The organism is Agrobacterium sp. ICMP 6402, assembly GCF_009498615.1.
Classification (GTDB): domain Bacteria; phylum Pseudomonadota; class Alphaproteobacteria; order Rhizobiales; family Rhizobiaceae; genus Agrobacterium; species Agrobacterium burrii.
In genome coordinates this window covers 57,672-115,110 of sequence record NZ_QSNV01000008.1, presented here as the reverse complement: position 1 = coordinate 115,110, position 57,439 = coordinate 57,672, and the positions used below count along the sequence as shown (strand labels likewise).

At 59.2% G+C, this 57,439-nt stretch carries 49 protein-coding genes (2 of these 49 only partly in view); 15 read left to right on the top strand and 34 right to left on the bottom strand.

Annotation, left to right across the window (positions count from 1 at the left end):
- A protein-coding gene (locus tag DXT96_RS19680; protein WP_149901014.1) for an ABC transporter substrate-binding protein crosses the window boundary here: on the bottom strand, window positions 1-1,183 show its 5' portion. It extends 383 nt beyond the left edge of the window; the window shows 1,183 of its 1,566 coding nt (coding positions 1-1,183); it begins with the start codon at window positions 1,181-1,183; its stop codon lies off the left edge, out of view.
- A gap of 159 nt (window positions 1,184-1,342) precedes the next feature.
- On the opposite strand from DXT96_RS19680, the gene DXT96_RS19675 reads away from it, so the two are divergent.
- A complete protein-coding gene (locus DXT96_RS19675) occupies window positions 1,343-2,881 on the top strand; it encodes an amidohydrolase family protein (RefSeq protein WP_153516081.1) in 1,539 nt (512 codons plus the stop codon).
- A gap of 171 nt (window positions 2,882-3,052) precedes the next feature.
- On the opposite strand, the gene DXT96_RS19670 is transcribed toward DXT96_RS19675, so the two are convergent.
- The 7 genes from DXT96_RS19670 to DXT96_RS19640 all read right to left on the bottom strand — a co-directional run bounded on the left by DXT96_RS19670 (window position 3,053) and on the right by DXT96_RS19640 (window position 10,892).
- On the bottom strand, window positions 3,053-4,132 hold the full coding sequence (locus DXT96_RS19670; protein WP_153516080.1) for a porin: 1,080 nt from the start codon (window positions 4,130-4,132) through the stop codon (window positions 3,053-3,055).
- Between the two features lie 449 nt (window positions 4,133-4,581).
- Entirely contained in the window at window positions 4,582-6,756 is a 2,175-nt protein-coding gene (locus DXT96_RS19665) for a bifunctional diguanylate cyclase/phosphodiesterase (RefSeq protein ID WP_153516079.1), read from the bottom strand.
- A 232-nt stretch (window positions 6,757-6,988) separates the two neighbouring features.
- Window positions 6,989-7,924: a 2-hydroxyacid dehydrogenase gene (locus DXT96_RS19660; RefSeq protein WP_153516078.1), complete on the bottom strand. Its 936-nt coding sequence runs from the start codon at window positions 7,922-7,924 to the stop codon at window positions 6,989-6,991.
- Between the two features lie 23 nt (window positions 7,925-7,947).
- A complete protein-coding gene (locus DXT96_RS19655) occupies window positions 7,948-8,679 on the bottom strand; it encodes an amino acid ABC transporter ATP-binding protein (RefSeq protein WP_153516077.1) in 732 nt (243 codons plus the stop codon).
- Complete coding sequence (locus tag DXT96_RS19650) at window positions 8,660-9,319, bottom strand: amino acid ABC transporter permease (RefSeq protein WP_153516076.1); 660 nt, start codon at window positions 9,317-9,319, stop codon at window positions 8,660-8,662. Before DXT96_RS19650 ends, DXT96_RS19655 begins: the two co-directional genes overlap by 20 nt.
- Window positions 9,316-10,020, bottom strand: coding sequence for an amino acid ABC transporter permease (locus tag DXT96_RS19645; protein WP_149901007.1), 705 nt, complete (start codon window positions 10,018-10,020; stop codon window positions 9,316-9,318). The genes DXT96_RS19650 and DXT96_RS19645 overlap by 4 nt, the downstream gene beginning before the upstream one ends.
- Before the next feature lie 68 nt (window positions 10,021-10,088).
- Window positions 10,089-10,892, bottom strand: a complete 804-nt coding sequence (locus tag DXT96_RS19640) for a transporter substrate-binding domain-containing protein (protein ID WP_149901006.1) — start codon at window positions 10,890-10,892, stop codon at window positions 10,089-10,091.
- 296 nt (window positions 10,893-11,188) lie between these two features.
- Between DXT96_RS19640 and DXT96_RS19635 the strand changes: the two genes are divergently transcribed.
- On the top strand, window positions 11,189-11,509 hold the full coding sequence (locus DXT96_RS19635) for a hypothetical protein (protein WP_046801224.1): 321 nt from the start codon (window positions 11,189-11,191) through the stop codon (window positions 11,507-11,509).
- Window positions 11,510-11,666: 157 nt separating this feature from the next.
- Window positions 11,667-12,689, top strand: a complete 1,023-nt coding sequence (locus tag DXT96_RS19630; RefSeq protein WP_153516075.1) for a LacI family DNA-binding transcriptional regulator — start codon at window positions 11,667-11,669, stop codon at window positions 12,687-12,689.
- A gap of 220 nt (window positions 12,690-12,909) precedes the next feature.
- Here the strand turns inward: DXT96_RS19630 and DXT96_RS19625 are convergent, their stop codons facing one another.
- The 7 genes from DXT96_RS19625 to DXT96_RS19595 all read right to left on the bottom strand — a co-directional run bounded on the left by DXT96_RS19625 (window position 12,910) and on the right by DXT96_RS19595 (window position 19,938).
- Window positions 12,910-13,938 (bottom strand): proline racemase family protein, encoded by a 1,029-nt coding sequence (locus tag DXT96_RS19625; protein ID WP_153516074.1) that lies wholly within the window; start codon window positions 13,936-13,938, stop codon window positions 12,910-12,912.
- A gap of 10 nt (window positions 13,939-13,948) precedes the next feature.
- Window positions 13,949-15,658, bottom strand: coding sequence for an aconitase X (locus tag DXT96_RS19620; protein ID WP_153516073.1), 1,710 nt, complete (start codon window positions 15,656-15,658; stop codon window positions 13,949-13,951).
- Between the two features lie 113 nt (window positions 15,659-15,771).
- Window positions 15,772-17,013 (bottom strand): FAD-binding oxidoreductase, encoded by a 1,242-nt coding sequence (locus DXT96_RS19615; protein WP_153516072.1) that lies wholly within the window; start codon window positions 17,011-17,013, stop codon window positions 15,772-15,774.
- Complete coding sequence (locus DXT96_RS19610; RefSeq protein WP_149901001.1) at window positions 17,013-17,735, bottom strand: amino acid ABC transporter ATP-binding protein; 723 nt, start codon at window positions 17,733-17,735, stop codon at window positions 17,013-17,015. Before DXT96_RS19610 ends, DXT96_RS19615 begins: the two co-directional genes overlap by 1 nt.
- Window positions 17,728-18,381 carry an amino acid ABC transporter permease gene (locus DXT96_RS19605; RefSeq protein WP_149901000.1) on the bottom strand — a complete coding sequence of 218 codons (654 nt, stop codon included), beginning with the start codon at window positions 18,379-18,381 and terminating at the stop codon, window positions 17,728-17,730. Before DXT96_RS19605 ends, DXT96_RS19610 begins: the two co-directional genes overlap by 8 nt.
- A 12-nt stretch (window positions 18,382-18,393) precedes the next feature.
- Entirely contained in the window at window positions 18,394-19,059 is a 666-nt protein-coding gene (locus DXT96_RS19600) for an amino acid ABC transporter permease (protein WP_153516071.1), read from the bottom strand.
- Between the two features lie 72 nt (window positions 19,060-19,131).
- The gene (locus DXT96_RS19595) at window positions 19,132-19,938 is read right to left on the bottom strand and encodes a transporter substrate-binding domain-containing protein (RefSeq protein WP_149900998.1); all 807 of its coding nucleotides are present in this window, start codon (window positions 19,936-19,938) and stop codon (window positions 19,132-19,134) included.
- Between the two features lie 378 nt (window positions 19,939-20,316).
- Here DXT96_RS19595 and DXT96_RS19590 point away from each other — a divergent pair, with 378 nt between their 5' ends.
- On the top strand, window positions 20,317-21,354 hold the full coding sequence (locus DXT96_RS19590) for an Ldh family oxidoreductase (protein ID WP_153516070.1): 1,038 nt from the start codon (window positions 20,317-20,319) through the stop codon (window positions 21,352-21,354).
- A gap of 67 nt (window positions 21,355-21,421) precedes the next feature.
- Here DXT96_RS19590 and DXT96_RS19585 read toward each other — a convergent pair whose 3' ends face one another.
- From DXT96_RS19585 to ftsZ, 3 genes are all read right to left on the bottom strand, one after another.
- A complete protein-coding gene (locus DXT96_RS19585; RefSeq protein ID WP_149900996.1) occupies window positions 21,422-22,387 on the bottom strand; it encodes a dihydrodipicolinate synthase family protein in 966 nt (321 codons plus the stop codon).
- Between the two features lie 109 nt (window positions 22,388-22,496).
- Window positions 22,497-23,195, bottom strand: coding sequence for a GntR family transcriptional regulator (locus tag DXT96_RS19580; protein WP_080843068.1), 699 nt, complete (start codon window positions 23,193-23,195; stop codon window positions 22,497-22,499).
- A 389-nt stretch (window positions 23,196-23,584) separates the two neighbouring features.
- The gene (ftsZ, locus tag DXT96_RS19575; RefSeq protein WP_149900995.1) at window positions 23,585-24,547 is read right to left on the bottom strand and encodes a cell division protein FtsZ; all 963 of its coding nucleotides are present in this window, start codon (window positions 24,545-24,547) and stop codon (window positions 23,585-23,587) included.
- Window positions 24,548-24,922: 375 nt separating this feature from the next.
- Here ftsZ and DXT96_RS19570 point away from each other — a divergent pair, with 375 nt between their 5' ends.
- Together DXT96_RS19570 and DXT96_RS19565 are read left to right on the top strand one after the other, a co-directional pair.
- Window positions 24,923-25,366, top strand: a complete 444-nt coding sequence (locus DXT96_RS19570) for a response regulator (RefSeq protein WP_149900994.1) — start codon at window positions 24,923-24,925, stop codon at window positions 25,364-25,366.
- 251 nt (window positions 25,367-25,617) lie between these two features.
- Entirely contained in the window at window positions 25,618-25,764 is a 147-nt protein-coding gene (locus tag DXT96_RS19565; protein WP_153516069.1) for a hypothetical protein, read from the top strand.
- Window positions 25,765-25,830: 66 nt separating this feature from the next.
- On the opposite strand, the gene DXT96_RS19560 is transcribed toward DXT96_RS19565, so the two are convergent.
- The 11 genes from DXT96_RS19560 to DXT96_RS19510 form a co-directional block, all read right to left on the bottom strand.
- Window positions 25,831-25,977 carry a DUF1127 domain-containing protein gene (locus DXT96_RS19560; protein ID WP_080843067.1) on the bottom strand — a complete coding sequence of 49 codons (147 nt, stop codon included), beginning with the start codon at window positions 25,975-25,977 and terminating at the stop codon, window positions 25,831-25,833.
- A 219-nt stretch (window positions 25,978-26,196) separates the two neighbouring features.
- Window positions 26,197-26,799 carry a hypothetical protein gene (locus tag DXT96_RS19555; protein WP_194287684.1) on the bottom strand — a complete coding sequence of 201 codons (603 nt, stop codon included), beginning with the start codon at window positions 26,797-26,799 and terminating at the stop codon, window positions 26,197-26,199.
- A gap of 137 nt (window positions 26,800-26,936) precedes the next feature.
- Window positions 26,937-28,055, bottom strand: coding sequence for an ABC transporter permease (locus DXT96_RS19550; protein WP_153516068.1), 1,119 nt, complete (start codon window positions 28,053-28,055; stop codon window positions 26,937-26,939).
- On the bottom strand, window positions 28,052-30,820 hold the full coding sequence (gene rbbA / locus DXT96_RS19545) for a ribosome-associated ATPase/putative transporter RbbA (RefSeq protein ID WP_153516067.1): 2,769 nt from the start codon (window positions 30,818-30,820) through the stop codon (window positions 28,052-28,054). Before rbbA ends, DXT96_RS19550 begins: the two co-directional genes overlap by 4 nt.
- Before the next feature lie 11 nt (window positions 30,821-30,831).
- Complete coding sequence (locus DXT96_RS19540) at window positions 30,832-31,896, bottom strand: HlyD family secretion protein (protein ID WP_153516066.1); 1,065 nt, start codon at window positions 31,894-31,896, stop codon at window positions 30,832-30,834.
- Window positions 31,897-32,147: 251 nt separating this feature from the next.
- Window positions 32,148-33,521, bottom strand: coding sequence for an alpha-glucosidase/alpha-galactosidase (locus DXT96_RS19535; protein ID WP_153516065.1), 1,374 nt, complete (start codon window positions 33,519-33,521; stop codon window positions 32,148-32,150).
- A 22-nt stretch (window positions 33,522-33,543) separates the two neighbouring features.
- Entirely contained in the window at window positions 33,544-35,211 is a 1,668-nt protein-coding gene (locus DXT96_RS19530; protein ID WP_153516064.1) for an ABC transporter ATP-binding protein, read from the bottom strand.
- Window positions 35,212-35,223: 12 nt separating this feature from the next.
- Window positions 35,224-36,360 (bottom strand): ABC transporter permease, encoded by a 1,137-nt coding sequence (locus DXT96_RS19525; protein ID WP_153516063.1) that lies wholly within the window; start codon window positions 36,358-36,360, stop codon window positions 35,224-35,226.
- A 1-nt stretch (window position 36,361) separates the two neighbouring features.
- On the bottom strand, window positions 36,362-37,369 hold the full coding sequence (locus tag DXT96_RS19520) for an ABC transporter permease (RefSeq protein ID WP_153516062.1): 1,008 nt from the start codon (window positions 37,367-37,369) through the stop codon (window positions 36,362-36,364).
- A gap of 105 nt (window positions 37,370-37,474) precedes the next feature.
- Window positions 37,475-39,562, bottom strand: a complete 2,088-nt coding sequence (locus DXT96_RS19515) for an ABC transporter substrate-binding protein (RefSeq protein ID WP_153516061.1) — start codon at window positions 39,560-39,562, stop codon at window positions 37,475-37,477.
- Window positions 39,563-39,666: 104 nt separating this feature from the next.
- Window positions 39,667-41,133 carry an alpha-glucosidase/alpha-galactosidase gene (locus DXT96_RS19510; RefSeq protein ID WP_153516060.1) on the bottom strand — a complete coding sequence of 489 codons (1,467 nt, stop codon included), beginning with the start codon at window positions 41,131-41,133 and terminating at the stop codon, window positions 39,667-39,669.
- 197 nt (window positions 41,134-41,330) lie between these two features.
- Here DXT96_RS19510 and DXT96_RS19505 point away from each other — a divergent pair, with 197 nt between their 5' ends.
- Window positions 41,331-42,224 (top strand): AraC family transcriptional regulator, encoded by an 894-nt coding sequence (locus DXT96_RS19505; RefSeq protein WP_153516059.1) that lies wholly within the window; start codon window positions 41,331-41,333, stop codon window positions 42,222-42,224.
- A gap of 73 nt (window positions 42,225-42,297) precedes the next feature.
- Window positions 42,298-42,765, top strand: a complete 468-nt coding sequence (locus tag DXT96_RS19500; RefSeq protein WP_174375049.1) for a hypothetical protein — start codon at window positions 42,298-42,300, stop codon at window positions 42,763-42,765.
- Window positions 42,766-42,776: 11 nt separating this feature from the next.
- Here the strand turns inward: DXT96_RS19500 and DXT96_RS19495 are convergent, their stop codons facing one another.
- From DXT96_RS19495 to DXT96_RS19485, 3 genes are read right to left on the bottom strand one after another with little or no spacing between them, the layout of a single operon-like run.
- Window positions 42,777-43,688, bottom strand: coding sequence for a DMT family transporter (locus DXT96_RS19495; protein ID WP_174375048.1), 912 nt, complete (start codon window positions 43,686-43,688; stop codon window positions 42,777-42,779).
- A complete protein-coding gene (locus tag DXT96_RS19490; protein ID WP_153516058.1) occupies window positions 43,685-46,087 on the bottom strand; it encodes a PIG-L family deacetylase in 2,403 nt (800 codons plus the stop codon). Before DXT96_RS19490 ends, DXT96_RS19495 begins: the two co-directional genes overlap by 4 nt.
- Window positions 46,088-46,106: 19 nt before the next feature.
- Window positions 46,107-47,333 carry an ROK family transcriptional regulator gene (locus DXT96_RS19485; RefSeq protein ID WP_153516057.1) on the bottom strand — a complete coding sequence of 409 codons (1,227 nt, stop codon included), beginning with the start codon at window positions 47,331-47,333 and terminating at the stop codon, window positions 46,107-46,109.
- Window positions 47,334-47,581: 248 nt separating this feature from the next.
- Between DXT96_RS19485 and DXT96_RS19480 the strand changes: the two genes are divergently transcribed.
- The 6 genes from DXT96_RS19480 to DXT96_RS19455 are packed head-to-tail and all read left to right on the top strand — an operon-like array spanning window position 47,582 to window position 54,094.
- Window positions 47,582-48,847: an extracellular solute-binding protein gene (locus tag DXT96_RS19480; protein WP_149900979.1), complete on the top strand. Its 1,266-nt coding sequence runs from the start codon at window positions 47,582-47,584 to the stop codon at window positions 48,845-48,847.
- Window positions 48,848-48,864: 17 nt separating this feature from the next.
- Complete coding sequence (locus tag DXT96_RS19475; protein WP_153516056.1) at window positions 48,865-49,806, top strand: carbohydrate ABC transporter permease; 942 nt, start codon at window positions 48,865-48,867, stop codon at window positions 49,804-49,806.
- Window positions 49,803-50,645 (top strand): carbohydrate ABC transporter permease, encoded by an 843-nt coding sequence (locus tag DXT96_RS19470; protein ID WP_149900977.1) that lies wholly within the window; start codon window positions 49,803-49,805, stop codon window positions 50,643-50,645. Before DXT96_RS19475 ends, DXT96_RS19470 begins: the two co-directional genes overlap by 4 nt.
- 4 nt (window positions 50,646-50,649) lie before the next feature.
- Window positions 50,650-52,164, top strand: a complete 1,515-nt coding sequence (gene argH / locus DXT96_RS19465) for an argininosuccinate lyase (RefSeq protein WP_153516055.1) — start codon at window positions 50,650-50,652, stop codon at window positions 52,162-52,164.
- The gene (locus DXT96_RS19460) at window positions 52,164-53,204 is read left to right on the top strand and encodes an ABC transporter ATP-binding protein (RefSeq protein WP_153516054.1); all 1,041 of its coding nucleotides are present in this window, start codon (window positions 52,164-52,166) and stop codon (window positions 53,202-53,204) included. The genes argH and DXT96_RS19460 overlap by 1 nt, the downstream gene beginning before the upstream one ends.
- Window positions 53,201-54,094, top strand: coding sequence for a carbohydrate kinase family protein (locus DXT96_RS19455; RefSeq protein ID WP_153516053.1), 894 nt, complete (start codon window positions 53,201-53,203; stop codon window positions 54,092-54,094). Before DXT96_RS19460 ends, DXT96_RS19455 begins: the two co-directional genes overlap by 4 nt.
- 15 nt (window positions 54,095-54,109) lie before the next feature.
- On the opposite strand, the gene betC is transcribed toward DXT96_RS19455, so the two are convergent.
- Together betC and choX are read right to left on the bottom strand one after the other, a co-directional pair.
- A complete protein-coding gene (gene betC / locus DXT96_RS19450) occupies window positions 54,110-55,624 on the bottom strand; it encodes a choline-sulfatase (RefSeq protein ID WP_153516052.1) in 1,515 nt (504 codons plus the stop codon).
- A 14-nt stretch (window positions 55,625-55,638) separates the two neighbouring features.
- Window positions 55,639-56,592, bottom strand: coding sequence for a choline ABC transporter substrate-binding protein (choX, locus tag DXT96_RS19445; protein ID WP_149900972.1), 954 nt, complete (start codon window positions 56,590-56,592; stop codon window positions 55,639-55,641).
- A 94-nt stretch (window positions 56,593-56,686) separates the two neighbouring features.
- Between choX and DXT96_RS19440 the strand changes: the two genes are divergently transcribed.
- Window positions 56,687-57,439: the 5' portion of a LysR family transcriptional regulator gene (locus DXT96_RS19440; protein ID WP_149900971.1), read on the top strand. Its footprint extends 138 nt past the window's final position; the window shows 753 of its 891 coding nt (coding positions 1-753); the start codon lies at window positions 56,687-56,689; its stop codon lies off the right edge, out of view.

Sequence of the window (57,439 nt, the reverse complement as noted above, 5' to 3'; positions counted from 1 at the left end):
CGATGTCAATCGTCGGCTGGAAACCGCCGCGCTTCAGCATGTTGGCAACGCCGGAGCAGATATCTTCCTCATTGATGCTTTCATCATTCATGCAGGTATAGGTGAAAGCGAGGTTCTTCATGCCCGCATCGGCAAGCAGCTTCTGCGCTTTTGCCGGATCGGCAGGTTCATAGGTATCGAGTGACTTGGCATAACCGGCGATTTCAGGCGCGATGAGCGAACCGGAAGGCCTTGCAAGGCCACGCATGACCTTCTTGTTGATGAGATCGCGATCAAGCGACGCCTCGAATGCCTGACGCACGCGCAGGTCATTAAACGGGTTGGGCTTACCGTCTTCCAGCTTTTCGCGACGATTGAAACCGATGAACAGCGTGCGCAGTTCGGTGCGCTTCTTCACCGTGATGTTGGCCGAGGTTTCAAGCCGCGGCAGATCCTGGATCGGTGCGGAATCGATCAGGTCTATCTCGCCAGAAAGCAACGCTGCAACCCGTGTGGCGGCAGAGGCGATCGGGACGAATTCGATACGGTCAAGATTGTGCTTTTTCTGGTCCCACCAGCCGTCATTGGCGACGAGAACCGTCTTGCTATCGGGCACACGGCTTTCGAGCTTGAACGGCCCGGTGCCATTGGTGTGCATCGTCGTATAACCGTCGACCTTGGAGGCGAAATCGGTCGGCTTCTCGCTATTGTTATCTTTCAACCACTTGGCGTTGAAAATGAAGATATTGGTGATGTCGTTCAGGAAAAGCGAGGTCGGCGCGCTGACGTCGAGATCGACAGTGTAATCATCGACCTTCTTGACCCCGGCAAAGACCGGAATATTGCCGCGCAATGGCGAGGTGGCATCTGAAGCGCGCGTGAAGGAAGCGACCACATCATCAGCGGTGAAATCCGAGCCGTCATGGAACTTCACACCCTTGCGCAGGGTAAAGCGCCAGGTCTTTCCATCAACGAGTTTCCACTCCGTCGCCAGCGCCGGTTCGATCTTGAAGTCCGGCCCGTAACGGACAAGCCCTTCATAGATGTGATTGAGGAAAGCAAGGTTGGAGGTGGAAGGCACCGAATACGGATCGAGCGAATAAAGGTCGGCGCGGCTACCCCAGCGAAGGGTCTCTGCGCTTGCGGGAGCGGCAATGGCGGCGGCGGCCATGGCGGCCAGGACAAAACTTCTAATTCGGGACATTTGATCCCCCCTTTTTATAGGTCGTTGGAAAGCCGGCAGGCGGCTGAGCAAGCGGAGTATTGTTTTGCCCGGCCTTATTGTCAATAATATTGTTGACAATTATCGTATTCAAAATTGTGAATTTCTGGATACCGACTACAAACATATGGGAGAAGGCAAATGGGAAGTTATCTGCTGCTGCACGGCACGATCGTCACCGTGGATCGCGAAAGACGGATTATCGAGGATGGCGGCCTTGCCATTCAGGATGATCGTATCGTTGATATCGGCACGGCCGGGGAGCTTGCGTCACGTCACCCCGACAAGCAGATCATTGACTGCCGGGGCAAACTCATCATTCCCGGCCTGATCGATGCGCATGGCCATGCCGGGCATGCGCTGATCCGCAGCATTGCCGCCGATACCAATGCCATGTGGATGAAGGTCGTGACGCCGACCTACTATCACTACGTTACCCGCGACTACTGGTACGCCGACGGTCTGGTCTCCGGCATTGAGCGGTTACGCGCCGGCGTGACGACCGGTGCCAGCATCATCACCTCGATGCCGCGCGCCGACGACCCCGTCTTCGCCATCAACCACGCCCGCGCCTATGAGGAGATCGGCCTTCGCGAAATCATCTGTGTCGGCCCGTCCGGCCTGCCATGGCCGCACCCCGTTACCCGATGGGAGAGCGGTTCGCCGGAGCGCCGCCATATCAGCTTCGAAGAGATGATCGAAGGCAGCGAGGCAACCATCGAGGCCCTGAACGGCAGGGCGGATGGCCGCATCAGCGTGTTCCTCACACCTTTCACCATCGTTCCATCAGTTGAGCCCTCCAATGCCTCGACGCCCGATCAGGCGGTGAAACTGACGGAAAATGACCGGATGCAAGCGCGGCGGATCCGTGAAACGGCACGAAAGACCGGCGTCAGGCTGCATTCGGACGCTTTTGCCGGACAGATCCGCATGGCGTTTCAGGACAAGGAAAATGCGCTGCTTGGCCCTGATATCCATCTCCAGCATTGCTGGGGCATCTCGCATGACGAGATCGACATTCTGGCCGAAACCGGAACTCGCGTTACCCACGCCCCGCCCGGCCGGGCAACGCCAATCATGGAAATGATGTCGAAAGGCATTCGTGTTGCCATCACCACCGACGGCGCGGCCCCCAGCCGCCATTTCGACATGTTGCAGACGGCGCGTCTGGCGCAATTCACCCAGCATCTGCTGCACAACCATGATCGTTACCTGCTTCCGCCCGGCAAGATATTCGAAATGATCACCATCGACGCCGCCCATGCCATCGGCATGGAGGACGAGATCGGTTCGCTGGAAATCGGCAAAAAGGCCGACGTCGTCATCATCGACATGCGCAAACCGCATCTGATGCCGATGTGGATGCCGGTGCATCGGCTCGTGCACCAGGTGCTGGGCAGCGATGTCGATACTGTTTTCGTCGATGGCAGGATGTTGATGGAAAACGGCCGGGTTCTGACAACCGATGTTGATGCGGCCCTTAACTTCGGCCAGGAAGAAGCGCTGGCCCTCGCCGCCCGCGCCGGTCTCGAAGCGCATATGCACGACCCGGGCTGGGGCCGCCTGTTGCGGACCTTCGACGAACCCGTCCACCCTCCCCGGCCACCGGAGCCGGCGGCCCATGGGCAACAGGGCGGTACTGACCAGGAAGATGGTAATGGGCCGGCATCCTTCCGATAGCGGAAGTGAAATTGCCGGAGACCTTTTACAGAAACAAAAACTCCCCGGCCTGGAGGGGTCCGGGGAGCAAACCTGACGTCATGTCAGGAACTTTGACTGGAGCTAGTGACTCACCCGCTCGGAAACGGGGTGGATCTGAGTTGTCTAACCCGGTTTAGGCTTTTTTGGTTATTAGAACGCGCGCTGCAGGCGAACGAAACCAGTCCAGCGGTCACCACCACCGTTTACGCCCTTAGTGCCGTCCACGTCCTGATAGGTAACCGAAGCGAGCGTGGAGAAGCCGGGAGCGATCTTGTAGCCAGCAGCTACGCCGGCGCGCCATGCGTCACGGTTGCCAACGAAGTCGTTGTTAGCACCGATATCGATCGTACCGAAGTACTGGAAGCCGGGGGTGATGGTCAGCTTGTCAGTTGCCTTGATGGCGTATTCAGCAGCAACCGTCCACTCGGACTCTTCGTAGTAGTAGTTTGCGCCAGAAGCCCAGGCACCGGAGATGCCGAGCGTGCCCGGACCGATGTCAGCCGTGACGATTGCACGAATGGCGCCGTTTTCCTGGTTCGTGTCGTAACCGCCGAGCAGGTTAGCCTTAACGCCGCCGAACTTGGCGCCGATGATGGCGCTGATACCGACATCGTTCGTCCCGGATTTGTTAATGCCGGTTTTGAACGAGCCGCCCTTCGTAACGCCGAGTTCGGAATCGCCCTTACGCGAGCCTTCCAGCTCTTCGACAGCAGCGCCAACATAGAAGGAACCGGCATCGTAGGTGTAACGGATGGCGTTCAGACGGGTACGGTTGGAGCTGAGCTGGTCATACTCGCCGGAGAGACCGTCATCCCACCAGTTGTAGTAGTAGCCGACCTTCAGGCCGCTGAGTTCGATGAAAGCCTGGTCAAGGATAACGGCCTTGTCGGTGTCGTTGTCGGCCTGGCCACGGAAGCCGAAGTAGCCACGCAGAGCGCCGAGCTCGGTGTCAGAGCGGGTGTCAACGTTGAACTGGGCGCGCGTGAACGAATCCCAGTCAGACGTGCCGGACTGGTTACGACCGAAGTCGGTCTGGAAACGAATGTAACCGTCGAACTTCAGGCAGGTTTCGGTGCCGGGGATGTAGAAGAAGCCGGTGCCGAAAGCGTCGCAAACGCGAACGTATTCCATGGCTTCCGGCTCAGCAGCGACGATAGCGTCAGCGGCCTGTGCGCCAGATACTGCTGCGAGAGCTGCAGCGGAGCCGATAAGAAGGCTCTTGATGTTCATTTGTAATCTCCAGTCAAAAATTTTTCAACGAATGCGCAAAACTGTGGGCTGGTCTTTCCCTGCCGCCCGCTTCTCTGCGCTGATTCAGAAAATGACAGAAAGTACGGCAGACTCGCAATTCAAATCGGCATATTGCAAATACAATAAAAGTACACAAACGTATTAAGTAGTAAAATTACAACAAATCAATAGTTTAAAATATAATAATTTCATTTTTTATTTTCAAATAATAGAATTTATTACTTAATATAAATAGCCGATTATAATAATTTTATTTATTATAATAAATAAATCTATGTTGGCGCGAAGGGACAGTTACCCGGCATCCTGACCCGGAACAATCACATAGACGTTTGAGGTTGTTGTAATAAAAGGCGCAGGCATCCGGCCGGAACAGTTCCGGCGACAGCTCAGATCAGGCCCGTCAAAACAGGGCCACCAAGTGGGGTTTATTGCAGATTGCCGGCGGGGCCTGTCGGGAATGTCGTCATCTTCGCCAGCATGTCTTCAATCGCATTCGCCTGCACCGGGCGGCTGAAATAATAACCCTGCCCGTAGGGACAGCCGGCGGCGCGCAGAAACGCCGCCTGCTCGCTGGTCTCCACACCCTCGGCAATAACGTCGATATCCAGAGATCCCGCAAGCTGGATCATGATCGAGACGATGGCGCTGTCCTTGGTTTTTTCCGGCAAATGGGTGAGGAACGAGCGGTCTATCTTCATGCAGGACAAAGGGAAGGTCTTGAGCATGCCGAGGCAGGAATAACCGATGCCGAAATCGTCCAGCGCGAGGCTGACGCCCATCTGCTTGATGGCGCGCATGATCCGCACGGATGTTTCGACGTCCTGGATGATGAGCGTCTCGGTGATTTCGATTTCCAGCAACGAGGGCGAAAGACCGGTTTCCTTCAGCGCCGACTGGATCTGCTCCACAAGCCCACCCTGAAACTGCCGGGGCGAGATATTGACCGCCATTTTAACGGGCGACAGGCCGGCCATGATCCAAGCCTGTGCCTGCTGGCAGGCTTTTTTCAGAATGCTTTCGCCAAGCTCCACGATGAGGCCTGTTTCTTCCGCAAGGCCGATGAATTCCGACGGAGCCAGCAGACCCTCCACCGGGTGCTGCCAGCGCACCAGCGCCTCCACCCCGCTGATACGGCCGGTGAGAAGATCAACCTGCGGCTGGAAATGCAGGACAAACTCATCCCGCTCCACCGCCTTGCGCAACTCCTCAATGCGGGTGAACTTCTTTCTCAGTTCGTCCGCCATGCGCGGTGTGAAGGTGGCGATGCCATCCCGGCCATTATGTTTGGCCTCATACATGGCAAGGTCGGCGGCAGCGACGATTTCCGCCGTGGTTTCCCCGTGCTCGGGAAAAAACGCCATGCCGATGCTGCAGGTAACTTTGATATCGTAGTTGCCGATGCGCAGCGGCTGCGAAACCGCCGCCTGAATGCGCTGCAAACGGTCTTCGAAACCATGTTTCTGCTTTTCCAGAATGACGACGAATTCGTCGCCGCCCACCCGCAGCACGAGATCATTTCGGCTGAGGCTGTGCGTTATGCGCTCCGCCGTCTTTGAAAGCAGCGCGTCGCCAACGCTGTGGCCAAGCGTATCGTTGATCTGCTTGAAATTATCGAGATCGAGAAAACCGATGCCGACCTTCCGTTTTGCCTTTGCCGCCACCGCCAATATTTCCGGCAGCCGCGTATCGAGAAAACGGCGATTGGGTAGCCGGGTCAACATGTCATGATCAGCCAGAAAGGCGATATGCGCAGCTGCACGTTTCCGGTCGATCGCCAGCCCCGCCATGCGGGCGGCAGCCCCGATGAATTCGATCAGCGCCGCATCCGGCTGGCGGCCCGCCAGCACGCACCAGACAAAGCCATGCGCCTTGCCCTCGCTGGCGGGAATATCGAAACTGAAAGCCGTGCTGTCGGCCGGATAGGTAAGGCTCGCGGGATCGTTGGCGTTGGAAATAAGCGCCGTCAGGCCCGGATGCGGCACCAGCGCCGGCGAGGCATAAACGGACGGTTCTCCCGCCGCCGCCTCGAACACCCTGACAGCGCAGGCAAGCCCGGTGGCAAGGTTTTCAATGGCCTTGACGAATTCCTCGAGAAAATCTTCGATCCGCGCCGCCGCGACGATCATTTCCAGAATGCGCGCCTGCGCCTGAAGCAGTCTTTCCGAGGCCTTTTTCTGGGTAATATCCCTGGAAGCGCCAACCACACCGATGATCTTGCCGGTCTCATCCTTCAGCGGCACACGCGACATCATCAACCAACGGTCGATATCGCCACGCATGGCGGGTTCCTCATAGCCAAGATCTGGCTCTCCGGTGCGCATGACCCGCGCTTCGGTATCGGGAATGCCGGCGCGCCGCGCCGCATCTCCATGAATGTCGCCATCGGTGAGCCCGATCAGCTCCTCGACACTTTCAAAGCCGTTCTCGGTAACGATGGCGCGATTGGCAAAAAGAAAACGGCCCTCCAGATCCTTGGCATAGATGAAATCCGGCACATGATTGATCATCGCTTCCAGAAGCACATGCCGGTCGGAGGGATTGGCGTTTTCAGTCGTTGCGGGAGAGGCAGATGGCGTAACGTCGCGCTTCATTCGCGACATCCGGTTCTGCTCGGGTGTCTTCGGGCCTTTGGAACGCACCTCTCCGCCTCATAGCTTTATAATGAAGCAGAATAGTAGGATTATACATATTATATAAATATGAACGGCGGACCTGGATTACCGGCGAATGGCTGCCCTTTTGCAGCCTAAACCAGGAACAGCCGAAAGCACTATTCGAAACGGCGCGGATAAATGCCGCGCCGTCAGATTAAAGGCTTAGATAGAGGATATGTCAGACCACCGGGGTCGGTAGTTCCTTGCCCGCAAAATGCGCGTCGAGATTGGCAAGAACGAGATCGGCCATAGCGCGTCGCGTCTGGTGCGTGCCGCTGCCGACATGCGGGGCAAGCGTGACGTTGTCGAAGGCGAAAAGCGCTTCCGGCACACGTGGTTCATCCTCGAAGACGTCGAGGGCCGCACCACCGATCGCGCCGTTCGAAAGCGCCTCGACCAGCGCCTTCTCATCCACCAGCGAACCGCGCGCCACATTGACGAGCACGCCCTGGGGTCCAAGCGCCTTCAACACGCTGCCATTGACGATGTGGCGTGTTTCAGCGGTGGCAGCGGCGGCGATGATCAGCACATCGCAATTGGCAGCCAGCGCCTCGATGCTGTCGTGATAGTCATAGGCGACATCGCGGCGGTTTCTGGCGGTGTAGGAAATCCGCGCGTCAAAACCTTCGAGCCGCTTTGCGATTGCCTGACCGATGCGGCCGAGGCCGAAAATGCCGTAACGACGGCCAGCCACACGGGTGGAAAGCCCCATATCGCCCTTCAGCCACTGCCCCGTGCGCACATGCTGGTCCGCCTGCGGCAGCTTGCGCGCCTGCGCCAGAACGAGACCGAGCGCGAGGTCAGCAACATCGGCTGTCAGCACATCCGGCGTGTTGGAGACGCGCAAACCGCGTTGCTTGGCTTCGGCAAGATCGACCTTGTCGAAACCGACGCCGTTGATGGCGACGATTTCAAGATTGGGGAGTGCAGCACCAATATCTGCCGGCAGGCCGATATGGCCGCCGGTGACGACGCCGCGAATGGCTGCGCCTTTTTCAGCAAGGAACGCCGCCTTGTCCGCGGCCTCAAACAGGCGATGCACGGTGAAGCGCTGCGCGAGTTCTTCTTCCAGTGCCGGGATCAGCGGGCACAGTTGCACGATTTCAGTAGTCATGGATCTTCCTTTGCGGCCCTGCGCTATTTCACATCGGCCTTGACGAATTGCCGGAGTTCCGGCGTTTGCGGATTGGCGAAAAGTTCAGACGAGCGGCCCTGCTCCCAGATCTTGCCCTGGTGCATGAAGATGGTTTCAGTCGCCACGCGGCGCGCAAAAGCCATTTCGTGGGTCACGAGGATCATGGTCATGCCGCCCTTGGCGAGGTTTTCCATGACGGTCAGCACTTCCTCCGTCAGTTCCGGATCGAGCGCCGAGGTCACCTCGTCAAACAGCATCACCTTCGGTCGCATGGCGAGCGAGCGGGCAATCGCCACACGCTGCTGCTGGCCGCCGGACAGCTGGTCGGGATAGGAATCGAATTTCTCCGACAGGCCGACGAGTTGTAGAACTTCGCGAGCGATATCCTTCGTTTCCGATTTCGCCACATCCTTGACGATACGCGGGGCAAGCATGATGTTTTCGCCGACCGTCAGATGCGGGAAAAGATTGTAGCTCTGGAAGACGATGCCGACATCGGTGCGCAGCTTGCGCAGCGCCTTGGCATCTTCGCCAATCGCATGACCTGCAATCTCGATGCGGCCCGAATTGATCTTCTCCAGCCCGTTCATGCAGCGCAAAAGCGTGCTCTTGCCCGAGCCGGAGCGGCCGATAAGGGCGAAGACTTCACCGCGACCAACCGTCAGCGACACGCCTTTGAGGACTTCCAGAGCGCCAAAGCTCTTGTGAACGTTTTCAACGATTACTTCCGGCATGAAGCCTCCTTTCCAGCCAACGCGACAGCTGGGACAACGGGTAGCAGACGATGAAATAAAGCACGGCCACCGCGACGAAGACGCGGAACGGCTGGAACGTGGCATTGTTGATGAGCTGCCCCGCTCTTGCCAGTTCGACGAAACCGATGATCGATGCGATGGACGTATTCTTGACGACCTGAACGGCAAAACCGACGGTCGGCGGCAGGGAAATGCGGATTGCCTGCGGCAGGATGACGTAGCGATATTGCTGGGCGCGGGTGAGAGCCAGCGATTCAGACGCTTCCCATTGCGGCTTCGGCACCGCCTGGATGCAGCCGCGCCAGATTTCGGCGAGATAACCTGACGTATAGATGGTCATCGACGCGCCGGCGGCGATCAGCGGCGGCAGTTCCAGCCCGGCAAGGCTGAGGCCGTAATAGGACAGGAACAGGATCATCAGCACCGGAATGCCCTGAATAACCTGAATATACGTACCCGCGGCAATGCGCAGCGCCTTCAAATCCGAGGTACGGGCCAGCGCGATAAAAAAGCCGACAATACCGCCGCCGATAAGCGCAATGATCGTCAGAAGCACGGTCCATTGCAGGGCGGTAATGAGGAAGCCGAATTCGTTCCAGCCGAAAGTTCTAAGGGTCATGACTGCACCTCCGGCAAAGCGGTCATCGTCTTGCGGGCCACACGGCGGCCAAACAGCCACATGCCGACAAGCGCAAGGATGAGCCGCAGGCTGAGCGCCAGCGCCAGATAGATGAGCGTGACGACGATATAGACCTCGAAGGAGCGGTAGGTCTGCGATTCCACGAAGGCTGCGGCGGCCGCAAGCTCATGGGTGGAAATGGCCGAACAAATGCTCGACGCCAGCATCATCAGCACGAACTGGCTGCACAGCGAAGGATAGACCTTGGCGATGGCTGGCACCATGATGACGTGGCGATAGATCTGGTATTTCGTGAAGCCCAGCGCTTCGCCCGCCTCGATCTGCGACTTGTGCACCGCCTCGATGCCGGCGCGGATGATTTCCGTCGAATAGGCGGCAAGGTTGATCGTCATGCCGATCAGCGCCGCCGTCTCTGCGCCGACGCGAAAGCCGAGACCCGGCAGACCGAAATAGACGATGAAAAGCTGCACCAGAAACGGCGTGTTGCGGATAACCTCCACATAGGCGTCCACGATGATGCGGACGATGCCGCCATTGATGGAACGCAGTGAGGCCAGAAGAATGCCGAAAGCGCAGCCGAGCACGATGGACAGGACCGACAGCTTGATCGTCAGCCATATGCCGTTCAGAATTTCATTCTGATATTGGGCGAGCGCGCCGAATTGAAAAGTATAGGACATGCGTCACTCCGTTGACATTTCCCGGTCCGCCGGAAATTTTTCTCCGGCGGACGCGTTGAAAGGCTCAATCAGAAGCTTGGCAATTGCGGCAGCGGACGACCGGTCCACTTCACCGAGATACGGTCGAGATCGCCCGACATCTTCATGAGATAGATGGAGGTGTTCAGCCACTGGCGCAGCTCGAAATCCTCGATCTTCGTCGCCATGGAATTGCCCTGCTGGAAGAAGGTGAAACCAACCTGCAGACCGGCTTCCGGGCGCTGCTTGATGATAGCCTCACCAACCGTGGACGGCAGTGCCACGGCATCGACCTGGCCGGCAAGCAGAGCCTGGGCGCTGGTCGAATCGTCCTCGTAAACGACGATCTCAAGACCTTCGACATTGGCCTTGCGCAGCGCGGTCTCCTGCGAGGAACCGCGATTGACCGAAACGCGCTTGCCCTTGAGGCTTTCGAGATTTTCGAACTTCTGGTCCTTGCCGGAAATGATATCCATGTTGAAAGCGCTGTAAGGCTGCGTGAACATGACCGTCTTGGCGCGTTCGCCGGTCGGCGCCAGCGTTGCGACGAGGAAATCGACCTTGCCGGTCTGAAGTGCGGGAATACGGGCCGGCGGCGTCAGCGGCACAAGCTCGACCGGCAGCGACAGATAAGTGCCGATGAGGTTGGCGACATCCACGTCATAACCGGAAGGATTGCCCTTCTCATCCACCATGCCCATCGGCGGAGCGCCGGTCAGAACACCGATCTTGACCTTGCCGCGCGCCGTGATCTCGCTGAGCGAGACAGCATGGGCGGATGTGGTGGCGGCAAGCGTTGCAGCGGCAACACCGACGGCAACGGTCACGTTCTTCAGAAATCTGGATATGCTCATGGTTTCTCCTCCAACCTTTTAAGTGGCTGCCCAAAGCGGGACAGCGATCTTCCGCAAAGCGAAAAATGTTCTCGATAACATTTCACCGCGATTGACAAAAAACTCCTCCCAAGAAACCGCAAAAGCTCAAAACCATGTGAATTTTCCTTAAAATTCAACAATTTCTGCTGGTTATCGATTTTCCTCTTGTCGACACCGTTTCACGTTCTTGGCAGGATCAATAATGCATGTTATCGGTATCATTGCAAGTCCGATCTACAGAACTGTTGCATCGGACATTCATTCGGGAGGAACCCATGTATACACGATCGGCAATTTTCGAAGGCAGGATCCACCCCGGCCGGGAGGAGGAGTTTTTCCGCATCGTTGAGGAAAAATTGCTGCCAGTCTGGAAACGCATGCCGAATGCGCAGGCCGTGCGAGTGATGCGCACCGAGCGCACCGACCCGGATGCAGCCGCGATCATCATGGTGCAGGAAATCGACTATCCGTCGATGGAAGCCGTGGAGGAAGCGCTGGTCTCGCCGGTTCGGCTGGAAGGCCGGGTGCTGACGGACGAGATGATGAGCATGTGCGACGGACGTTTTTACCATCTGGTCTATAGCCGCGTCGCATAAATCCGGTGCACGCCGCATTGATATGCAATCATACGGCGTGCTTTCCCTTGATATCTTCGTGTATGTCTTGTCCTGAAACGGTTCGAATTTAGGGAGACATGCTTTGGTGGAGCGCACGCCCTTGGCCGCAGCGTTAGTCACGTCAAAAAAAGCAACCATGAGCGACGTCTCGAAACTCGCGGGCGTCTCCAAGATGACCGTTTCGCGGGTGCTGGCCGATCCTGCCCTGGTGTCGGAAGAGACACGCCAGAAGGTAATGAAGGCCATCGAGAAGCTTGGCTATGTGCCGGATCGAATCGCCGGTTCGCTGTCTTCCCGGCGCACCAATTTCATCACCGCCATTCTACCGACGCTCACCAACTCCAACTTCGCCGACAGCGCACAGGGGCTCGCCAAGGCGCTGCGCGCGGCTGATTACCAGTTGCTGATCGGTTACACGATGTATGACCTGCAGGAAGAGGAGCGCGTCATCCGCACCATGATGGAGCGCCGCCCCGACGCCATCGTCGTCGCCGGCACGGTGCATACCAAGATGGCGAGCGAAGTGCTGATGCGCGCCGGCATCCCGATCGTGGAAATCTGGGATGTTCCCGAACACCCGATCGACCACGCTGTTGGCTTTTCCAACTACGAGGTGGGAAGAAACGCCGCCAAATATCTGATCTCGCTTGGTTTAAAGCGCATAGGCGCACTAGGCTCCAGGGCTGACGGCACTGTGAACGACTGGCGCGGCGAAAGCCGCCTCGTGGGGTTTGCGGCGGCACTGCGCGAAGCCGGCATTTCCGACGATCTCATCATCCGCGAAGGCAGCGCGCCGGTCTCCTACGATCACGGGGCAAAGACGCTCGGCTCCCTGCTCGCGAAGGCGCCCGATGTCGAAGGCATTTTCGCCGTCTCCGATATTTCCGCCGTCGGCGCGCTGATGGAATGTCACCGCCGCGGTATTCCCGTGCCTGACCAGATTTCCATCCTCGGTTTCGGCGATTTCGATATAAGCCGCCAATGTTATCCGGCGATTTCGACGATCCGCGTCGACGCCCAGATGATCGGTCGCAAGGCCGGCGAATTGCTGCTTTCGATATTGGAACCGGAAAAAGGTGCAGCCGTCCCTGAGGGCGCGCGGGTGGATGTCGGGTTCGAGCTGATCGTGCGCGAAACGACGAAGCGGTTGGGTGGATAAAGCGGAAGCGATAGTGGAACGAGCGGGTGCCACCAGCTTCTTCTCCCCGCCGGGGAGAAGTCCGCGGCAGCGGGATGAGGGGGCAAGCTCTCCGAAATCCGGCAACGTTACCCCCTCATCTGACCCTTCGGGCCATCTTCTCCCCGGCGGGGAGAAGAAAAATGCCGCACCGCCGCAGCATATCTCAAAATGCCACCTGAGTGAACTGTAACGTCCTTATTTACCTCGCGCCCCAGGTATCCGTCAGCCGATACCCCTCCGGCCACGGATCGGACGGATCGAGCATATGCTGGTGGATGCCGGTGATCCAGCCGCGGCCGGAGATTTCCGGCAGGATGGCCGGGCGGTCGCCGACTGTTGTCGTTCCGAGGATGCGGCCGGTGAAGGTCGAGCCGATCAGCGACACCGCCGTCAGCGTTTCACCTTCCTTCATTTCGCCGCGCGCATGCAGCACCGCCATGCGGGCCGAAAGTGCCGTGCCGGTCGGCGAGCGGTCCACTTTGCCCGGCTGGATGGCGACGGCTGCCCCTGCCCTGAGACCTTCGGCCGTGCGCTCCACCTTACCGGCAAACAGGCAAAAGGAAAAGTGCCGCCAGTCCGGGTTTTCGGGATGCTCGAAGCCCAGAGCCTTGTTGGCGGCATTGGTGATGCGCACGCCGAGGCGGGCAATCTCATGCGCCTCTTCCGGCTTCAGGCTGAACCCCATCGCTTCGGCATCGACGATGACGAAGCTGTCGCCGCCATAAGCGGTATCTACCTTCAGCGTGCCGAGACCTTCGACCTCGAGTTCGACGTCAAGCTTTGCGGCAAAGCTTGGCAGGTTCTGCACGAAAATGCGCTCGGCCTTGCCGTTGCGGCATTCCGCGCGCACCTTCACCAGTCCGCCGGGAGCTTCCAGAAGCATATGGGTTTCCGGCTCCTGCATCGGCACGATGCCGCCATCCAGCAGCACTGTGGACACGCAGATGGAATTGGAGCCGGACATGGGCGGTGTATCTTCCGGCTCCATGATGATGAAGGCGGCATCCGCTTCAGGATGTTTCGGCGGCACCAGCAGATTGACGTGGCGGAACACACCGCCGCGCGGTTCGTTGAGCACGAAGTTGCGCAGCGTCTCATCACGGGCGATGAAACGGCTCTGTTCCCAGATCGTCTCGCCCGGTGGCGGTTTCACCCCACCGACGATCACATCCCCCACTTCACCTTCCGCATGGGCGGAAATCACATGAACTGTCTTGATACTGCGCATTCAGTTCTCCTCAGGAAAGCCAGATAGGAAGGCGGGATACGGCATGGCCGGTCAGCGCGCTTTCGACGCAATCGGCAAGACTGCCGAAGCGGACCGCGCGGCCGCTGAGACCAGGGCCGTAATGGGCGTATTTGCCGGAATTGGTCATCAGCGCGCGCGTCTTCGTCGGGAAGACCGGCTCGGAAATCGAGCACCAGCAAAGATCCGGCAGCACCTGCACGCCGCTGTCATGCAGGCTTTTCAGGGTGCCGTCCTTGCCAGCCGCATCGATGACCTGCTGGCCGGCGGTGACGATAACGGCGACATCCGCATGGCGCTTGCGGCCGTTGAACACGGCGGCAAGAGCCCGACACTCCTCCAGCGAGGCATGCGGGCTGCCGATGGCGACGAGCTGCACCTCTTCCGGCCCCTCATTCAGAAGCGACCAGCCGGCGGCCATATCGGCGAGCGAAATGGTCACGGTTTCTGCGCTCTCGAGCGGTGCAAGTTCCGCTTCCGGCGTCACGCCCTCGATATGCAGCATGGGCGAGGCGGAGGTGGTGCCGAAGGCGGCACACAGCGCCTTGAGATCGTCCCGCGACGGCTTTGCGGCCCCGAGACCACGCAGCAACGGAATGCAATCCGGTGTGGCCTTGCCGGCGAGATAACCCACAAGCGGCCAGAAGGCGTCATCCACGCCCTGCGGCAACGCCACATCGACAATGCGCTGCGGCCGGCGGTTTTCTTCGAGATACACCCCCGAAAGCGGCGCCCTGCCCGTCATCGCAATGCAGAGATCGAGAAAATCCGGGTGCTTTGCGGTGCGGGCGCCGAGAACCGTATTCGCGAAGATCACCGCATTCGATTCGGCCCAGCCGATCGATTCTCCGGCTTTCGGCGCGCTGTCCAAGAGGTATGGCGAACAGGTGAAGGTGGGGCGACAGCCCATGCGCACATAGGCATCCGCCAGCCTTGCGGCCGGATCGCCGAAATCCTCCGGCACGCCCTGCGCCCGCCAGTTGGCCTTATCGACAGAAATGGCGTTCATGGTCGTCGGCACGCGCACCTTGCCGCCCATGTCAGCCATTTTCTCCGCGAATGTGAGATTGGCGGGGCTGGCATAGATACAGCCATCGATATGGCCCTGGGTGACATCAACAAGCGCCGACGCGCCCTGCTGCGCTGCCATGGCGACGATGATGCGCATGGCCTGACGCACGGCGACGCCCTCACGCCCCTCCAGCATCGCCTTATCGTCGTCCTTAAGGTCGAGATGAGCCGTCGCCGGCGGAGCGATGGCAAGCGAGACGCCGTCGGCCTTGATGATGTTCTGATCGATGCTGACATGCGCAGCACGTGAGAAGCGGGCGAAATTATCCGCATCGAGACGGATGACCGGCAGAGCCTTGTCGAACATTTCCGCCGCGACGAGAGCGCCGAGCGTCAGAACATCTTCGGCCTCGGAAAAAACCAGCGCAGACGGCGCACGGCCGGTCAGGATCAGATCGAGCAGCACACCGGAACCGGTGCAGGAACCGCGGCTGGTCGGCATGAACAGCACGCCGCCGGTGAGACAGACGCCGTGCAGCGGGTGATGCACGTCGATCACCTTGCCGGCGGCGGGATCGACCCCACCCCAGAAGCTCAGCGCCTCGGTCGTGGCAATGACCTTGCCTTCGGCGACACCAGCCAGAATGCTGCGCGCCTGAGGAGCGGTGATTGGCGAAACGGAAGAAGACATCGAAAATCTCCCTGAAGCATTTCCGTCAAAAGTGCGTCGCGGTTTTACGCCCGGAAAATGCGTGAAAAAAAGAGCTAGAGAATTTTTGCGTTTCGGAGAAAAGCCAAAATTCTCTAGAAACGTTGCGGCGAAAATGCCCTTGTATCGATGGCGGGTTTTTGGCCCGTCAGAAGATCGGCGACGATGCGGGCCGTACCCGCCGATTGTGTCAGCCCCAGATGCCCGTGGCCGAAAGCATAGACCACCCGCGCCGTGTGCCGCGCTTCGCCAATGGCCGGCAGGCTATCCGGCAGCGACGGGCGGAAACCCATCCACTGCTTGCCACCTTCGGTTTTCAGGCCCGGCAGGAAACTCTTCGCCTTGGCCAAAAGCGCCTCGGAACGGGCGAAGTTGGCCGGAAGCTCCAGCCCGCCAAGTTCCACCGCGCCGCCGACGCGGATGCCGCTGCAAAGCCGGGTGACGACGAAACCATGGCCGCCAAACGTCACCTGCGTGCGTAGATCGAAAGCGCCTGGTGGCAGGGTGGTATTATACCCCCGTTCCGTTTCCAGCGGAATTTTTTCCCCGAGCGAACGGGCGATGCGGTGCGAGAAAGCCCCCGCCGCCAGCACCACCTTGCTTGCCCTGCGCGTGCGGCCATCGTTACTCACCACTTCGACGCCGTCTTCCAGCGGCCGGAGCGACGCGATATCGAGACGCTCGATACGCCCGCCAATGGCGCGGAAACGGTCCGCCAGCGCCAGCGTATAAAGCTTGGGATCGGCGATGGAATACCACCCCGGCGTAAACGTGCCACAGGTAAAACGCGGCGCGATGCCGGGCTGTATCTCGGCCATCTGATCGGCATTGAGATGCCGGAACTCGATGCCGTGGCGCTCGCGCGCTTTCCAGCCGGCCAGCGAACCTTCGAATTCCGCTTCGCTTTCATAGACCTGGAGGTTGCCCTCCTTGCGCAGCATGGTCATCGTATCGGTCTTTTTGAGGAACGGCTCCAGCTCGGCTCTGGAAAGATCCATCAGCGCCGTCTGGGCGGCGGTGGAGTGCTCCACCTTCGAGGCGGCGCAGGCCCGCCAGAACCGGAACATCCACGGCGCGATCTTCAGCGCATAGGCCGGCGGCACGCTCAGCGGCCCGAGCGGATCGAGCAGCCATTTTGGCGCTTTCCAGAGAATGCCCGGCGATGCGAGCGGCAGAATATCGGTGAAGGCGAAAGCGCCGGCATTGCCGGATGAAGCACCCGCCGCCGGTCCCTCGCGGTCGATGACGGTGACCGAGAGACCACGGCCCTGCGCGGCGATTGCCGCCGAGAGGCCGACGACGCCGGCCCCTATGACGATGACATCATGTGCAGGCATTACCGCACGCTCGCCAGGAACTTCTGGGTTTCGGCATGCTGCGGCGCGCCGAAAAGCTGATCCGGCGTGCCTATTTCCGCCATCACGCCCTGATGGAAGAAGGCGACGCGATTGGAGACATCGCGGGCAAACGCCATTTCGTGGGTGACGCAGATCATCGTCATGCCCTCATCCGCCAGCATCTTCAGCGTATCGAGCACTTCACCCACCAGCATCGGGTCAAGCGCTGAGGTGACTTCGTCGAACAGCATATATTCCGGCGACATGGCAAGCGCACGCGCAATCGCCATTCGCTGCTGCTGGCCGCCCGACATGCGGTTCGGATAGACCTTCAGCTTTTCGGCAAGGCCCACATGGGTCAATTGCTTGACCGCGATTTCCTCGGCCTGTTCCTTGGAAATGCCAAGCACCTTGCGCGGCGCCAGCATGACGTTTTCCAGCACCGTCAGATGCGGAAAGGCGTTCCATTGCTGGAAGACGATGCCGACCTTGCGGCGCAGCTTGTTGAGGTCGGTCGATTTGGCATGCACTTCCGTGCCGTCAATGGTGATCTTGCCGCTGTCGATCGGCTCGAGGCCGTTGATGCAGGTCAGCAACGTCGATTTGCCGGAACCGGAACCACCGATGATGGTGACGACCTCGCCATTGTTGACGGTGAGGTTGATCCCTTTCAGAACCTCCAGCGGGCCGAAGGATTTGCGGACGTTTTCGATCTCAATCATTGGGGGACCACCGTCTTTCGAGATACCCGCCGAGGCGGGCGATGGGGAAGCTGATAAGGAAGTAGATGGCGCCGCAGATCATCAGAATGGTCAGCGGTTCCTGCAGGCGGGTGACGAGGATCTGCGAGGCGCGCAGAAGCTCGATGAGACCGAGCCACAACACCAGTGCGGAATCCTTCATGACACCGAGCGTCAGGCCGATCCAGGACGGCAGCGACACGCGGGTGGCGAGCGGCAGCACGATGTAGCGCATGTCCTGCGACCACGTCATGCCGAGCGACCGGCAGGCGCGGCGCGTGTTGGACGGCACGGCATCGATGCCGCCGCGCACGATCTCGGTGCAATAGGCTGCCGTATAAAGCGACAGCACCACGCAGGAGGTGGTGAAGGGCGGCCAGCCGAGCTTGGCGATCGACTGGAAAGCGTTGCCGAGCACCAGCTGGATGAGCAGCGGTACGGAGCGGAAAATATCCAGCACGAAGGTCAGCGGCAGGGACCAGTAGGCCCCGAGCTGGAAGCGGATGACACCGAAGATGATCCCCATGATGGTGCCTGCCGTGACGGCGACGGCGGTGACGGCAAGCGTCATCCCCGCACCCTTGGCAAGGAAGGCGAGATCACTCCAGGTGAGAGCGGTTTCAAACATGGCGCACCTCTCTCAGTAACGGAACAGACGCCAGGCCAGCATTCTGGCGGCGAGCGTGACGATCTTGGCGATCACGTAATAGATGACCGCGGCGAGCGCGAAGAATTCGAAGGTGCGGAACGAACGGGCATTCAATGCCTGCGTGATACCGGCGAGATCCGTATTCATGCCGACCGTAACACCAAGCGAGGTCATGAGGATCGCCCAGACCATCTGGTTGGTGGCCGGCAGAAAGGCGACGCGCAGCATCTGCGGCATGATGATGAGACGGAAGGTCTGCATCGAGGTCATGCCGAGCGAACGGCCGGAGCGCGTCTGCGTATCGGGAATCGCCTTCAGCGCACCGCGGAAATTTTCCGCCAGATAACCGGCATTATTGAAGGCGATGCCGGCCAGAAGTGCTGTGAAGGGGCTGAGATGAATGCCGAAATTGCCGAGACCGAAATGGGCCATGTAAATCTGGAACAGCGCCGGCGTGTTGCGGGCGATTTCCACCCAGACAGAGGCGATGGCACCCAGAATTCGATTGCCGGAGAGCCGGAACAGCGTCAGCAGAATGGCGAAGGCTAGGCCGATCGCCATCGACAGAAGGGCGATCTGCAGCGTCACCACCGCGCCGTCCAGAAGCTGCGGCAAAGCCTTCAGCGCCTGATTCCATTGGAATGTATAGTTGAACATTAAGCGTCCCGCCTTTTCAGAAACGGTCAACGGCGCGATCATTTTGACCGCGCCGTTTACGAAAAGTCCTGATCAGCGATAAACGCCGTTGACGGTGAGCGAGGGAACTTCGCCGCCAACCCATTTTTCATAGAGTTCGGCGTAACGGCCGGTGCGAACCTGCTGGTTGATGAAGAGGTTCAGGTAATTGATGAGACCGTATTCATCGCGGTTGGTGAAGAGCGCGACGTAATCGATGTCATAGGGAGCCTTGCCGACGACCGAAATGCCTTTGAACTTACCGCCCTTGACGTTGGACTGTGCAACCGTCGAGGTGGAAACCGTGGCGTCGATCTGGCCCTGGCTGAGCGCGAGGAAAACATCGGCCTGCGTCTGGTAAGGACGGAACTCGCCGGTTCCCCACTCCTTGACCGACTTTTCAAGCGCGATGGCTTCGAATGTGCCGGCCGTTGCACCGACCGTCTTGCCCTTCATGTCCTCGAAGGACTTGATGCCCGACTTGTCGTTGGCGGTAACAGCCATTTCGAAAGCGAAGTAAGGCACGGTCATGCCGACCGTCTTCGCGCGCTCAAGCGTGTCGGAAGTAGAAGCAACGCCGACATCGACGCGGCCCGACATCAGTGCCGGAATACGCTCGGGGAACGGCGTCTCAACGATTTCAGCCGTGACGCCGAGCGCCTTGGCGAGATCGTTGCAATAATCGACGTCGAAACCAACAGGGTTGTTTGCGTCGTCACGCGCACCCATCGGCGGGAAATCGAGCACAACAGCGCAGCGCAGCGTGCCGGAGGAAATGATGTCGTCAAGCTTGTCGGCCTTGGCCGGCGTAATAACGGAAGTGGCGGCCAGGAGGCCGGCGATGATGACCGATTTTTTCATTGTTGATTTGCTCCCACAATTGGTCTGCCCGTTGAAGGCGCGGTCACTATTTCCCTATGGGGCCGATAAATCAACATAAAAATACAACTAGTATACAAAAAGAATTTTGCAGTTGCGAACAATCAGGATTTGCCGCACGGCGGCAGTGCAGGGTTACGGCGGAAAGACTCTTTTCAGCCCAAGGACTTGAGCCGGCGCAGCGGCTTCAACCCACTCGGGAATGTGGAGGAAGAGGAAACCGTCACGAAAAGGGAAAACTATGTATCTTGAAAGCGGATTTACGCTTTCTAGCGCTTCACCGAAAAGACGAGTTGCAATAGAACCGCCTTTGTATACTTTATGTATTCAAGATGTGCGAGCCGATATCGGAGGATCATGATGAGCGACGCCACCACCCTGACCATTGATGCGCTTTCAAAGCGGGTTGAAGAAATTTTCCGCAAGGCGGGGCTGAATGAGGTACAGTCGGGAGCGCTTGCCCGCGTCATTACCGCCGGTGAACGCGACGCCTGCAAATCCCACGGCATCTACCGCATCGAAGGCGCGCTGCGCACCGTTAAGGCCGGCAAGGTGAAGCCCGACGCGGTCCCTGATGTGGCTGAGGACGACGGCACGGCGATCGTCAAAGTCAACGCCAATGGCGGCTTTGCCAATCCCGCCTTCGAACTGGGCCTGCCGGTTCTGGTGGAGCGGGCGAAACGTTCGGGCATCGCCGCGCTCGTCATCAATGACTGCACGCATTTCTCGGCGCTCTGGCCGGAGGTCGAGGGGCTGACATCGAATGGTCTCGCTGGACTGGTGATGTGCCCGAGCTACTCCACCGTTGCCCCCACGGGCGGCAGCAAGCCGCTGCTTGGCACCAATCCTTTCGCTTTCGGCTGGCCGCGCAAGGACACTTCCCCTTATGTCTTCGATTTCGCCACGTCGGTTGCGGCGCGCGGCGAAATCGAACTGCACCGGCGCGCAGGCAAATCCCTGCCCGAAGGATGGGCGCTGGACGCCGAAGGCAAGCCGACGACCGACCCGGAAGCCGCCCTTGCCGGTTCGATGCTGCCTTTCGGCGGCCACAAGGGATCGGCGATCGGCACCATGATCGAACTGCTCGCCGGCATCATGATCGGCGACCTGACCAGCCCCGAAGCGCTGGAATTTCTCGGCACGACAACGCTTGCGCCGACCCATGGTGAGTTGATCGTCGCGTTTTCTCCGGAAGCCTTCGCCAAGGGCCGCCCCGGCGATCCTTTCCAACGGGCCGAAATCCTGTTTGATGCCATCGTCGGCCAGGGCGCCCGCCTGCCCTCCGGCCGCCGCTTTGCGGCGCGTGCCAAATCCGAGAGCGAAGGCATTACACTTTCCGCCGCTGAAATGGCCGGGCTCGACCGGCTGCTGGAACAAGGACTGGACGCGGTCTCCTGACCGCGTTTGGATATGGAAAAAAAAGGCCCGCAAATGCGGGCCTTTTTTATTTTATCACTGCAGTTAATCACGCAGCCTTGCAGGTCTGCACCGCGCCCGGAAGCTTGCTCCAGTCGGCATACCAGCTGTTGAACAGCTTGAACTGCGCCTCGACATAACCGCGCTGGCTGTCCGTCAGGGCATCGGTCTCGTTGAAGTGCAGCGTGTATTCCTTGTCGCCCTTCAGCACCATCATGTGCTTGAAATAGAGAACCAGGTCCGGGCCTTCGTCGAAGGAAGACAGCACGGCAAGCGCCTGCTCCAGTTCCAGCGCGCGGACGCGGGCATCCGCATCGCCCTTGGCGGCGGCCTGCGACAGCTTGCACATGTGAATGACTTCCTTCGGCAAAACATTGCCGATGCCGGTGATGGCACCGGTTGCGCCGCAGTTGACGAAGCCGTGGAAAACGGCGGTATCGACGCCGATCATCAGGGTCACGTCGTCATCACGGCTGGTGATGTTTTCAGCCGCATAACGCATATCAGCCGGACCGCCGAATTCCTTGAAACCGACGAGGTTCTTGTGCTCGGCACGCAGCGCGAAGAAGAGATCGGCGCGGGTGGCGAAACCGTAATAGGGGCTGTTGTAGATGACAGCCGGAATTTCAGGAGCGGCCGAGAGAATGGCCTTGAAGTGCGCCTTCTGGGCCGCGATGACCGAACCGCGAGACAGGACGCGAGGGATGACCATCAGACCCTTGGCGCCAACTTTCTGGGCGTGGGCGGCATGCGCCACGGCGGACGCCGTGTTGACCGCACCGGTGCCGACGATAACAGGAATGCCGGCCTTGACCAGACGCTCAACGCCTTCCATGCGCTGCTCATCGGTGAGGAGCGGCCAGTCGCCCATGGAACCGCAATAGACGACGGCCGACATGCCATCGGCGATCAGTTCCTTGCCCTTGCGCACAAGCGCATCAAAATCGGGGGTGCGATCTTCCTTGCAGGGGGTCATCAAGGCGGGAATCACGCCGGAAAAAATGCTGGCCGTCATTATTAGCTCCTAAGGCACATGGTTCTCAGGAATGGACGCAGCTATGCGCCACCCTTTCAACAAGGACATTACTATCTTGTATTTTATTTGTCGACAAGAAATCGACAGGCTAGAGATTTATTTCCAGCCGCTCATTGCGCACCAGCAATTTCTGCACCTGCTGCACGATCTGTTCGGCATGTTCACGCGCCAGTTTTTCCGAAAGGGCGATATCCCGCGCGGCGATGGCAGCAATCATTGCGTCATGGTCATGGACGAAACGCTTCGGCAGACGGTCCTCATAGGACTGGTAATAAAGCCGCAGAATGCGCCGCCCTTCATCCAGCAGGCGCTTGAACAGACTGGTGAAATAGGGGTTTCGGCCTGCCTCGGCGATGGAAAGGTGAAGGGCTGCATTGGTGGAAATCATCGCCAGCGCATTCTGCTCTTCCACCGCAATGGCGAATTCCGCATTGTGGGCGCGGATTCCTGCCAGATCCTCCGGGCGATGATATTGCGCCGCAAGCTGGGTGGTGACCCGGTACATCAGCACCAGCGCATCGAAATAGGTGTGCATGTTGAGAAAATCGATATTCGACACCATGGTCGAGCGGTTCGGCAACGTATCGATCAGCCCCTCGCCCGAAAGTCGCACCAGCGCCTCACGAATGGGTGTTCGCGACATCTTGAATCGTTCGGCAAGCTGCACCTCATCGATGGGGCTTCCCGGCGGCAGGACCAGATCGAGAATCTCGTCGCGCAGCAGATCATAGACCATCTTTACGCCGGAACCGCGCTTGCGCTCGGCAGAAGCAATTATATCCGTCATAGCCAAATCCTTCTTGTCGACATAAAGAGTACTATTATCTTTTTTGGTTATCAACGATGCGTTGCAACCCCGCCTCCCCGAATGGCGGAATAATTGTTCAAAAACAACAAAAAGCCGTCACGAAAATTACCCGCGACGGCTTTGATCGTTCAATTTGTGGCGTGGACGCTGTTTATAAGGTGTCGCCGCTCAAGACGGGCGATTTATCTGGGAAGCGAGGAGCGCGCCGCTTGTTTCTTCTCCCCGCCGGGGAGAAGGTCGCGGCAGCGGGATGAGGGGGCAAGGGTGATGAGATAAGGCAACGTTGCACCCTCCTCCGACCTTTCGGGCCACCCTCTCCCCGGACGGGGAGAAGAAATACGCGGCAGCGCCGCGCCTCAAGCGAAACCTCAGTTGCGCAGGCCGGTGGCCACGACCGAGATCTTGAAAGCACCGTCCAGTGTGGGGTCGAAGGAAGCGCCCATCACCACATCGGTCTCCTCACTGACCGCCTCACGCACCAGCGTCATCGCCTCATCGATCTCATAGAGTGTCAGATCATTGCCGCCGGAGATGGCCACCAGCGCTCCGCGCGCTTCTTTCAGCGAAGGCTCGCCTAGCAGCGGGTTGGCGATAGCGGCGGCCGCCGCTTCGGAGGCGCGTTTTTCGCCCTTCGCCTGTGCCGTGCCCATCAGCGCCCGGCCGCCATTTTTCATGACGTAGCGCACATCGGCGAAATCGAGATTGACCAGACCCTCGCGCAGAATGAGATCGGTGATACAGCGCACGCCGAGCGACAGGACCTTGTCGGCCGTCTTCAGCGCATTCTCAAAGGTGGTGCCGGCATCAGCGATGCGCAGCAGGTTCTGGTTGGGAATGACGATGACGGTATCGGCCGTGTTGAGCAGATTGGCAAAACCATATTCGGCAGCCCGCATGCGGCGCGCGCCCTCGAAGCTGAACGGCAGGGTAACGACGCCCACCGTGAGGATGTTCTTTGCCCGGCATGCTTCCGCAATCACCGGGGCAGCACCGGTGCCGGTACCGCCGCCCATGCCGGCGGTGATGAAACACATGTCGTAACCGCTCAGGTGATCCATGATTTCATCGAGTGAATCGATCGCCGCCTGCCGGCCGACTTCCGGATCTGCCCCTGCACCAAGTCCGCCGGTCAGTTCGGAACTGAGCTGCACCATCCGCGGCGCATTGGTTTTCTTCAGCGCCTGCGCGTCCGTATTGGCTGCGATGAAATCGACCCCGCTAATGCCCTCGGCAATCATGTTGTTGATCGCATTTCCGCCACCGCCGCCAACGCCGACGACAGCGATATTGGGGGTATTGCGGGCGATGGGAGCGCGCGGAGACTGGGTCATCGTCTTATTCTCTTTCTGAACTCATAGGGTCGAGCGCCATTTTGACCGCGGCACGCGAATGATCGGCAAGGTTCCAGCCTTCTCTTCTGGCGTGCGAAGGAAGCTGTAACGCTTTGAATTTGCATATAGGCCTTCGGCCGATTGCGGCAAAAGGACCCTTACTCCAGGGGCGAAAGATGCGCGCCGGCGACGTTCCCCCACCCTGTCCCCGGATGAAAACCGAACCGAATCAACTGCTTCGCTCTTCACCGGTGATAGCCGAAAAGCCATGCCGTTTACACTCCATTCACCATCTTTATCTCACTTTGGAACGAGTTGCCCCGACAGGTGTTTGCTTGCCGACAGCGCTTAAGCGCACAGAATGGAGGCAGAGATATGATGGCAGACGTCTTGCAAAGCGAAACGGGTTTCCAATTGGAACAGCCGCGCGTGCTGATCGTGGAAGACGAATTCCTCATCGCCATGGATATCGAGGATTCCATTCTGCAGGCGGAAGAAGAAGCCAGTGTCATCGGCATCGCCAACCGGCTGGATGAGGCCGTGGCGCTCGGCAGCCGCGCCGATATCGCCTTCGTCGACGTCAACCTTGCCGATGGCCAGACCGGCCCCGAGATCGGCAGGAGGCTCTCGCAGGATCATGGCGTGGTGGTGATCTTCATGACGGCCAACCCGGAAGTGGTCGTCAATCTCGGCATCGGCGCCGGCGTGATTGCCAAACCCGTGCCACAGGACGCGGTGGAACAGTGCCTCTCCTACGCGCTTGCCAAACGGGCCGGCACGCACGCGGTCACGCCCATCGGCATGATGGCTTTCGACTGAGGCAATTTCTGGAAAAAAGCTGAAAACAGAAAAGCCTGCCGCGGGAGGAGGTGCGGCAGGCTTCTAAAAAGATGAACAGCGATATGGGAGGAGGAAACCGCTGTCCCGGGGCAATCCTTGGGAGGAGGAGTGGATCGCCCGCATTACCAAAAGGATGTGGGAGGAGGTACATCCGTTTCGATGATTTGAAGATAGCATTTTTCTGCGCATTTCACAGGCATAAGCTTGCAGTACAGATATGCGTTTGATGCATGGCGAATTTCACGCCGTGGGATATCGATGCCACAGCTTCACGTCTTGCCGCATCATCTGCACAAAAGGAACCGCAGACTGAGTATTTCACGCAGTCGGGAAAAACCTCGTTGCAGGCGCCAAAAGGCGGCGACGAAATTGAATGAGCCGCCAAAACAAAAACGCCCGCGAAGCGGGCGTTTGGGCATTAAGACACGACAATATCGTCTTGATTATTTGCCGATGGCGGCACGGGCAACGCTGGTGATCTGGCTGCGGTCGAGACCGAGATCGTGCAGTTCACGGGTGCTCATGCGGCCCAGTTCGTTGATGGTCTGACGATATTTGCGCCAATTGTTAAAGCTGCGTGCTACGTTCATGACATGACCCTTTCTTGAGGTTTAGGTGACGTCAGCAACGTTTTCGTTCCGGCGTCGTTTGATGCCCTCTATATGCGCTTTCTCGTGCCCAATGAACAGGCAGAATAAGGCAATCCACCCATGCGCTGGGCGCAAGGGTTCCCGTTGACGGTTTGCAGGAAAATGGAAACGTGACTGAAATTCAGCCGGTTCGGGGAGGCGTGCGCCTTCGCTGTCGTCTCAAAACTTGTAGCGAACACCGAATACATTGGCGTTTGTGGCACCTTTCATATTGCCCAAAGTTTTGCCACCGCCGGAACGGTGGTGAAGACGCCAGAAAAATTCCGTCGAGGAATCCTCGCTGAAGGAGACGTTGATTTCCGGCCCCAGATAAAACAGGACATTGGCATTACCATCGTCCTTGATTTCCTGTTCCCGCTCGCGACCCCGTTGCGCATCGTTGACGAGGCTCAAGCCCGCCGTGAAGCTTGGCGTAATAAACAGCCGTTCTCCCAGCTTGATCTGCTCATAACGCGCGACCGGCCCTGCCCAGACCTCACCGGTGAAGCCTTTGCCAAATCTGGCGGCAATGCCGATCTCGCCGCCCAGTTTTACATTGCCGATGCGGTAGGGATAAAACTGGTAGCCGCCCCCGATAGTGGCGTTTCTTTCATATTCCACGGAAATGAGCGCCGCACTTTTCAGCATGTCTTCTTTCGTCATGACGCCAGCGAAACCGAATATCGCCTCGCTCGTCTCCGAAGTCATATCTTCAGACGCGAAAGATGAAGTCGCGGCCAGTGCGATCATGGCCGTCAAAGACAGACGTGCTGCAATATTCATTATGCTACTCCTGAACAAAGCCCGCTTTTACCCAGCCGTCCTCATAGGCATATTCCCGCAAGGCGAACATACCGTTACCGAACACAATTAATTCAACTTGTCCGGAAATGGTAGAAAAACGGCGGGTTTCCCTCACCTCAGCGCAGAAAACGCCGAAAGCGGCGAAGCGCAAAGACAAAGAGCGCGCAGCCGATGGCGAGCAGCGCCAGCAATTGCGGCCACACCACATCCAGCCCCGCCCCCCTGAAAAGCACCGATTGCGCCAGGATGACGAAATGGGTGTTGGGTGCCAGAAGCATGAGATACTGAATGATGTCAGGCATGCTTTCACGTGGCGTCATGGCGCCGGAAAGCACCTGCAACGGCAGCAGGAACAGGATCAGCAACATGCCGAATTGCGGCATGGACCCGGCAACCGTTGCGAGGAATATGCCCATCGACGTCATGGCGAAGAGCTGCAGGGCGGTTCCAAGCAGAAAGAGCAAGAGCGAGCCTTCGATGGGAATGGCAAGCAGACCCCTGACAACGACAAATAGGGAAAATGCCGAGGCCACCAGCACGACAAGGCCCATGGACCAGACCTTGCTGAGCATGATTTCCAGCGGCGTGACAGGCATGACCAGCAGATGCTCGACCGTGCCATGCTCACGCTCGCGAATGAGCGCCGCCCCCGTCAGCACGATCGACAGCATGGTGATGGCGGTAATGATGTTGTTGATCGAACCGAACCAGGATTTGTCCAGTTCCGGGTTAAAGCGGGAGCGCAGTGTCAGATCCACCGGCACCGAAGTCACACCGCGATAGCGGTTCATATATTCCTGAACTTCGCTCGTCACGATGGTCTGCACATAACCGCCGCCGCTGAAAGCCTGGCTCATGCGGGTGGCGTCGATATTGAGCTGGATCGCGGGTTGCTGGCCTGCCATCAGCCGGCGCTGGAAATCCGGCGGGATATTGAGGGCGAAGGTATCGAGCCCGGCATCCATGCGCTCGTCCATTTCCGCAATCGAAATCTGCTTCGGCGGCGCGAAATAGGGTGGATAAAACGCCGTGCTGATGCGGCCGGAAAGCGGCGACTGATCCTCGTCGACAATGGCGATGGCGGCATTGTTGAGCGTTTCCGGCAATGCGCTGGAGCCGGTGTAGATCTGCAGCGTGAAGGCATAGACGATGAGTAGCAAGAGCATGCCGTCACGCGCCAGACCGCGCAGTTCCTTGATGCCGAGCTGGAAGATGTTGGACGAAAACAACCTCATGACGCCTGTTTCCTCAAAAGAGCGGCACCGGCGATCAGCAGCAGCGGGATAGCGATGATGAGCGGCAGGAACGAGCCGGAAAGCCCGGCGAAATCCAGCCCCTTTGAGAATGTGCCACGCGAAATGGTCATGAAATAGGTGGCGGGATAGATGTTGCCGATAAAGGCGCCCGCCCCCTGCAGCGACGAAACCGGATCGATCATGCCCGAATATTGCGTGGCTGGAATAAGCGTCAGCAAGGCCGTGCCGAAGATCGCCGCGATCTGGCTCTTCATGAAGGAAGACATGACGAGACCGATGGACGTGGCGATGATGACAAACAGCAAAGCGCCCGTTGCGTAAGCAAGATAACTGCCGGTAAACGGCACCTGGAAGATGAAGATCGCAAATGCCGTCAAAAGCAGGAAGTTGAGCATGCCAAGCGCAACGTATGGAAGCTGCTTGCCGATCAGGAATTCCAGCCGCGTGGTCGGCGTCACGTAAAGATTGACGATGGAGCCGAGCTCCTTTTCCCGGACGACGCTGAGTGCCGAGAGCATGGCCGGTATGAGCATCAGCAGCAGCGGAATGACCGCCGGCACCATGGCGACGAGGCTTTTGACATCGGGATTGTAACGATAGCGCGTTTCGATGCTGAAACTGCTTTGCGTCGCCGCGCTGCCGTAGATTTCGCTCGCCTTGCGCGCCAGCCATGTCTGATGCATGCCCTGCACGTAACCGCGCACGGTCTCCGCCCGCTGCGGCATAGCGCCATCGATCCACGCGCCAACCTCCACCGTCTTGCCGCGTAAGATATCGCGGCCGAAACCCGGTGGGATTTCAATGGCAAGGCTGAGTTCGCCGTCGCGCATCCGCCTGTCCATATCGGCATAATCGCGGATCGGTTCTTTCTCGATGAAATAACGCGAACCGGCTATGTCGAGCACATAATCGCGGCTGATGGTGGAATCGTCGCGGTCCAGCACCGCGAAGGACAGATCCTCGACATCGAGATTGATACCGTATCCGATCACGAACATCAGGATGACGCTGCCGAGAACCGCCAACGTGCCGCGAATGGGATCTCGTTGCAATTCCAGCGCCTCTCGGCGGGTATAGCTGAACATGCGCCGGACATCGAAAAACCGTTTGCGGGCAGGTGTTGCGTGTTGCGTCACGGGCACGTCTGCTGCCGCGGCAGGCGCTGTCGCGGGTTCCGCCTTTTTGACACCGGAAGCATCCTCGAGATAGGCGACAAAAGCCTCTTCCAGCGTCGCGGCATTGCGGCTCTTGGTAATCGCGTCAGGCGTATCGCTGATCAGCACCTTGCCGGCATGCATCAGCGAAATACGGTCGCAGCGCTCCGCTTCATTCATGAAATGGGTGGAGATGAAGATGGTGACATTGTCGTTACGCGACAGATCGGCGAGGATTTGCCAGAAGCCGTCCCGCGCCACCGGGTCGACACCCGAAGTCGGCTCATCGAGGATGAGAATATCAGGCGAATGGATCATCGCCACCGCCAGCGACAGCCTTTGGCGGATGCCAAGCGGCAGGTCGTCCGGCATGGTTTCCATGACCGCACCCAGATCGAAACGCTCGGCCATCTCGGCAATACGCGGCTGAATGGTTTCTTCCGGCAGCTTGAACAGCCGTGCGTGCAGATCAAGGTTCTGGCGCACCGTCAGTTCGGAATAGAGCGAGAACGCCTGGCTCATGTAACCGACGCGGTGGCGGATTGCCATGTCACTGGCATCTACCTTGTGCCCGAACAGCTTCGCTTCGCCTTCGCTGGCGGCCAAAAGCCCGGTCAGCATCTTCATGGTGGTGGATTTTCCGCAGCCATTCGAGCCGAGGAAGCCGAAAATCTCGCCGCGCGGAATTTTGAAACTGACATTGTCGACGGCGGTGAAATCGCCGAAGCGCATGCTGAGATGCGACGCCTCAATGGCATAGTCACCATCATCCGTCACCTTGCGTGGCGCGATATGCACCTCGTGATAATCCTTGCGCTTTTCTTCCGGAAGAAGTGCGATGAAGGCGGCATCGAGATTGGCAGTCGAGGTGCGTTCGAGAAGTTCGTCGGGGGAGCCCGTGGCGAGGATTTTACCGCCATCCATGGCGACCAGCCAGTCGAAACCGGCTGCCTCTTCCATATAAGCCGTCGCGACGATCACACTCATGCCCGGACGCCCGGCACGGATCGTATCAATCAGCTCCCAGAACTGTCGGCGCGACAGGGGATCGACACCCGTAGTCGGCTCATCGAGAATGAGCAGGTCGGGATCGTGGATCAGCGCGCAGCAAAGACCGAGCTTCTGCTTCATGCCGCCGGAAAGCTTCATGGCCGGGCGATCGGTGAAAGGCTCCAGACCGGTGCTCTTGAGCAATTCGGCAATACGCGCCTGCCGCTCCCTGCTGCCCTGCCCGAACAGCCTGCCGAAGAAATCGATATTTTCGAAGACGGACAGGGTCGGATAGAGGTTCTTGCCGAGGCCCTGCGGCATATAGGCAATGCGCGGGCAAGTATCCTCGCGGTGGCGCGGATCGGACATATCGCCGCCCAGAACCTCCACTTTTCCCTTTTGTATGGCACGCGCGCCGGAGATGAGCGACAGCAGACTGGATTTGCCGACACCATCCGGCCCGATCAGCCCGATCATCCGGCCAGCGGGAATCTCCACCGATATATCAGCCAGCGCTGCGGTGCTGCCAAAGGTCAACCGCACATCCGCCAGCCGCGCGACGGGCGCATTCGGATCGTTACTCGTGGAAGGCGTGCCCATGGCGCCCACCATCACTTGACGAGATTGCGTTCGAGGTTTTCCGGCCAGGCGGCCTGCGGATCAAGCCGAACATAGGCCATGCCGGGCAGGCCGGTTTTGACATATTGAATATATTTCTGCAGCAACTCCTGCGGAATTTGCGCCCGCACCCGGAATGTCAGCTTCTGGCGCTCTTCTTCGGTCTCAACCGTTTTGGGCGTGAATTGCGCGACATCGGCGACGAAGGACACCTTGGCCGGAATGGTGTATTGCGGCGCGGCGTCGAGGATCAGGCGGACATCGGAGCCCATGGAAGTGCGGCCGGCTTCGGCTGTGGGCAGGAAAAACGTCATATAGACATCGCCGAGATCGACGAGGTTGAGAACCCGCCCACCGGCGGAGAGCACTTCTCCGGGCTGAGCGATACGATATTGCACACGACCGTCGCGGGGCGATTTCAGCGTCGCATCGGCAATGTCCGTCTCAATGCTCTCGATATCGGCCTGCGCCGCATCGACAGCCGCTTCGGCATCGACAATCTGCGCCTTGGCGGCGTTGATTGCAGCATCGGAAGCAGCGAGAGAGGCCTGCGCCGAGGCAAGTGTGGCGCGGGCGGATTGTTCGGCGGCTTCGCTGTCGTCGACGATCTGCTGCGACACGGCGTTGCCGGTCAGCAGCTGTTTCGAGCGTGTATTGGTCTTGGAGGCGGAATCGAGTTGCGCCTTGCGCTGTTCCACCACCGCCTGGGCGGAGGTTTTTTCCGCTTCCCGCTGGGCAACGAGGCTGTTGGCGGTATCGATCGCAATTTTCGCACGGCGAAGCTGCGCTTCCGCCTGACGTTTCCTGGCTTCCAGCTGGGCCGTGTCCATCTGCGCAAGCACTTGCCCGGCCTTCACGAAATCGCCTTCGCGCACCATGATATCCTGAAGGCGGCCCGCGGTTTTGGTGGAGATGTCGATTTCAACAGCCTCGATCCGGCCGTTACTGGCCACAAAGCCGGCGGGAAGTCCCTCCCCCTTCAGCTTTGACCAGGAGAAATAGGCGACACCGGCAATAACCAGAACCACCAGACCAATGAGCAAGCCTTTTTTAGACATCCGTCTTCCCCATGAACCCTTCAGGTTTCAACCGTAATACGTAAAAACCGAAGAAGCCAGCCACCATCACGTTTAGAATTTGTACCCGACTTTTCCCCTGTTCGGGGGGGGGTAGGCCGGGTCATGGGCTGTTTAGGCGTTGCGTTGGCTCTTGGCCTTGACACAAGTCAAATGCGCCGGATTTCGGAGCGAAAACCAGAAAGGCCGTGGGTGAAACCCACGGCCTTTTGTCTGTCGTAGCACACCAGAGCTTATACCGCCCGCGCCCGCTTCACTTCCACCTGCGTCCATTCCGGCAGCCAGTCGCGATGCGCCACGAGAAGATCGTCGACCAGCGACCATATCTGGTCGAGATCCAGTTCCGCCGCCGTATGCGGGTCCATCATCGCGGCGTGGAAGATGTGCTCGCGGTTTTCGGTCATCAGCGCCCGCACAGTCAGTTCCTGTACATTGATGTTGGTGCGCATCAGCGCGGTGAGCTGCGGTGGTAATTCGCCGATGAAGGTCGGCTGCACGCCGTTATGGTCGACAAGGCAGGGCACTTCCGCCGCGCAATTGGCCGGCAGCGAAGTGATGCAGCCATTGTTGCGCTGGTTGCCGTAGATGACGGAGGGTTCGCCGGTCCAGACGGAATTGATGATGGAGGAAGCATATTCCTTGGATGGCTTGACCTCGATCTTGTCAGCCGAACGATAGGCGGCCGCCTGGCCCTTCCAGCGCTCGATCTGCTCGATGCAGCGCTTGGGATATTCATCGAGCGGAATGCCGAATTTCTCGATGAGGTCCTCGCGCCCTTCCTTGATGAAATAGGGCGTGTATTCGGCGAAGTGTTCGGAGCTTTCGGTGACGAAATAGCCGAGCCTTGTCAGCATTTCATAACGAACCTTGTTGGGGCAGCGCGGGTTCCAGCCGGGTTTTGGCGCACGGCCTTCGCGGTAGCCGCGCACGAGATCGGGATAAAGGTTCCTGTAGCTGCCGTCGGGCTGGCGATGCTCGAATTCCAAGAAAAACGCCATGTGGTTGATGCCGGCCGAACGATAGCGAATTTCCTCGTAAGGGATATCGAGATCATGGGCGAGCTCCATGGCCGTGCCCTGCACGGAATGGCAAAGGCCCACCTGGCGGATCGTCGGGTATTTTTCCGCAATCGCCCAGGTGTTGATCGCCATCGGGTTCACATATTGCAGCATGATCGCGTTGGGGCAGACGGCGAGCATGTCCTCGCAAATCTTCCACAGATGCGGCACAGTGCGAAGCCCGCGCATGATGCCGCCGACACCCAGCGTATCCGCAATGGTCTGGCGCAGGCCATATTTGCGCGGCACCTCGAAATCGGTGACCGTGCAGGGCTCGTAGCCGCCGATCTGGAAAGCGACGACGACGAAATCGGCACCGGCAAGCGCCTTTTTCTGGTCGGTATAGGTCTCTGCCTTCGCCTTTGCGCCCAATGTCGAAATCAGCTTGTTGACGACGATGGCGCTTTCTTCCAGCCTCTCGCGATTGATATCCATCAGCGCGATGGTGGCGCCCGAAAGGGCGGGACGCTGCAGCACGTCACCGATGATGTTCTTCATGAACACCGTGGAACCTGCGCCGATAAATGTGATCTTGGGATTTCTTGCCATGTCTACCTCCGGCATTTGGAATTCAAGCGATTTCGAAGGCGGCTCGTACAAGCCGCTGAGTATATTCGGTTTTTGGGTGGGTGAGAACGTCCTCGACAGGGCCTTCCTCGACGATGCGCCCGCTTTGCATGACGATGACGCGGTGGCAGAGGGCGCGCACCACCTTCAGGTCATGCGAGATGAACAGATAACTCAGGCCCCGCTCGTCCTGCAGCTTGCGCAGGAGGTCGATGATCTGCGCCTGAACGGAAAGATCTAGCGCCGAGGTCGGCTCGTCGAGCAGGATGAATTCGGGCTCCAGCGCCACTGCACGGGCAATGGCGATACGCTGGCGCTGGCCGCCGGAAAATTCGTGCGGGAACCGTGAGAGGATGTTGCCGGGCATGCCCGCCGCCTCCAGCGCATCGCGCACCCGGTCCAGTCTTTCGGCCTTGGTTTTGCCAAGACCGTTGATGATCAGCCCTTCCTCGATGATCTGGCCGATGGTCATGCGGGGATTGAGCGAGGCGAAGGGATCCTGAAAAACGATCTGCATACGCGACCGCAAGGGCCGCATTTCGGCGCGGGAGCGGCCATCGACCCTCTCGCCATCAAAAACGATGTCGCCGCCCACCGGCTCGTTCAGCCGCAGCAGCGATTGGCCGAAGGTTGTCTTGCCCGAGCCGGATTCGCCAACGAGCCCAAGCGTCTCGTGCCGCTTGAGGGTAAGGCCGAGACTATCGACAGCGATCAGTTCCTTGAGTTCCGGTTTGAACAACCCGCCGTAGCGCATCATGAAGGAAACGCGCACGCCGCTCGCCGTCAGCAGCACACCGGAATTCTCAGGCAGCGGTTTCGCCGTGCCATGTGGTTCGGAGCTGAGCAGCTTCTTCGTATAGAGGTGCTGCGGCGCTTCGAAGAGCTTTTCCGTGGTGTTGTGCTCGCGCATCTCGCCATGCTGCATGACGTAGACGTAATCAGAAAACTGCTTCACGATCGTCAGGTCATGGGTGATAAGCACCACGGCCATGCCGCGCTTCTTCTGCAGGTCACGAATGAGGTTGAGGATTTGCGCCTGCACCGTCACATCAAGCGCGGTGGTGGGCTCGTCGGCAATCAACACATCCGGATCGTTGGAGAGCGCCATGGCGATCATCACACGCTGCCGCTGGCCGCCGGACAACTGATGCGGATATTGCTTGAGCCGCGCTTCGGGCTCCGGGATCTGCACCTGCCGTAGCAGGTCGAGCGCCCTCGCCTCTGCCTGTTTCCTGTTCAGTTTGGAATGAACGCGGATGGCTTCGACGATCTGGCTGCCGATCGTATAGATCGGGTTCAGCGAACTCATCGGCTCCTGAAAGATCATCGAGATGCGGTTGCCACGCAACGCCCGCCGCTGGCGGCTCGAGAACTTCAGAATATCGTCGCCGTTGAAACGCACGGTCGCCGTTTTCGAGACCGAAGCCCGCTTCGTTAAAAGCCCCATCACGGTGCGGGCCGTGACGGATTTTCCCGAACCGGATTCGCCGACGATGGCAATCGTCTCGCCCCGGTAGAGCTGGAAGGAAATGTCCTTCACTGCCTCCACCGTGCCGTGCTCCACCTTGAAGGTCACGGCAATGTTGCGGGCATCGATAATGGCGTCGTCCTGACGGTCATCGGCATCGAGGCGGATGGCGGGGGCGTAGGCGTTGTTTTGGCTAGCAACCATGGCACGCTCCTCTCAATAGGGATCGACAGCATCACGCAGGCCGTCGCCCAGCGCGTTGAAGGCAAAGACAGTGACCAGCACGAAACCGACCGGTGCGAGAATCCAGGGATAGGAACCGATGACGGAATAGGTGGCGGTATCCTGCAGCATCAGCCCCCAGGAGATCAGCGGCGGCTTGACGGCAAAACCGAGGAAACCGAGGAAGGATTCCAAGAGCACGACGCTTGGAATATGCAGCGTGACGGCGACGATCACATGGCTCATCACATTCGGCAGAATGTGCTGGAAGATGATGCGCCGATCGGTGGCGCCGACGGCAATGGCCGCCCGCACATAATCGATACGCGCCAGCGCCAACGTCTTGCCGCGGACCTCACGCGACATCTGCGCCCAGCCCAGCGCCGACATGACGCCGACAACGAAGACGAGAAACACGGTAGTCGGCGCGGTGACCGGGATGAGCGATGTCAGTGCGAGATAGAGCGGCAATTGCGGGAAAGCCAGAACCACTTCCACGAAACGCTGCACCCAGGCATCAAGCGGTCCGCCGAAATACCCCGAAATCAGCCCAACGCTGGTGCCGATGACGGTGACGATGGCGACGACGCTGAGCGCGATGGCGAGCGAGATGCGCGAACCGTAGATGGCGCGCGACAGCACATCGCGTCCGAATTTATCGGTTCCGAGAAAATGCACCGGCTGGCCGTCCGTCGAGCCGAAAAAATGCCGGCTCATCGGGATGAGACCCAGAAGCCTGTATTCCGCGCCCTTCACGAAAAAGCCGAGGTAAACAGGATTGTCATAGTCCGGCCCGACGATGGGCTGGAAGGTGATCGGATCGAGTTCTGCGGTTTCCGCCGTCGCATACACACGGGGAAATGGACTGATATTGCCGTCCTTGTCAGAAAAACGCACCACCTGCGGCGGCGAGAAGCTGGCATTGGTTTCAAGCGGGTTCATCGGCGCGAAGAAATCCGCGAAGACGGCGATCAGGATCAGCAGCACAACCAGCACCAGCCCGACCATGCCGGTCAAGGAGCGTCTCAGACGCCGCCATACCAGTGCGAGATAGGACTCATTCCCCTGCGTGCCGCGTTCAGGCTTGGGGGTGACTGTTGTTTCGTTTTTCACTTCGTCAAACGCCATCATTTCAGGCCCTCCCGAATTCGCGAACGCGTGGGTCGAGCATGGCGAGCAGCATGTCGGCGATGATGTTGCCGACGATCAGCGTCGCGGCCAGCACCATCATGAAGGTCGCGGTGACATAGACATCGCCGACAGCCATGGAGCCCACAATGGCCGGGCCAACGGTCGGCAGTGCGAAGATGATGGCGGTCTCGATTTCGCCGCTCAGCATGTAGGGCAGCACCACACCCTGATACATGACCAGCGGGTGCACGGCGTTGGGCACGGCATGGCGCATGATGACGGCACCTTCCGAAAGACCCTTGGCGCGCGCCGTCTCGACATATTGCGCGTTCAGCGTATCGAGCAGATTGCCGCGCATCACCCGCATATTATAGGCCAACCCACCGAAGACGGCGATGGCGACCACCGGCCAGACATGGCTGACCAGATCGACAAATTTACCCCACGACCACGGCGCGCCGCCATATTGCGGCGAGAAGAAGCTGCCGATTTCCGATACGTCGAAATGAAACACCATGAGATAGACAAGGATCAGCGCCATCAGGAAGCGTGGGATCGTCATACCGAGAAAGGCGATGGTGGAGAGCAGATTGTCGACCCAGGAATATTGCCGTGTGGCTGCCCAGATGCCGAAACCGATGCCGAGAATGGACGCAAGGATGTGGCAGACCAGCGCCAGCGCAATGGTGCGCGGCAGGCGTTCGCCAACCACATCGGCGACCGGCTTGTTGTAATAGAAGCTGTAACCGAAATCGCCGCGCGTCACGATGCCGCCGATCCAGTTGAAATATTGCACGACGAGCGGCTGATCAAGACCGTGTTCGATACGGTAGGCCTGCGCCTGCGCTTCCGCCTGCTCGAAGGACGCGCCGCCCTGGTTCATCAGTTGCGAGCGGATGTAGTCGGCATAATCGCCGGGCGGGGCCTGAATGATGGCGAAGGTCACCACGCTCAGGATCAGCAGCACCGGAATGGCGGATGCCACGCGTATCGTCAAAAATCTCAGCATCGAACGGTCTTCCTCCGTTTGGGCGGGCCGTGATGGACAACGGTCCGTCGGGTGCCTCCGGCCGCGCTTCACGCGCGACCGGTACCGGGTATTCTCCGGGAGGAGTTAGTTGATCGGCCCGCCCTCACCCGGCTTGCCGGGAAGCTGCTCGGGGAAGAGTTCGTATTTGCCTTGCTTGTCGGCCGCGACCCAAAGTCGTTCGCGGATGATGGCGTCTTCAGCCCAGTTGAACATGAAGATCGGCGTGCCCTGCGGCACATTCGAGAACCGCTTGTTGACGATGAGCGCGCCGGGGTATTCGGTCAGGCCTACGGTGTAGAGGTTCTGCGTGTAGACCTTCTGATACTGCTTCATCAGCTCCGCACGTTCGGCATTATCCTGCGAGGAAATGAACTTGCGGACGATCTCTGCCATGTCCTTTTCGAACGGCATCAGGTCCAGCTCCTTACCCTCAGGAGCGCGGTGGTTCCAGCTGGTACGCGGGCCGACAGGGGCAAGCTGCTCGGTATTCTGCACCACGGATGACAGCTCGGTGGAATTGCGCCGCACCAGCCAGTCGAACTGCCCGCCATAATGGGCGGCGTCACGCTGGTTGGAATCGAGGCTGTGGATGATGACGCGCAGGCCGAGTTTCGCCATCTGGCCAACGAGACCTTCCGCAAGGCTCTTGTCCGTCGCGTAGCCATTATTGACGAGAAGGGTAATCTCTACATTGCGGCCGCCAAGTGTTTCCTTGGGGAAATTCAGGACGCCATCGCCATCGGTATCCTTGAGGCCGATTGAGGCGAGCGATGCCTTGGCGGCCTCAAGGTTGAAGGGGTAATAGACCGTGGAGGCGCGATCATAAAAGCTGGTGCCCGACGAAATGCCGCCCGGATAGATCGCCGTGAAAGGCCCTTTCACCAGCGAGTCGCCGATCGCCTTACGGTCGAGGGCCGATGTCACGGCCTGACGGAACACCTCGTTGCGGTTCAGCTCACGGATCGCCTGCCCGCGCTCATCCGGATTGCCCCAGCCATTGGCGGAAAAATTCATCTGCAGATTATAACCGATGAGCCGTGGCCCAAAGGCAAGGCGGGCCGGTGCATTGGGATCGGCGGCGCGTTTCAGCGATGCGACGAAATTCTCCGGCTGTTCGAGATTGGAGAAATCGCCCGATCCCGCCACGGCCTGCACGTCACGGTCGGCCCAGGTGGAAAGCTTGTAGTGCACCTCGTTGAGGTAGGGCAGCTGCTGGCCCTTTTCATCAACCTTCCAGTAATAGGGATTGCGCCGCAGCACGATGAGATCGTCAGGACGATAGGTGACCGGAACCCATGCGCCCATGACCGGCATGTTCATATATTCCGGCGGAAAGGCGTTCTTGAACTGGTTATAGGTGTTCTTGGAATATTTCGGATGCTGGGGTTTAAGAATGTGCGACGGCCCGGGGCAGAAGCTCGGATAGGCCATGGTGTAGAGATATTGTTTGGGGAAAGCGGCCTTGAAGGTCCACTCCACCGTATAGTCGTCGATCTTCGTGAGCGTCGTTCCCTCACCGAAAGCCTCGGGCGACGCACCGCCGCCGAGGGGCGAGACGTTGGGATCAACGACGGCATCTTCCCAATAGAACATCACGTCATCGGCGTTGAAGGCTTCGCCGTCCGACCACTTGGCGCCCTTGACCAGATGCATCGTCAGCTTGTGGCCATCTTCGGACCATTCCCAGCTTTTCGCCAGATTGGGCAGCGGTTCCGTGTCCTTGGCATCCACCTGGAAAAGCGGCGCGGTGCGTGTGAGGCATTCGGAAAGCGCAATATCGATGCCGCCCCAACCCTGGCTCTGGCCTGCAATGTAGTTCCAGCCCTCCGGCCTGCCGCCGACCACATGGCGCATGGTGTCACCATAAACGCCGGTGCCATCCGCCATATTGCCCGTCTTGTAGACCAGCGGCTCTTCCGGCAGACGCTCTTTCAGCGGCGGCAGCTTGCCGGTCTTTTCGAATTTCTCGCTCACCCAGTCGGGTTCGCTGTAGCTCGTCAGCGCCTTGAATTCGAGGATGGAGTCGCGCGCCACGTAGTTGATCTTGCCTTCCGCCGGAAACTGCGGCGGCTCCGGCGGCGTGGTGGTCTCGAAGGCATTCGCATTAAGTGCGATCATCGAAACACCGAGACCCAGTGCCGAGATGATACCGATCCTGCGTTGAAGTAACATCGTCATTCCTCCCAAATGGCAGCTCTTCGACCGCCCACCCTCTGTGATCATTCTGACCGGACGGCGAACTCCCTTTCGCCGCCGGCCTGCTTCCATGCTTTTCCTCAAACGGCCTTTTTCAGCGCCGATTTCTCGGCCCGCAACTCCTCTATGGAACGCACGTTGCGGCGCGCGGCCCCCGCCCAATCGCGGGTCTTGACGCTGGATTTGGCAAGCCGTTCCGTCGCCGCCGGCACGGCATCGGCATATTGCGGCAGCCAGCGCGCCTGCGCGACGACCATCTCATCCACCATCTGCCAGACCTCTTCCGGCGTGGCGACGGCGCCCACCAGCGGGTCATGCAGCACCGCAAGTTTCAGGAGATCGATATCGCCGCTCACCGCCGCATGGACTGACATGCGCTGCACGTTTATGGAGGCCATGCAGGTGGCCGCACAGGCTTCCGGCAGCGCGATGCCCGACACCATGTTGATGCCGAAACGGTCGACGAAGCCGGGCGATTCAATGATGGCGTCGGCCGGCAGGTTGCTGATGACGCCATTGTTCTTGACGTTGAAATGGCCGCGATAGACGCGCCCCGTCTCCAGCGCCTCGAGAATATGGCTTGCATGTTCGTTCGAGCGCTTTGCCGGATCAATCGGCTTGGCGGCCGAGGCGAGGAACTGCGGAAACTCGGTTTCGAACCAGTTGCGCGTTTCGGTGGAGTGGCGCAGATACCCGCCGGTTTCACCGTGAATCCAGTCGGACATGTCGATCCAGCGGGCAATTTCCTCCGGCCGCTTGCGATACCAAGGCAGATATTCGGAGAGGTGGCCGTTGCTCTCGGTCGAATAGACGCCGAAACGCTTCAGCACGTCGATGCGCAGCTTCTCCTGCTGCGAGAAGACCGGATGCGCCTCGAAGGCGGCGACCAGCTCTTCCTTGCCGATCTTGCGGCCGTTGAGCCTCAGATCGATGAACCATGTCTGGTGGTTGATGCCGGAGCAGATGTAATCCAGCTCGGACACGCTTTTCGCGCCCAGAATTTCAGCGATCTGTTCCGCCCCGTGCTGCACGCCATGGCAGAGACCGACCGTATCGACCTTGCCATATTCAATGGCCGCCCAGGTATTCATCGCCATGGGGTTGGCGTAGTTCAGGAATTTTGCGCCCGGTGCGGCGACTTCGCGGATATCCTTACAGAAATCCAGAATGACCGGAATGTTGCGCTGGCCATAAAGAATGCCGCCGGCGCAGATCGTATCGCCCACGCATTGATCGATGCCATATTTCAGCGGAATACGGATATCATCGGCATAGGCTTCCAGACCGCCGACCCGCACGCAGCTGATGATGTATTTCGCGCCCTCGAGCGCACGGCGGCGATTGGTATCGGCTGTCACCTTCACCGGGAAACCATTGGCCTCGACGATCTTTTCAAGGATCGCCTTGATCATATCGAGATTGTGCTGGCTGATATCCGTCAGCGCGACTTCAATGTCGCGAAACTCCGGCACACACAGGAGATCGGCGAACAGTTTTTTAGTGAAACCGACGCTGCCTGCGCCAATAATAGCGATTTTGAAACTCATAACGCCACCTCTGTTGCAAATCGAACGGGTGAAACGGGCCGAAGGATCATAAAATGACGCTGCAGAAAAATACCCGTAAGAATCCCGGAAAACCGGCCTTCCTCCCAATTTTTCAGCAGCAATATCCCGCTGGCTGTCTCCTCGGATCGGGATTATGCGTATAAAGACGGAGAGGACCAGAGAAGGATTATGCTTTCATGGGTAATTTTGTGCTGCGCGATTTGATCGATCAGGGGCCCGGCATGCGCACCGTCTCGCTGCCGCGCGGCCGCCAGACGCTGCACACCATGCCGACCAGCAGCGGTTATGAAATCCGCCGAGGCGGGAATTATGACTGGGACGGGCGCAAACGCGGCCAGACGCCCTTCACCGTCCTGCAATATTGCATCGGCGGACAGGGCAATCTGCGTTACGAGAACCGCCATTATGTGGTGAAGCCGGGTGAAACCCTGCTGCTGCTGATCCCGCACAATCACCGCTACTGGCTGGAAGACGGCAAGGAATGGGAGTTCTTCTGGATTTCCATGAATGGCGAGGAAGCCCTGCGCATTCACCGCAACATCCTCGCCGTCACTGGCCCGATCCTCAAGCTCCAGTCCGAAACCGTCGATCACCTTGCCGAATGCTGCTCGCGCCTCGTCAATGGCGCGGAGACGCCGGGCGCCGCGTCCGCCGTTGCCTATGAGGCGGCGATGACGCTTTATGACGATGTCTTCGGCTCGCACCCTTCTTTCGGCGGCGAATATCGCACCCTGCAGCAGGTGTTGAGTTATATAGACAGCCATCTGGGCGAGCGGCTTTCGGTCAGCGACCTTGCGGCGGTGGCCGGCCTCAGCCGCGCGCATTTTTCCCGCATCTTCACGGCGAGCGAAGGCCTGCCGCCGGCTGAATTCGTGCTGCAGCGGCGATTGCGGAGGGCGGCAAAACTGCTGACGACAGCCGGAAATATTCCCGTCAAGGAAGTGTCCGTGCTGTGCGGTTTCGAGGACCCGAACTATTTTTCCAAGGTCTTCCGCAGGCTCTATGGCACCAACCCCAGCGAATTTCGCACCACCGGTATGTACGCAAGCGTTCGGCAGGACGGAACCTGAAGAAACAACTTCCTTTTGCCACGTTTCAGGCGATTAAGAATGGACGGAACAACCTCTTTGGAGACCGGCTGAGGTGAACAGCAAAATCCGCACGATCCTCGTCTTTCCCATCAGGGCAATCATCGTATTTGCCCTGATCCTCGACGGCATTTTCCGGCCGCTTTATCGACCTGTCATCAGGACCATATCCGGCCTGACATTCATCAGGCGACTGGAAAACCGGATTGCCGGATTGCCGCGGCTCGCCATTCTTCTCTGTCTCGCCGTGCCCTTCGCCATTGCCGAACCCATGAAGATCATCGGCCTTCTCCTGATTGCCCACGGTGCAATCAAGACCGGGATCGGTCTGACGATCCTTGCCCATCTGGCAACCTTCCTGATCGTCGAACGCATCTATCACGCGGGCAGGGAAAAGCTCCTCACCTATGCCTGGCTCGCCTGGATCATGCGCTATGTGCGCTTCGCCCGTTCCTTTTACGATCGCGCCAAACTCGCGACCTTGAACTGGATCCGGCTGAGGGTCATGGAATTCCAGAGGTAAGGGCGTAGCCGTTATTTCCGGCGGCGCAGCGTCTTCGAAACATATTCCACAATTGCGGTGGACTGCAACGAAACGAGGATGATGGCGATGCCGAGCACGACGCGGGTTTCCGGCACCTCGTCGAACAGGAAATAACCGACAGCCGTGACGAACAGGATCGAGAGATAGCTGACGGGTGCAAGGACGCTGGCATCGGCGATACGATAGGCCCGCAGGAAGCAATATTGCCCCATCTGCGCCAGAAGCCCGATGGCCAGCAACGGACCCCAGTCGAGCGGCGCAACCGGCTTCCACGTCCAGATCGCCGGAGCGGCAGTGATGACGGCAAGGCCGACGGTATAAAACACCATCATGACCGTGGTGTTTTCCTGCCGCAGCGCCCGGGTCTGGATGACTGCAAATGCGCCGAACACCACCGAAACGAGGACGACGAGCACGCCGGCGTTAAACTCCGCCCCACCCGGCCCGATGACGACGAGCACGCCGGCAAATGCGAGACAGGCTCCGGCCCAGCGATATCGACTCACCCTTTCGCCGAGAAAGGCAACGGCCATCGCCATCGTCACCAGCGGTCGGGAGAAGCCGATGGCGTTGACGGTGGCAAGCGGCAGCAAGGTGATGGCGATGAAATTGCTGGTGAGCGCGATGGCGTTGCAGCAGATGCGGAAGAGGTTGCGCCAGGGATATTTGACACGCAGCATCTCCATCCGATGCCGCCAGATGAGCGGCAGAATGAAGATCAGGCCGATCATTGCCCGGATAAAGACAAGCTGGAAGGCGGGATAGGTAACGCCCTGCGCCTTGACGAGCGCCGTCATTCCACCCGCAACAAGCGTCATGTCCAGCAACAGCCAGCCGATACCCGCGCGCGTATCGGTTTCGCGCGGGTCTTCTCGTTTTTCGCTTTGGCCGTGGCCATTCACGCCGGTTGCACAAGGTTTGCCATGAGGCGGAACGCCCCCGGCACCAGCTTGTCCATCTGGTGGTGCAGCACGAGGCTGGTATGGGTGTGCCGGCCCTTGCCGATGACGCCCGAGACCAGCGCGCCTTTTAGCGGCTGCTCATCGACATCATGCATGGCAAGCAATGGCTCATAGACATCATCCCAGCGCGAGGCGAAATAGAGCCCGCGCTCCTTGTCCCAGCCTGCCCAGTCGGCAGCGTCGATGATGTTGGGGCCGACAAGCAGCGGATGATCGGGCAACAGCACCGTCACCTCCGCCTTCGGGTCCGTTACCCGCCAGCGCAGGGACGGCTTGCCGATTTCAAGACGCCGGACCGGCGTTGTCTCCGGGTTCCATCCATCGGTCGGCCGATGATAAAGCGTGACCAGATGGCCGCCGTTTTCGACAAAACGGTGAAGCTTCTCCGTCGCAGCAGTGAGATCCCTACGGATGCCGAAGGCGAATATGCCGACGACAATTGTCGTGAATGACGAGAGATCGCCGCCGAGCGCCTGCGCGTCGAGTTCGGTAACATCGAGGCCCATGCGCGACAGCCATGAACCGACCCGGTCCGCACCGCCGCCGACATAACCGATCCGCGCGCCCTTGGGCAGCTTGAGGTCCAGCGACAGGATTTTTAGAACGGACGGGGCCAGAAACCGCGCCCGGCCAATATGCGGATAGGCGATAGGGGTGATCTGGAAAGCCGGCTGCGACCCGGAAAACGCCTCAAGCTGTGAAAGCCCCGCCGCGCCCTCGCCTGCACGTTCGGCAATCCAGTCGTCTCCCGATTTTTGCGCATTCCAGCCGCCGGCGCTCCTGAATGACAGCGGTGTATCCGCGCCTTTCACAAGGGCCTGAAACACATGTGTATCCCGGCCTTGTCCCAGCGGAACGAGAAATGCATCCGGCGAAAGTGTGAGCGACTGCGCCGGCGTAACGAAAAACGGTTCTTCCAGATCGAAAAAGGCGGACACCTCCCTGCCTTCCAGTCTTGCAGCCACACGCACGAAACCATGGCCGTTGCCGCCAGCGGCTTTCCAGTCCGGCTGATAGAGACCTGAGACAGCCGCGGTTTGATCGGCCACAAGGGAAAAAACAATCGTTCTGCCAAGTGACTTGACGGATGAAGACACACCACTCGGAAGGACCGGCGTCACCTTGACATCGAAATCGGCCGCCCGGTCGGAAAGCTCAACATAAAGCGATGTTTCACCACCCGGAACGATCTCAGCCGGCTCGGCATAGGCTCGCTCGAAAAGATTAAGCGCGGTCAGAATGGCAGCATCGACTTCGGCCTGCTTGCGCGCGATCCTGTGGCCGTGCAAGTCCGTGAATTCACTTGCCGCGGCTTCATCCACCTTTTGCAGAAGGGCTGCCGCATCAAGCAGTGATCTGGTGATTTCCCGCGTGTGGGGAAAGGCCGCAATCGCCCGGTTGATGGCCTGTTCAGCCTCGACCAATGCATTTTTGGATTCGGCATCCAGCTCCGCAATGCTGGCAAGGGCGGCGAGCGTCGATGGCAGGTTATCGAGGATCGATCCTTCTTCTCGATTGGCGGCGTCAGAGAGTTCAAGATGAAGCGGCCAGAGTTCCTGCGCCCGCTTCGGCCAATGCCCCATTCCCTGCGAGGCATGGTAATAACGTGACCATTCGCCGATCCGGTCATATTCCGCACCGGTCGCCTGCTCCTTGCCGGCCGCATTGATCGTCAGTGTCGTTTCCGGCGGCGGCACTTCGTCATCATAGGTATCGCCACCGCCCGACCATGCCGGAAGGTAGAACTTCGCCACCTTCCAGGGCTTCAGCCCCTCGGAAAAATGCTCAGGGTAAGCGGAAGGATCGGCCGCCAGCGCAATCGCGCTTCTTGCAGCCCGCGTCATGGCGCGGTGATGCCCGTGCTGCCCCGGCACATCGAGAAATGTCGGGATGACGATATCGGGCCGTTCCTTGCGATAGGCCCGCACCAGCCGCTCAACGATGCGCTGCTGCCCCCAGCGGCCGAAGGTCTGGTCGCCATCCTTGGAGAAGCCGAAATCGTGGATCATATCCGCCGGTCCGTGGCCGAGCCAGCTTATGTCGGCATCGATGACACGGGCGGCCTCTTCGAGTTCCCGCGAGCGAATGACGCCAAGCGCGCCCAGTCTTTCCGGCCCCAGCGCGTTCTGCCCGCCCTCGCCGCGTGTCGAACAGGCGATGATGATCCGCATGCCCAGTTCCATGCGGAAATAGGCTAGAAGGCCGTTCTGCTCATCATCCGGATGTGCGCCGGTATGCATGACGGTGGCGGTGGATTTCAGCGCGCTCAGCTTGCGGTGCAGGCGAATGAGCCATGGATCGGCCATCTGCCGTTCGATGCGCTCCCGAGGGGTAAGCATGGGCGGTCTCCTCCAATATTCAGCCCGGCGCCTGTGCTGCGGCTCCCGGGGATGTCTCCAGTTTTGGTGTAACGATGTCGAACAGCGGCAGTGCCGCAGCGCCAAGGGCGGCGGTCAACTGCCCGGATTTGCCGTGCATGACACGCGGCAGTTCCCGCTGCCGCCGGCTTGCGACCGAGGTCGGCAAATCCCCCATGCGCTGAATGATTTCGCTGATGATGACCTCCGGCAGCGCACCGCCGAGGATGACTGTTTGCGGATCGAGAATGTTCTCCAGCATGGCAATCATCGGCGCGAGATGGGCGGCGGCCTCGTCGATCCACTCCATCACCACGGGATTGCCCGCCTTGAACAGGGCGTCAAGATCGTCAAGCTCCGTATCCACGACACCGGCGCTCACGAGTTTCTCCTTCAGCACGTAGACGGACGCATAGGCCTCCAGACACCCTCTTTGCCCACAGGAAGGGCAAGGCCTTCCTTTCGGCGATACGGTGACGTGGCCGATTTCGCCGGCGTTTCCGAATGCGCCGCGATAGGGCGAGCCGTCCTGAATGATGCCAAGACCGATACCGACGCCGAAATAGATCATGCAGAAATTGGGGATCGCCAGCCCCGCGCCGAACAGTCGCTCGCCGACAGCAGCAGCTGTCGCGTCATTTTCCACCACCACCGGCTGGCCGCAGGCATCACTCAGCATCTGGCGGGCATCGATGCCGCCCCAGCCGGAAAGGGTCGTTGGCCCCACCGATGTCATGCCATCGATCTCAAAAGGCCCCGGCATGACGACGCCGGTGCCGAGCAGTCTGCATCCGAGATTTTTCGCAACAGCCGCATGCTCGGCGGCAAAGGCCTTGAATATGGCCTCCGGTGTGGTGTCCTTAAGCGGCGTGACGCGATGGGTGCGCAGCGCTCCGGCAAGATCAAGGCCGACGGTGACCATATGGTCGGCGGCGATTTCCACACCGATCGTCGCGCCGCCATCCGGATTGACGGCGAACTGGATCGGCGGCTGGCCCCTGCCGGTGCGGCGGCGGCCGAGTTCCTTCAGCAACTCCTCACCCACCAGCTCATCGACGATATTGGCAACCGCCTGGGCTGTCAGATGGGTGATCTTGGCGATCTGGGCGCGGCCGAGCGATCCGTGCCGCCTGACGAGGTCGAGGACGACTCGCCTGTTATGCTCGCGGCTCCGCTCAGGATTTTTTCCGATTGCTACGGGATAGGCATCCACCGTGTGCACCGTCATCTCTTCAATTTCCCCGTCCCATAGAAAATTCATAACGTCCAAATGACGATAAGCGCAATATAATAATTCAAGTAAATTATCTTATTGACAAATGCCCGTGTTCGGAGAACCGTAGAGGACGACCGGGGGTCAGGCTCACATGGGGGACGGGACAGGAAAATTCCCGTTGCCGGCCGAGTCAATGAGCGCGCGCGAAAGCGCGGATAAAGGGAACGATCACTCCGCATCCGGAAGACCGGACGGAGGAAATGGAGGGTTACATGCGCAGGGCAACTCTGTTCGCCGGCTTGGTCGCCGGTTTCAGCACATTTGCATTCAACGCCGCACAGGCGGTTGAAATCGAATATTGGCAATATGTCTTCGACACACGCGTAAAGGCCATGGATGAGCTGATCGCGGAATTCCAGAAGGCCAATCCTGACATCACCGTCAAGCAGGTGACCTTTCCTTACGCCGATTACCAGACGCGCGTCATCGCCGCCAATCTTTCCGGCAAAGGCCCTGACGTGATGCAGCTGTTCTATGGCTGGCTGGACAAGTTCGCGGCCGGCGGCATCCTGCAACCGCTGCCTAAAGATGCTTTCCCGCATGACAAGATCGAGAGTGAATTCTTCCCGATCGTCAGCGCCATGAAGCGCGGCGACGATTATTACGGCCTGCCGACGGCGGTTCGCTCGCTGGCGCTCTTCTACAACAAGAAGCTCTTCACCGAGGCCGGTCTGGACGCTGCCAATCCGCCGAAGACGCTCGACGAATTCGTTGCCGCAGCGGAAAAGATCGCCAAGCACGACGCCGCCGGAAACCTGACAGTCGCCGGCTCCACGCTCGACATGGGCGGCCAGGATCACCAGTGGTGGCGTGAGATCCTCATTCGCCAATATGGTGGCGAACCCTACACCGACAACGACCAGAAGGTTACCTATAACAGCGAGGCCGGCGTGCAGGCGCTGAAATTCTACACCAGCCTGCAGCTTGAAAAGAAAATCGGCCAGGTAGGCTTCATGGATGAAGGCCAGGCCGCGTTCCGCGCTGGCAAGGCCGGCATGACCATCGACGGCACCTTCCGGTTGGGCTCGTTCCGCACCATCAAGGATTTTGAGTGGGGCGTGACCGAGCTTCCCACCAATGACAAGAATATCCGCTCCAACTATGCCAGCTACTTCGCCAACGGCATCAGCGCCAAGACAACAGGTGAAGAGCTTGAGGCCTCCAAGAAGTTCCTCGCCTATATCTCTTCGCCTGAGGCCATGGCGATCTGGCTGAAGACGGTGGGCGAACTGCCGGCGCGGCGCTCAGCGGCGCTAACCGAAGAAAACCTGAAGGACCCGATCTACGCACCGTTCCTGAAGGGTCTGGAATATGCCCATACAACGCTGTTCATGGATGAAGCCGCCCAGCGGCAGAACGCCATCGACATGACCAACCGGATCCTGCTCGAAGGTCAGTCGGTCGAAGATTCCATCAAGCAGGCCGCCGAGGCCGAGCAGGAAATCATCAACGCGGCGAAACCCTGAAAACCGCAGGCTCAGACATGACAGCGATAGATCAACAGGGGGCGGCATCCGGCCGCCCCGGCGGCTCCTTCGGAGATCGCCTTTCCATGCGCACGAAACGACTTTTGTGGATCTGGAGCTTTCTGGCAATCCCGATCCTGTTTTACAGCGTCATCCGTTTTTACCCGACGCTGCAGGCCTTCTACCTGTCCTTCACCAACTGGGACCTGCTGCGGCCGGCAAAGTTCATCGGCGTTGCCAACTACGTCAAGCTGTTCAAGGACCCGCAATTCTGGAAGGTGTTCAAGAACACCTTCACCTATCTTATCGTCGGCACGCCGATCAGCCTCGTGCTGGCTTTCGTCATTGCCTTTTATCTCGACCGGGTGCGCATTCTGCACGGTTTCATCCGCGCGCTTTATTTCCTGCCCTATCTGACGACGGCGGCGGCGATGGCCTGGGTCTGGCGCTGGTTTTATCAGCCGCCGCCCATCGGCATCATCAACGACGTGCTCGGCATGATCGGCATTCCCCAGCAGCCATTTATCCGCTCCACCGATCAGGCGCTTTATTCCGTCATGGTAACCGCCATCTGGGCGGGGCTCGGGTTCCAGATCATCATCTTCATGGCCGGCCTGCGCGCCATTCCAACGACTTTCTACGAAGCCGCCCGCATCGACGGTCTGGGTGAATGGGCGATCCTTCGCAAGATCACGCTTCCGCTTCTGAAACCCACCACCGTTTTCCTTGTCGTGTTTTCCTCTATCGGTTTCCTCCGTATTTTTGACCAGGTCTATAACATGACAACCAACGACCCGGGCGGGCCGCTCGGCTCCACCAAACCGCTGGTGCTGATGATCTACCAGACCGCGTTCAACTCCTATGCGATGGGGTACGCCGCTGCGCAGACGGTCGTCCTGTTCACCATTCTTCTTATCGTGTCGCTGGTCCAGCTCTGGGTGCTGAGGGAAAAGAAATGAGCGAAGCCTTGCCACTCTCCCACGCCCGCATCCGCCCCGGCCGCATCATCGCCTGGACGCTGCTGTTCATCGGCGGCCTGATCATGGTTTCGCCGCTGCTGTTCATGTTCGCGACCTCGTTCAAGACGGCGGATCAGGTCTATGATCTCAGGCTCATTCCCGCAGCACCGACAATTGCGAACTACATGACCGTGATGGCCGATGGCCGTTTCCTGCGCTGGTTCTTCAACTCGACGCTGGTTGCGGTCCTCGTCACCGTCTCCAACTGCTTTTTCGACAGTCTGGTCGGTTATACCCTGGCGAAATTCGAGTTTCGCGGACGCTACTTCATCTTCCTCGCCATCCTCTCGACGTTGATGATACCGACAGAAATGCTGGTCATCCCGTGGTATCTGATGTCCAGCCAGCTGGGCTGGCTCGACAGCTACTGGGGCATCATGTTCCCCGGCATGATGACGGCTTTCGGCACCTTCCTGATGAAGCAGTTTTTCGAAACGGTTCCGAACGACTTTCTCGAGGCAGCGCGTGTCGATGGGCTGAACGAGTTCCAGATCTGGTGGAAAGTCGCCCTGCCACTCGTGACACCGGCGCTTTCCGCACTCGCGATCTTCACCTTCCTCGGCAACTGGACGGCATTTTTCTGGCCGCTGATCGTCACGACAAGCAAGGAACTTTACACCCTGCCAGTCGGGCTATCGAGCTTCGCCGTGGAACAGCAAATCCAGTGGGAAATGATCATGACGGGCGCAGCCATTGCGACCATCCCTACCCTCATCGTCTTCATCGTCCTGCAACGCTACATCGTGCGCGGTGTGATGCTGGCGGGCCTGAAAGGATAATATCATGGCCGATATCAACCCGCGCCTGTCGGATACCAGCAAGTTTCCCGACCCTGTCTACAAGGAAACGGTGCTGCGTCCGCTGTTCGACGGCGCCAAGAACCACCATGTCGACGGTTTCCGCCGCATAGACCGTGCCCATCTGGTCATGTTGCGCGAAACCGGCATTCTCGATGCCGAAACGGCGGCCAAAATCGCCGGCGCGCTTGAAGACATCGACAGGACCATCGAACCATCTGAACTGGTCTATACCGGCGAAGTCGAGGATTTCTTCTTCCTGATCGAGAAGGAACTGAAAGCCCGCATCGGCGTCGACGTCGCCGGCCGCCTTCACACGGCCCGTTCGCGCAACGATATCGATCACACACTGTTCAAGATCGGCCTCAAGGACAAGATCGACACGCTCACCGCCAAGGCGCGTGTTCTGCTGAAAGCGCTGATCGATGCCGCCGAGCGTAATCAATCCACGTTGATTGTGGCCTATACGCATGGGCAGCCGGCCCAGCCCACCACCTTCGGCCACTACCTTTCCGCCGCCATCGAAGTGTTGATCCGGGATATTGACCGCTTCGCGGAGGCCCGCCGTATCGTCGATCTTTCGCCTATGGGCGCTGCCGCCATCACCACATCGGGATTCCCAATCGACCGGGCGCGGGTTGCCGAACTGCTGGGCTTTGCCGCACCGCTGCGCAATTCCTATTCCTGCATCGCCGCCGTCGATTATACGACGGCGACCTATGGCGCGATCGAGTTGATGTTCCTGCATCTCGGCAGGCTCATTCAGGATTTCCAGTTCTGGACGAGCTTCGAAGTCGGCCAGATCTACGTGCCGAATTCGCTGGTGCAGATTTCCTCGATCATGCCGCAGAAGCGCAACCCGGTGCCGATCGAACATCTGCGCCACCTCGCCAGCCAGACATTCGGCCGGGCACGGACCATGCTCGATGTGATGCACAACACGCCCTTCACCGACATGAACGACAGCGAAGGCGAAACCCAGGGCATGGGTTACGAAGCCTTCGCTTCAGCGGGCCGGGTTCTCGACCTTCTCGCCAGCCTCGTTGGCCAGATCAGCATCGATCCTGAAAGGGTCGACCAGAACATTCGCCGTTCCTGCATCACCATCACGGAACTGGCGGATTCGCTTGTCCGCATCGAAGACCTGTCTTTCCGCCAGGCGCATGAAATTGCCGCGACCGTCGCCAAAAGCGTTGTCGCACTGAAAGGCGATCTGCCCAATGACGGTTACCAACCGTTCCTTAGGGCTTTCAGTGAGCTGACAGGACGCGAGACCGGCATTGACGAAGAAAAGTTCAGGCAGATCGTCTCGCCGGAGCACTTCGTCGCGGTGCGCAGCCGTTTCGGCGGCCCGGCGCCTGAACCGATGCGGGAGGCGTTTGCAGCCTATCGCGGCAAGCTTGGTGCATTTGAGGCTGAGGCGCAACGATCCACCAACCATGAAGCGGCGAAGGCCGCCGAACTGGCAGAGAAATTCACCGCCCTGACGGGAGCGCGATAATGGCGACAATCGAACTCAATCAACTCGTGAAGCGCTACGGCAAGGTCGAAGCGGTCAAAGGCATAGACCTGGCCATTGAAGACGGTGAATTCGTCGTTTTCGTCGGACCCTCCGGCTGCGGAAAATCCACCACGCTGCGCATGATCGCCGGGCTGGAAGAGATTTCCGACGGCACGTTGAAGATCGCCGGAAACGTCGTCAACGAGAAAGAACCGAAACAGCGCAACATCGCCATGGTGTTCCAGAACTATGCGATCTACCCGCATATGACGGTTCGCCAGAATATCGGTTTCGGACTTTACACTGCAAAGCTCGACAAGACGGAAAAGAACCGCCGCATTGAAGAGGCCGGCCGGGTACTGGGGCTTGAAGCCCTGCTGGACCGTCGTCCCGCGGCCCTGTCGGGCGGCCAGCGCCAGCGCGTCGCCATCGGCCGAGCCATGGTGCGTGATCCCGCCGCCTTTCTGTTCGACGAACCGCTGTCCAATCTCGACGCCCAGTTGCGTTCGCAGATGCGCATTGAAATCAAGCGCTTGCATCAACGTCTTAAGACGACAACCGTCTACGTCACCCATGATCAGGTAGAAGCCATGACCATGGCGGATCGTATCGTGGTGATGAAGGACGGCCATATCCTGCAGGTCGGCACACCGACGGAACTTTATGAAACGCCTGTCGATGTATTTACCGCCCGCTTCATCGGCAGCCCCTCGATGAACCTGTTGCGAGGGACCAAAACAACCAGCAGCGTTGCACTCTCCGCCACGGGCGAACTTCTGATCGGCGTCCGGCCTCATGATCTGCTGGTCGGCGAGAATGGTGCTGCACAGGGAACGTTTACGCTTGAGGGAACGGTAACGGCTGTCGAGCCGCTTGGGCCTGAGACGCTTGTTCATCTGGACACCGACACCACCTCGGTTATTGCCACGGCCAGAGGCAAATCCATCCCCGTTGTCGGCAGCCGGTTGCAATGCCGGGCGGAAGCAGGTTCGCTTTATCTTTTCGATGCCAAAACGGAAAAGCTTCTGGGCCGCGCATGATGACAACAGAAAAAGCAGCCGTCATCAGCGTCGGCCGGATCTATTGCGACCTCATTTTCACCGGGCTCGATGAATTGCCCGTGCTCGGCCGGGAACTGTTTGCCCGCGACATGGAAATTGCCGCCGGCGGCGGAGCCTTCATTGCCGCCGCACATTTCGCCCACATAGGCCGCCCGGTTGCGCTGCTGGCGAGGCTCGGCACCGATACGTTTTCGCGCGATATCGGCGGGAAAATGGCGCAAAGCGGCGTCGACCTGCAGTTTCTGGAACATGCAACAGATGCCGGACCGCAAGTCACGGTAGCGACAGTGGTTGGTCAGGACCGGGCATTTTTGACGCGCCGCGCCGGTGCGGCCCGTCCTTCAACACTGGATGCCGCCTTTGCGTGGGACAAGGCACGGCATCTGCACATCGCCGAATTCGCTACCCTGCACGAGGTTCCCGATCTCGTCTCGCGCGCCAGGGCGAGCGGATTGTCAGTCTCTCTCGACCCGAGCTGGGATGCAGCGCTGATCTACGACAAAGGCCTGCTCAGGGCCTGTGACGGCGTCAACGTGTTCTTGCCCAATCTCGAAGAGGCCGAAGCGATCACCGGTCATTCTGACCCGGAAACAGCGATCCGCGCCCTATCAGAGACGTTTCCCGTCGTGGCGTTGAAGGGCGGCGCGCAGGGTGCGTGGGTTTCCTCTCAGATGGGGCTGCAGCATATGGCGGCCCAGAAAGTGCCGGTCATCGACACAACTGGCGCAGGCGATGCCTTTAATGCCGGTTTTCTTGATGCATGGCTTCAGGGGCAGGATGAGCAGCAATGCCTCAAAGCCGGGGTAGCCGCCGGCAGCCTTGCCGTGCAGGCGGCTGGCGGTGCACCAAGGGTGACCGCCGCCGCTTGAGGCATCCTGCCTGTTTCACTCTCCGCGCGGAAAACGCTGGTTTTCCTCCAGCACGTTGAGGTCCATATGGTTGCGCATGTAGCGTTCCGAGGCCTTTTGCAAGGGCTGGTAGTCCCACGGATAATAGGCGCCATTACGCAGCGCCTTGTAGACCACCCACCGCCGCGCCTGACTTTCGCGAACGGCGGCGTCGAACACCGGTAACTGCCAACGCCGACCAATCTCTGCCGAAAGCGATGAAAGCACATCGCTGAAAGCGGGATCTTGGGCAAGATTGGTGCGTTCTTCCGGATCAGCTTCGAGATCGTAAAGCAGCGGCGGATCAGCCTCGCAGACCGACAGCTTGTAGCGGCCGTCGCGAAGGGCAACGAGCGGCGCGATGGAGCCTTCGGCGGCATATTCCATCGGCACCGGGCCACGACCGCCGGTTCCCGCAGCCAGCGCCGCCAGATCTTCGCCATCCGTCCAGCGTTTAAGCGAGGTGATATCCAGCCCGGCCAACCCACACAGCGTCGGCGTGACATCGAGTGTCGATACAGGGGCATCGATCAAAGCCGGTTGCCAATCGGGTGCGGCGATCATCAGCGGCACGCGGGCAGAACTTTCGAAGAAACACATCTTGAACCAAAGGCCGCGCTCGCCCAGCATATCGCCATGGTCCGACAGGAAGAGAATGATCGTGTCCTCCTCCATCCGCGTCGCCTTCAGAACATCGAGGATTTCGCCGACCTTTTCGTCGATATAGGAGATATTGGCGAAATAACCGCGCCGTGCCCGGCGTATCTCTTCGGGCGAAATATCGAAAGCACGATGGTCGCAGGCTTCCAGCAGCCGTTTCGAATGCGGGTCGTGTTCATCGAAGGAAAGCGCTTCCGTCTCGGGGTCCAGCGCCGGGCAATCCTCGTAGAGATCCCAGAATTTGCGCCGCGCAACATAGGGGTCGTGCGGATGGGTGAAGCTAACGGTCAGGCACCACGGCCGGTCATCGAGACGACGCGACAGGTCGTAGAGTTTGCGGGTGGCGTGATAGGCCACCTCGTCGTCATACTCCATCTGGTTGGTGATTTCGGCAACGCCTGCGCCAGTCACCGAGCCGAGATTATGATACCACCAGTCGATCCGTTCACCCGGCTTGGTATAGTCGGGTGTCCAGCCGAAATCAGCGGGATAGATATCCGTCGTCAGACGCTCTTCGAAGCCATGCAGCTGATCCGGCCCGACGAAATGCATCTTTCCCGAAAGACCGGTGTAATAACCAGCCGCCCGCAGATGATGGGCATAGGTCGGTATGTCGGACGCGAATTCGGCGGCATTGTCGTAAACCCGCGTCCGGCTGGGCAATTGCCCCGACATGAAGGAGGCCCGTGCCGGCGCACAGAGCGGGCTTGCCGTATAGGTATTGGCGAAGCGGACAGACCGCTTCGCCAATGTTTTCAGATGGGGTGCGTGGAGAAAATCGGCCGGGCCATCGGGAAAAAACGTCCCGTTGAACTGGTCGGCCATCAGGATCAGGATATTGGGACGCGGCATGTCGATTTTCCGGCTTAAAGACCAAGCTTGCCTTTGACGGCGTCCGCACCCGGCTTGCCATCCAGCGTGGTAACGCCCTGCAACCAGCCATCAAGCGCTTTAGGATTGGCTTTCAGCCAAGCCGCTGCCGCCGCTTTGGAATCCTCGCCGCCAAGAATGGAACCCATCAGGGTGTTTTCCATGCCGATATCGAACTTCAGGTTCTTGAACAGCGTCGCCGCATTCGGGCATTGCTGCGGCCAGCCGGTGCGGGCAAGCGTATAGACCTCAGCACCACCGAAATTCGGGCCGAAATAGGCGTCGCCACCGGAGAGATAGGCGATATCGATCTTCTCATTCATCGGATGCGGTGCCCAGGCGAGAAAGACCACCGCCTTCTTGTCCCTGCCCGCCCGCTCCACCTGCGCCAGCATCGCCTGTTCGCCGGATTCGACGAGCTGCCAGCCTTTCAGGCCGAAATCATTGGCGTCGATAATCTTCTGGATATTCTGGTTGGCCGGTGCGCCGGGCTCGATGCCGTAAATCTTGCTTTCGAATTCGTTGGCATGTTTGGCGAGATCGGCAAAATCCTTGACGCCCTTTTCCGCCATATAGGCCGGCACCGCCAGCGTGAACTTGGCGCCTTCGAGGTTTTTCGTCATCACCTCGGCCGCCTTGGCGGCATTCAGATCATCCACGAAGGATTTCTGCGCCGGCATCCAGTTGCCGAGGAAAACGTCGATCTCGCCGTTCTTCATCGCCTGATAGCCGATCGGCACCGACAGTGTCTTGACGTCAGCCTCATAACCCAGCGCATCGAGCAGGACGGAAGCAACGCCATTGGTGGCGGTGATGTCGGTCCAGCCGGGATCGCTAAGGCGGATGGTCTTGCAGGCCGCGTCATCGGCCGCCTGAAGCGGGGTGGAGAAGGCGGCCACGGACAGAATGAGACCGGCGGCGATGCGGTGCAGATGAGAAATGGTTTTCATTGTGGCTCCCCTTTTATTAGTCCAGTTTATTGAACACCACATTGTTTTTGCCTGTGAAGCAGGTATTTTTCGATGACTGATATAAGGAATTTTAATGTCAGACCGGCCTCTCGATCTCGGATGGATGCGCATTTTCACCGAGGTTGCCCGCCGCGGCAGCCTGACGGCGGCGGCTGCATCCCTGCGGCTGACCCAGCCGGCCGTCAGTTATCAGATCCGCCGGCTGGAGGAGGAACTGGGCGTGGCGCTCGTGCAGCGCAGACATCGCGGTATCGAACTGACGACGGAGGGCCAGAGGCTGTTCGAGATCGTCTCGCGCAATGTCGACGCCATCGACCTTCTGGCGCAGCAGCTTCGCCGGACGGAGGAACGGCAGACCATCCGTCTGCACACGGACTATGCCTTTTCGTCCCTGTGGCTCATTCCCCGCATGCATGGTTTTCGCGTCCTCAACCCGGATATCAACATCCAGATCGTCGCCACGCAGGATCCGATGGCGCAAGGCAAACACGATAGTGACGTGATGATCATCTTCGGCACGCGGCAGGAAGCAGGCGATGGCGCGGTGCTGCTGCTCTCGGAAAAAGTCACACCCGTCTGTTCGCCGGCGCTTTTGGCGGAAGCACCCGCAACCATTTCGGATCTTTCACGGCTGAAACTGATCCACCTCGAAAACACCTCGCAGGCGCATTGGTTCGACTGGGCTGCCTATTTCAAGCATTTCGGCGTGCATCGCGGTGCGGAGCATGATGGCGGCGATATCAGCTTCAACAATTACACGATGGTGGTGCAGGCAACCATCGGTGAGCAGGGTTTTGCACTCGGCTGGGCCGGACTGGTCGATCCG

What these genes read in the sequence shown, in the direction of transcription:
- DXT96_RS19590 (WP_153516070.1), top strand. Translation starts at nt 20,317, where the DNA reads ATGAGCGACGCCACCACCCTGACCATTGATGCGCTTTCAAAGCGGGTT.
- DXT96_RS19615 (WP_153516072.1), bottom strand. Translation starts at nt 17,013, where the DNA reads ATGCCTGCACATGATGTCATCGTCATAGGGGCCGGCGTCGTCGGCCTC.
- DXT96_RS19670 (WP_153516080.1), bottom strand. Translation starts at nt 4,132, where the DNA reads ATGAACATCAAGAGCCTTCTTATCGGCTCCGCTGCAGCTCTCGCAGCA.
- DXT96_RS19520 (WP_153516062.1), bottom strand. Translation starts at nt 37,369, where the DNA reads ATGCTGAGATTTTTGACGATACGCGTGGCATCCGCCATTCCGGTGCTG.
- DXT96_RS19650 (WP_153516076.1), bottom strand. Translation starts at nt 9,319, where the DNA reads ATGACCCTTAGAACTTTCGGCTGGAACGAATTCGGCTTCCTCATTACC.
- argH (WP_153516055.1), top strand. Translation starts at nt 50,650, where the DNA reads ATGGCCGATATCAACCCGCGCCTGTCGGATACCAGCAAGTTTCCCGAC.
- DXT96_RS19480 (WP_149900979.1), top strand. Translation starts at nt 47,582, where the DNA reads ATGGAGGGTTACATGCGCAGGGCAACTCTGTTCGCCGGCTTGGTCGCC.
- DXT96_RS19640 (WP_149901006.1), bottom strand. Translation starts at nt 10,892, where the DNA reads ATGAGCATATCCAGATTTCTGAAGAACGTGACCGTTGCCGTCGGTGTT.
- DXT96_RS19595 (WP_149900998.1), bottom strand. Translation starts at nt 19,938, where the DNA reads ATGAAAAAATCGGTCATCATCGCCGGCCTCCTGGCCGCCACTTCCGTT.
- DXT96_RS19660 (WP_153516078.1), bottom strand. Translation starts at nt 7,924, where the DNA reads ATGACTACTGAAATCGTGCAACTGTGCCCGCTGATCCCGGCACTGGAA.
- DXT96_RS19665 (WP_153516079.1), bottom strand. Translation starts at nt 6,756, where the DNA reads ATGTCGCGAATGAAGCGCGACGTTACGCCATCTGCCTCTCCCGCAACG.
- DXT96_RS19540 (WP_153516066.1), bottom strand. Translation starts at nt 31,896, where the DNA reads ATGTCTAAAAAAGGCTTGCTCATTGGTCTGGTGGTTCTGGTTATTGCC.
- DXT96_RS19550 (WP_153516068.1), bottom strand. Translation starts at nt 28,055, where the DNA reads ATGAGGTTGTTTTCGTCCAACATCTTCCAGCTCGGCATCAAGGAACTG.
- rbbA (WP_153516067.1), bottom strand. Translation starts at nt 30,820, where the DNA reads ATGGGCACGCCTTCCACGAGTAACGATCCGAATGCGCCCGTCGCGCGG.
- DXT96_RS19515 (WP_153516061.1), bottom strand. Translation starts at nt 39,562, where the DNA reads ATGTTACTTCAACGCAGGATCGGTATCATCTCGGCACTGGGTCTCGGT.
- DXT96_RS19675 (WP_153516081.1), top strand. Translation starts at nt 1,343, where the DNA reads ATGGGAAGTTATCTGCTGCTGCACGGCACGATCGTCACCGTGGATCGC.
- DXT96_RS19645 (WP_149901007.1), bottom strand. Translation starts at nt 10,020, where the DNA reads ATGTCCTATACTTTTCAATTCGGCGCGCTCGCCCAATATCAGAATGAA.
- DXT96_RS19525 (WP_153516063.1), bottom strand. Translation starts at nt 36,360, where the DNA reads ATGATGGCGTTTGACGAAGTGAAAAACGAAACAACAGTCACCCCCAAG.
- DXT96_RS19510 (WP_153516060.1), bottom strand. Translation starts at nt 41,133, where the DNA reads ATGAGTTTCAAAATCGCTATTATTGGCGCAGGCAGCGTCGGTTTCACT.
- choX (WP_149900972.1), bottom strand. Translation starts at nt 56,592, where the DNA reads ATGAAAACCATTTCTCATCTGCACCGCATCGCCGCCGGTCTCATTCTG.
- DXT96_RS19475 (WP_153516056.1), top strand. Translation starts at nt 48,865, where the DNA reads ATGACAGCGATAGATCAACAGGGGGCGGCATCCGGCCGCCCCGGCGGC.
- DXT96_RS19600 (WP_153516071.1), bottom strand. Translation starts at nt 19,059, where the DNA reads ATGTTCAACTATACATTCCAATGGAATCAGGCGCTGAAGGCTTTGCCG.
- betC (WP_153516052.1), bottom strand. Translation starts at nt 55,624, where the DNA reads ATGCCGCGTCCCAATATCCTGATCCTGATGGCCGACCAGTTCAACGGG.
- DXT96_RS19485 (WP_153516057.1), bottom strand. Translation starts at nt 47,333, where the DNA reads ATGACGGTGCACACGGTGGATGCCTATCCCGTAGCAATCGGAAAAAAT.
- DXT96_RS19610 (WP_149901001.1), bottom strand. Translation starts at nt 17,735, where the DNA reads ATGATTGAGATCGAAAACGTCCGCAAATCCTTCGGCCCGCTGGAGGTT.
- DXT96_RS19625 (WP_153516074.1), bottom strand. Translation starts at nt 13,938, where the DNA reads ATGCGCAGTATCAAGACAGTTCATGTGATTTCCGCCCATGCGGAAGGT.
- DXT96_RS19555 (WP_194287684.1), bottom strand. Translation starts at nt 26,799, where the DNA reads ATGAATATTGCAGCACGTCTGTCTTTGACGGCCATGATCGCACTGGCC.
- DXT96_RS19565 (WP_153516069.1), top strand. Translation starts at nt 25,618, where the DNA reads ATGGCGAATTTCACGCCGTGGGATATCGATGCCACAGCTTCACGTCTT.
- DXT96_RS19455 (WP_153516053.1), top strand. Translation starts at nt 53,201, where the DNA reads ATGATGACAACAGAAAAAGCAGCCGTCATCAGCGTCGGCCGGATCTAT.
- DXT96_RS19580 (WP_080843068.1), bottom strand. Translation starts at nt 23,195, where the DNA reads ATGACGGATATAATTGCTTCTGCCGAGCGCAAGCGCGGTTCCGGCGTA.
- DXT96_RS19490 (WP_153516058.1), bottom strand. Translation starts at nt 46,087, where the DNA reads ATGCTTACCCCTCGGGAGCGCATCGAACGGCAGATGGCCGATCCATGG.
- DXT96_RS19530 (WP_153516064.1), bottom strand. Translation starts at nt 35,211, where the DNA reads ATGGTTGCTAGCCAAAACAACGCCTACGCCCCCGCCATCCGCCTCGAT.
- DXT96_RS19635 (WP_046801224.1), top strand. Translation starts at nt 11,189, where the DNA reads ATGTATACACGATCGGCAATTTTCGAAGGCAGGATCCACCCCGGCCGG.
- DXT96_RS19585 (WP_149900996.1), bottom strand. Translation starts at nt 22,387, where the DNA reads ATGACGGCCAGCATTTTTTCCGGCGTGATTCCCGCCTTGATGACCCCC.
- DXT96_RS19655 (WP_153516077.1), bottom strand. Translation starts at nt 8,679, where the DNA reads ATGCCGGAAGTAATCGTTGAAAACGTTCACAAGAGCTTTGGCGCTCTG.
- DXT96_RS19620 (WP_153516073.1), bottom strand. Translation starts at nt 15,658, where the DNA reads ATGTCTTCTTCCGTTTCGCCAATCACCGCTCCTCAGGCGCGCAGCATT.
- DXT96_RS19605 (WP_149901000.1), bottom strand. Translation starts at nt 18,381, where the DNA reads ATGTTTGAAACCGCTCTCACCTGGAGTGATCTCGCCTTCCTTGCCAAG.
- DXT96_RS19470 (WP_149900977.1), top strand. Translation starts at nt 49,803, where the DNA reads ATGAGCGAAGCCTTGCCACTCTCCCACGCCCGCATCCGCCCCGGCCGC.
- DXT96_RS19460 (WP_153516054.1), top strand. Translation starts at nt 52,164, where the DNA reads ATGGCGACAATCGAACTCAATCAACTCGTGAAGCGCTACGGCAAGGTC.
- ftsZ (WP_149900995.1), bottom strand. Translation starts at nt 24,547, where the DNA reads ATGACCCAGTCTCCGCGCGCTCCCATCGCCCGCAATACCCCCAATATC.
- DXT96_RS19535 (WP_153516065.1), bottom strand. Translation starts at nt 33,521, where the DNA reads ATGGCAAGAAATCCCAAGATCACATTTATCGGCGCAGGTTCCACGGTG.
- DXT96_RS19560 (WP_080843067.1), bottom strand. Translation starts at nt 25,977, where the DNA reads ATGAACGTAGCACGCAGCTTTAACAATTGGCGCAAATATCGTCAGACC.
- DXT96_RS19630 (WP_153516075.1), top strand. Translation starts at nt 11,667, where the DNA reads ATGAGCGACGTCTCGAAACTCGCGGGCGTCTCCAAGATGACCGTTTCG.
- DXT96_RS19570 (WP_149900994.1), top strand. Translation starts at nt 24,923, where the DNA reads ATGATGGCAGACGTCTTGCAAAGCGAAACGGGTTTCCAATTGGAACAG.
- DXT96_RS19505 (WP_153516059.1), top strand. Translation starts at nt 41,331, where the DNA reads ATGGGTAATTTTGTGCTGCGCGATTTGATCGATCAGGGGCCCGGCATG.